59 protein-coding genes, 4 tRNA genes, 2 pseudogenes and 1 riboswitch are annotated in these 57,671 nt (G+C 36.1%); of the genes and pseudogenes, 44 read left to right on the top strand and 21 right to left on the bottom strand.

Annotated features, from left to right (window positions below; all coding sequences use genetic code 11):
* Window positions 1–19 precede the first annotated feature (19 nt).
* The 7 genes and pseudogenes from C564_RS0124175 to modA all read right to left on the bottom strand — a co-directional run bounded on the left by C564_RS0124175 (window position 20) and on the right by modA (window position 7,312).
* Window positions 20–487: a YusW family protein gene (locus C564_RS0124175; RefSeq protein ID WP_018767161.1), complete on the bottom strand. Its 468-nt coding sequence runs from the start codon at window positions 485–487 to the stop codon at window positions 20–22.
* Window positions 488–830: 343 nt separating this feature from the next.
* Complete coding sequence (locus tag C564_RS0124170) at window positions 831–2,471, bottom strand: peptide ABC transporter substrate-binding protein (protein ID WP_018767160.1); 1,641 nt, start codon at window positions 2,469–2,471, stop codon at window positions 831–833.
* Window positions 2,472–2,614: 143 nt separating this feature from the next.
* Window positions 2,615–2,719: riboswitch (SAM riboswitch) on the bottom strand.
* 195 nt (window positions 2,720–2,914) lie between these two features.
* A pseudogene (locus tag C564_RS36380) lies at window positions 2,915–3,056 on the bottom strand (aldo/keto reductase); the annotation flags it as partial.
* Window positions 3,057–3,094: 38 nt separating this feature from the next.
* A complete protein-coding gene (proC, locus tag C564_RS0124165) occupies window positions 3,095–3,898 on the bottom strand; it encodes a pyrroline-5-carboxylate reductase (RefSeq protein WP_018767159.1) in 804 nt (267 codons plus the stop codon).
* Window positions 3,899–4,332: 434 nt separating this feature from the next.
* Window positions 4,333–5,184, bottom strand: a complete 852-nt coding sequence (locus C564_RS0124160; RefSeq protein WP_003194497.1) for a GRP family sugar transporter — start codon at window positions 5,182–5,184, stop codon at window positions 4,333–4,335.
* A gap of 641 nt (window positions 5,185–5,825) precedes the next feature.
* Entirely contained in the window at window positions 5,826–6,500 is a 675-nt protein-coding gene (gene modB / locus C564_RS0124155; protein WP_003194495.1) for a molybdate ABC transporter permease subunit, read from the bottom strand.
* A gap of 5 nt (window positions 6,501–6,505) precedes the next feature.
* On the bottom strand, window positions 6,506–7,312 hold the full coding sequence (gene modA / locus C564_RS0124150; RefSeq protein ID WP_018767158.1) for a molybdate ABC transporter substrate-binding protein: 807 nt from the start codon (window positions 7,310–7,312) through the stop codon (window positions 6,506–6,508).
* A 132-nt stretch (window positions 7,313–7,444) separates the two neighbouring features.
* Between modA and C564_RS0124145 the strand changes: the two genes are divergently transcribed.
* A complete protein-coding gene (locus C564_RS0124145) occupies window positions 7,445–8,392 on the top strand; it encodes a substrate-binding domain-containing protein (protein ID WP_003194491.1) in 948 nt (315 codons plus the stop codon).
* 63 nt (window positions 8,393–8,455) lie between these two features.
* Here C564_RS0124145 and C564_RS35345 read toward each other — a convergent pair whose 3' ends face one another.
* The gene (locus tag C564_RS35345) at window positions 8,456–8,560 is read right to left on the bottom strand and encodes a DUF3948 family protein (RefSeq protein WP_016116987.1); all 105 of its coding nucleotides are present in this window, start codon (window positions 8,558–8,560) and stop codon (window positions 8,456–8,458) included.
* A 339-nt stretch (window positions 8,561–8,899) separates the two neighbouring features.
* Between C564_RS35345 and C564_RS0124130 the strand changes: the two genes are divergently transcribed.
* Window positions 8,900–9,505 carry a lysophospholipid acyltransferase family protein gene (locus C564_RS0124130; protein WP_026008688.1) on the top strand — a complete coding sequence of 202 codons (606 nt, stop codon included), beginning with the start codon at window positions 8,900–8,902 and terminating at the stop codon, window positions 9,503–9,505.
* A 71-nt stretch (window positions 9,506–9,576) separates the two neighbouring features.
* On the opposite strand, the gene C564_RS35340 is transcribed toward C564_RS0124130, so the two are convergent.
* Window positions 9,577–9,672, bottom strand: a complete 96-nt coding sequence (locus C564_RS35340) for a DUF3948 family protein (protein WP_018767156.1) — start codon at window positions 9,670–9,672, stop codon at window positions 9,577–9,579.
* Between the two features lie 495 nt (window positions 9,673–10,167).
* Between C564_RS35340 and C564_RS32570 the strand changes: the two genes are divergently transcribed.
* Window positions 10,168–10,608, top strand: a complete 441-nt coding sequence (locus C564_RS32570; RefSeq protein WP_003194487.1) for a YitT family protein — start codon at window positions 10,168–10,170, stop codon at window positions 10,606–10,608.
* A 32-nt stretch (window positions 10,609–10,640) separates the two neighbouring features.
* Here C564_RS32570 and C564_RS0124105 read toward each other — a convergent pair whose 3' ends face one another.
* The 5 genes from C564_RS0124105 to nirB are packed head-to-tail and all read right to left on the bottom strand — an operon-like array spanning window position 10,641 to window position 16,008.
* Window positions 10,641–11,090, bottom strand: a complete 450-nt coding sequence (locus C564_RS0124105) for a precorrin-2 dehydrogenase (RefSeq protein WP_018767154.1) — start codon at window positions 11,088–11,090, stop codon at window positions 10,641–10,643.
* Window positions 11,083–11,793, bottom strand: coding sequence for a sirohydrochlorin chelatase (locus tag C564_RS0124100; protein ID WP_018767153.1), 711 nt, complete (start codon window positions 11,791–11,793; stop codon window positions 11,083–11,085). Before C564_RS0124100 ends, C564_RS0124105 begins: the two co-directional genes overlap by 8 nt.
* Window positions 11,790–13,214, bottom strand: coding sequence for a uroporphyrin-III C-methyltransferase (locus C564_RS0124095; protein WP_003205558.1), 1,425 nt, complete (start codon window positions 13,212–13,214; stop codon window positions 11,790–11,792). Before C564_RS0124095 ends, C564_RS0124100 begins: the two co-directional genes overlap by 4 nt.
* Window positions 13,215–13,272: 58 nt before the next feature.
* Window positions 13,273–13,590, bottom strand: a complete 318-nt coding sequence (nirD, locus tag C564_RS0124090; protein WP_003194479.1) for a nitrite reductase small subunit NirD — start codon at window positions 13,588–13,590, stop codon at window positions 13,273–13,275.
* A gap of 12 nt (window positions 13,591–13,602) precedes the next feature.
* Window positions 13,603–16,008: a nitrite reductase large subunit NirB gene (gene nirB / locus C564_RS0124085; RefSeq protein ID WP_018767152.1), complete on the bottom strand. Its 2,406-nt coding sequence runs from the start codon at window positions 16,006–16,008 to the stop codon at window positions 13,603–13,605.
* Between the two features lie 270 nt (window positions 16,009–16,278).
* Here nirB and C564_RS0124080 point away from each other — a divergent pair, with 270 nt between their 5' ends.
* A complete protein-coding gene (locus C564_RS0124080) occupies window positions 16,279–16,635 on the top strand; it encodes a YxeA family protein (RefSeq protein WP_026008687.1) in 357 nt (118 codons plus the stop codon).
* Window positions 16,636–16,823: 188 nt separating this feature from the next.
* Here the strand turns inward: C564_RS0124080 and C564_RS37745 are convergent, their stop codons facing one another.
* A complete protein-coding gene (locus C564_RS37745; protein ID WP_231382355.1) occupies window positions 16,824–17,009 on the bottom strand; it encodes a hypothetical protein in 186 nt (61 codons plus the stop codon).
* 411 nt (window positions 17,010–17,420) lie between these two features.
* Between C564_RS37745 and C564_RS0124070 the strand changes: the two genes are divergently transcribed.
* Window positions 17,421–18,191, top strand: a complete 771-nt coding sequence (locus C564_RS0124070) for a TatD family hydrolase (RefSeq protein ID WP_018767150.1) — start codon at window positions 17,421–17,423, stop codon at window positions 18,189–18,191.
* A 304-nt stretch (window positions 18,192–18,495) separates the two neighbouring features.
* A complete protein-coding gene (locus C564_RS0124065) occupies window positions 18,496–19,029 on the top strand; it encodes a transglycosylase SLT domain-containing protein (RefSeq protein ID WP_003205568.1) in 534 nt (177 codons plus the stop codon).
* A 17-nt stretch (window positions 19,030–19,046) separates the two neighbouring features.
* Here C564_RS0124065 and C564_RS0124060 read toward each other — a convergent pair whose 3' ends face one another.
* Window positions 19,047–19,832, bottom strand: a complete 786-nt coding sequence (locus C564_RS0124060; RefSeq protein ID WP_018767149.1) for a DUF4931 domain-containing protein — start codon at window positions 19,830–19,832, stop codon at window positions 19,047–19,049.
* Window positions 19,833–20,229: 397 nt separating this feature from the next.
* Window positions 20,230–20,358: a hypothetical protein gene (locus tag C564_RS0124050; protein ID WP_026008686.1), complete on the bottom strand. Its 129-nt coding sequence runs from the start codon at window positions 20,356–20,358 to the stop codon at window positions 20,230–20,232.
* A gap of 416 nt (window positions 20,359–20,774) precedes the next feature.
* Here C564_RS0124050 and C564_RS36950 point away from each other — a divergent pair, with 416 nt between their 5' ends.
* From C564_RS36950 to C564_RS0124015, 7 genes are all read left to right on the top strand, one after another.
* A complete protein-coding gene (locus C564_RS36950; RefSeq protein ID WP_018767146.1) occupies window positions 20,775–20,909 on the top strand; it encodes an RAxF-45 family protein in 135 nt (44 codons plus the stop codon).
* 124 nt (window positions 20,910–21,033) lie between these two features.
* Window positions 21,034–22,908: a ribosomal protection-like ABC-F family protein gene (gene abc-f / locus C564_RS0124040; RefSeq protein WP_018767145.1), complete on the top strand. Its 1,875-nt coding sequence runs from the start codon at window positions 21,034–21,036 to the stop codon at window positions 22,906–22,908.
* 174 nt (window positions 22,909–23,082) lie between these two features.
* Window positions 23,083–24,276 (top strand): sensor histidine kinase, encoded by a 1,194-nt coding sequence (locus tag C564_RS0124035; protein ID WP_003194461.1) that lies wholly within the window; start codon window positions 23,083–23,085, stop codon window positions 24,274–24,276.
* Window positions 24,273–24,935 carry a response regulator gene (locus C564_RS0124030; RefSeq protein WP_018767144.1) on the top strand — a complete coding sequence of 221 codons (663 nt, stop codon included), beginning with the start codon at window positions 24,273–24,275 and terminating at the stop codon, window positions 24,933–24,935. Before C564_RS0124035 ends, C564_RS0124030 begins: the two co-directional genes overlap by 4 nt.
* A gap of 138 nt (window positions 24,936–25,073) precedes the next feature.
* On the top strand, window positions 25,074–26,006 hold the full coding sequence (locus C564_RS0124025) for an ABC transporter ATP-binding protein (RefSeq protein ID WP_003194457.1): 933 nt from the start codon (window positions 25,074–25,076) through the stop codon (window positions 26,004–26,006).
* A gap of 15 nt (window positions 26,007–26,021) precedes the next feature.
* Window positions 26,022–27,218 (top strand): ABC transporter permease, encoded by a 1,197-nt coding sequence (locus tag C564_RS0124020; protein ID WP_018767143.1) that lies wholly within the window; start codon window positions 26,022–26,024, stop codon window positions 27,216–27,218.
* Window positions 27,219–27,229: 11 nt separating this feature from the next.
* Window positions 27,230–28,375 carry an ABC transporter permease gene (locus C564_RS0124015; protein ID WP_003205582.1) on the top strand — a complete coding sequence of 382 codons (1,146 nt, stop codon included), beginning with the start codon at window positions 27,230–27,232 and terminating at the stop codon, window positions 28,373–28,375.
* A gap of 16 nt (window positions 28,376–28,391) precedes the next feature.
* Here the strand turns inward: C564_RS0124015 and C564_RS0124010 are convergent, their stop codons facing one another.
* Entirely contained in the window at window positions 28,392–28,589 is a 198-nt protein-coding gene (locus tag C564_RS0124010; RefSeq protein WP_018767142.1) for a hypothetical protein, read from the bottom strand.
* Window positions 28,590–28,681: 92 nt separating this feature from the next.
* Between C564_RS0124010 and C564_RS35335 the strand changes: the two are divergent.
* The 6 genes and pseudogenes from C564_RS35335 to C564_RS0123985 form a co-directional block, all read left to right on the top strand.
* Window positions 28,682–28,789: pseudogene (locus C564_RS35335) on the top strand (oligopeptide-binding protein oppA); the annotation flags it as partial.
* Between the two features lie 241 nt (window positions 28,790–29,030).
* Window positions 29,031–30,758 (top strand): ABC transporter substrate-binding protein, encoded by a 1,728-nt coding sequence (locus C564_RS0124005; protein ID WP_018767141.1) that lies wholly within the window; start codon window positions 29,031–29,033, stop codon window positions 30,756–30,758.
* 109 nt (window positions 30,759–30,867) lie between these two features.
* Window positions 30,868–31,824, top strand: a complete 957-nt coding sequence (locus tag C564_RS0124000; protein WP_018767140.1) for an ABC transporter permease — start codon at window positions 30,868–30,870, stop codon at window positions 31,822–31,824.
* A gap of 12 nt (window positions 31,825–31,836) precedes the next feature.
* Window positions 31,837–32,754, top strand: coding sequence for an oligopeptide ABC transporter permease (gene opp4C / locus C564_RS0123995; RefSeq protein WP_018767139.1), 918 nt, complete (start codon window positions 31,837–31,839; stop codon window positions 32,752–32,754).
* 10 nt (window positions 32,755–32,764) lie between these two features.
* On the top strand, window positions 32,765–33,745 hold the full coding sequence (locus C564_RS0123990; RefSeq protein WP_018767138.1) for an ABC transporter ATP-binding protein: 981 nt from the start codon (window positions 32,765–32,767) through the stop codon (window positions 33,743–33,745).
* On the top strand, window positions 33,742–34,707 hold the full coding sequence (locus tag C564_RS0123985; RefSeq protein ID WP_018767137.1) for an ABC transporter ATP-binding protein: 966 nt from the start codon (window positions 33,742–33,744) through the stop codon (window positions 34,705–34,707). The genes C564_RS0123990 and C564_RS0123985 overlap by 4 nt, the downstream gene beginning before the upstream one ends.
* Before the next feature lie 38 nt (window positions 34,708–34,745).
* Here C564_RS0123985 and C564_RS0123980 read toward each other — a convergent pair whose 3' ends face one another.
* On the bottom strand, window positions 34,746–35,618 hold the full coding sequence (locus C564_RS0123980; RefSeq protein WP_018767136.1) for a Cof-type HAD-IIB family hydrolase: 873 nt from the start codon (window positions 35,616–35,618) through the stop codon (window positions 34,746–34,748).
* Between the two features lie 433 nt (window positions 35,619–36,051).
* Between C564_RS0123980 and C564_RS0123975 the strand changes: the two genes are divergently transcribed.
* From C564_RS0123975 to uvsE, 14 genes are all read left to right on the top strand, one after another.
* Window positions 36,052–36,162 carry a DUF3948 family protein gene (locus tag C564_RS0123975; protein WP_016117020.1) on the top strand — a complete coding sequence of 37 codons (111 nt, stop codon included), beginning with the start codon at window positions 36,052–36,054 and terminating at the stop codon, window positions 36,160–36,162.
* Between the two features lie 75 nt (window positions 36,163–36,237).
* A complete protein-coding gene (locus C564_RS0123970) occupies window positions 36,238–36,348 on the top strand; it encodes a DUF3948 family protein (protein ID WP_018767135.1) in 111 nt (36 codons plus the stop codon).
* A gap of 77 nt (window positions 36,349–36,425) precedes the next feature.
* Window positions 36,426–36,536 (top strand): DUF3948 family protein, encoded by a 111-nt coding sequence (locus C564_RS0123965; RefSeq protein WP_016117022.1) that lies wholly within the window; start codon window positions 36,426–36,428, stop codon window positions 36,534–36,536.
* A gap of 69 nt (window positions 36,537–36,605) precedes the next feature.
* Window positions 36,606–36,716 (top strand): DUF3948 family protein, encoded by a 111-nt coding sequence (locus tag C564_RS0123960; RefSeq protein WP_016117022.1) that lies wholly within the window; start codon window positions 36,606–36,608, stop codon window positions 36,714–36,716.
* A gap of 69 nt (window positions 36,717–36,785) precedes the next feature.
* Window positions 36,786–36,896: a DUF3948 family protein gene (locus C564_RS0123955; protein WP_018767134.1), complete on the top strand. Its 111-nt coding sequence runs from the start codon at window positions 36,786–36,788 to the stop codon at window positions 36,894–36,896.
* Between the two features lie 337 nt (window positions 36,897–37,233).
* Window positions 37,234–38,352: a 4-hydroxyphenylpyruvate dioxygenase gene (hppD, locus tag C564_RS0123950; protein WP_003205593.1), complete on the top strand. Its 1,119-nt coding sequence runs from the start codon at window positions 37,234–37,236 to the stop codon at window positions 38,350–38,352.
* A gap of 77 nt (window positions 38,353–38,429) precedes the next feature.
* Entirely contained in the window at window positions 38,430–39,386 is a 957-nt protein-coding gene (locus tag C564_RS0123945) for a fumarylacetoacetate hydrolase family protein (protein WP_018767133.1), read from the top strand.
* Window positions 39,352–40,521 (top strand): homogentisate 1,2-dioxygenase, encoded by a 1,170-nt coding sequence (locus C564_RS0123940; RefSeq protein WP_018767132.1) that lies wholly within the window; start codon window positions 39,352–39,354, stop codon window positions 40,519–40,521. The genes C564_RS0123945 and C564_RS0123940 overlap by 35 nt, the downstream gene beginning before the upstream one ends.
* 379 nt (window positions 40,522–40,900) lie before the next feature.
* On the top strand, window positions 40,901–42,316 hold the full coding sequence (locus C564_RS0123935; RefSeq protein WP_018767131.1) for an amino acid permease: 1,416 nt from the start codon (window positions 40,901–40,903) through the stop codon (window positions 42,314–42,316).
* A gap of 108 nt (window positions 42,317–42,424) precedes the next feature.
* A complete protein-coding gene (locus C564_RS0123930) occupies window positions 42,425–43,699 on the top strand; it encodes an MDR family MFS transporter (protein WP_003205597.1) in 1,275 nt (424 codons plus the stop codon).
* A gap of 447 nt (window positions 43,700–44,146) precedes the next feature.
* Entirely contained in the window at window positions 44,147–45,232 is a 1,086-nt protein-coding gene (locus tag C564_RS0123925; protein ID WP_018767130.1) for a D-alanine--D-alanine ligase, read from the top strand.
* Window positions 45,233–45,293: 61 nt separating this feature from the next.
* Window positions 45,294–46,670 (top strand): UDP-N-acetylmuramoyl-tripeptide--D-alanyl-D-alanine ligase, encoded by a 1,377-nt coding sequence (locus tag C564_RS0123920; protein ID WP_018767129.1) that lies wholly within the window; start codon window positions 45,294–45,296, stop codon window positions 46,668–46,670.
* Between the two features lie 305 nt (window positions 46,671–46,975).
* Window positions 46,976–48,550 carry a DEAD/DEAH box helicase gene (locus C564_RS0123915; protein ID WP_018767128.1) on the top strand — a complete coding sequence of 525 codons (1,575 nt, stop codon included), beginning with the start codon at window positions 46,976–46,978 and terminating at the stop codon, window positions 48,548–48,550.
* Between the two features lie 89 nt (window positions 48,551–48,639).
* A complete protein-coding gene (gene uvsE / locus C564_RS0123910; RefSeq protein WP_018767127.1) occupies window positions 48,640–49,602 on the top strand; it encodes a UV DNA damage repair endonuclease UvsE in 963 nt (320 codons plus the stop codon).
* Here uvsE and C564_RS0123905 read toward each other — a convergent pair.
* Entirely contained in the window at window positions 49,595–50,167 is a 573-nt protein-coding gene (locus C564_RS0123905) for a rhomboid family intramembrane serine protease (protein ID WP_018767126.1), read from the bottom strand. The genes uvsE and C564_RS0123905 overlap by 8 nt on opposite strands.
* Window positions 50,168–50,259: 92 nt before the next feature.
* Here C564_RS0123905 and acpS point away from each other — a divergent pair, with 92 nt between their 5' ends.
* The 6 genes from acpS to C564_RS0123875 all read left to right on the top strand — a co-directional run bounded on the left by acpS (window position 50,260) and on the right by C564_RS0123875 (window position 56,284).
* Entirely contained in the window at window positions 50,260–50,619 is a 360-nt protein-coding gene (acpS, locus tag C564_RS0123900) for a holo-ACP synthase (protein WP_018767125.1), read from the top strand.
* Window positions 50,620–50,775: 156 nt separating this feature from the next.
* Window positions 50,776–51,723 (top strand): LolA family protein, encoded by a 948-nt coding sequence (locus C564_RS0123895; RefSeq protein ID WP_026008684.1) that lies wholly within the window; start codon window positions 50,776–50,778, stop codon window positions 51,721–51,723.
* A gap of 266 nt (window positions 51,724–51,989) precedes the next feature.
* A complete protein-coding gene (gene alr, locus C564_RS0123890; protein WP_018767123.1) occupies window positions 51,990–53,159 on the top strand; it encodes an alanine racemase in 1,170 nt (389 codons plus the stop codon).
* Between the two features lie 248 nt (window positions 53,160–53,407).
* Entirely contained in the window at window positions 53,408–53,695 is a 288-nt protein-coding gene (locus C564_RS0123885) for an antitoxin EndoAI (protein ID WP_000004571.1), read from the top strand.
* A gap of 4 nt (window positions 53,696–53,699) precedes the next feature.
* Complete coding sequence (gene ndoA, locus C564_RS0123880; protein ID WP_003194532.1) at window positions 53,700–54,050, top strand: type II toxin-antitoxin system endoribonuclease NdoA; 351 nt, start codon at window positions 53,700–53,702, stop codon at window positions 54,048–54,050.
* Window positions 54,051–54,115: 65 nt separating this feature from the next.
* On the top strand, window positions 54,116–56,284 hold the full coding sequence (locus C564_RS0123875; protein ID WP_003194530.1) for a Tex family protein: 2,169 nt from the start codon (window positions 54,116–54,118) through the stop codon (window positions 56,282–56,284).
* Between the two features lie 109 nt (window positions 56,285–56,393).
* Here C564_RS0123875 and cmpA read toward each other — a convergent pair whose 3' ends face one another.
* Window positions 56,394–56,510: a cortex morphogenetic protein CmpA gene (cmpA, locus tag C564_RS36370; RefSeq protein ID WP_017154227.1), complete on the bottom strand. Its 117-nt coding sequence runs from the start codon at window positions 56,508–56,510 to the stop codon at window positions 56,394–56,396.
* Between the two features lie 254 nt (window positions 56,511–56,764).
* Here cmpA and C564_RS0123865 point away from each other — a divergent pair, with 254 nt between their 5' ends.
* The 5 genes from C564_RS0123865 to C564_RS0123845 all read left to right on the top strand — a co-directional run bounded on the left by C564_RS0123865 (window position 56,765) and on the right by C564_RS0123845 (window position 57,666).
* Complete coding sequence (locus tag C564_RS0123865; protein ID WP_018767122.1) at window positions 56,765–57,250, top strand: SprT family protein; 486 nt, start codon at window positions 56,765–56,767, stop codon at window positions 57,248–57,250.
* A gap of 83 nt (window positions 57,251–57,333) precedes the next feature.
* A tRNA-Asn gene (locus C564_RS0123860) sits at window positions 57,334–57,408 on the top strand.
* A 3-nt stretch (window positions 57,409–57,411) separates the two neighbouring features.
* Window positions 57,412–57,502 (top strand) — tRNA-Ser (locus C564_RS0123855).
* A gap of 8 nt (window positions 57,503–57,510) precedes the next feature.
* Window positions 57,511–57,585 (top strand) — tRNA-Glu (locus C564_RS0123850).
* 5 nt (window positions 57,586–57,590) lie between these two features.
* Window positions 57,591–57,666: transfer RNA gene (locus C564_RS0123845), tRNA-Val, on the top strand.
* Window positions 57,667–57,671 lie beyond the last annotated feature (5 nt).

Genomic DNA, 57,671 nt, shown 5'->3' with positions numbered 1-57,671 from the left:
TAGGCATTTGCCTACTTCTTTATTTTACTTCCTTCTTATACTCTTTCTTCGTTCCATCTGAGAACACAACTTCTAAGTCGAATTTTTGGTAGTCTTTATCAAGTTGGAATACGTCTACCACTTGATCAATTACTTCTTGATCAGGTGTATTTTTATCAAATGTTAACTTTTGTAGAAGTGGACTTAGTTTGGCAATAGCTTTGTCACTCGTTAGCTTTACATCTGTCTTGTGATCCTCAATCTTTCCTTCCATCTTTTTGTCTGCACCTTTACTTTTGTACTCCGCTTCATAATCTTTCTTCGTATCTTGGTAGTCTGCATTTAAGTGAAATTCGTTAAAGTTAAGTTTTAAATCTTGAGGTGCTTCATTTTTAGCTTCGTCCATTGTTTTCTTATCAGAAGTTGGAGTTTCCTTTTTTGGTGCAGTACAACCTGTTAGCGCAGGTACTAGCATAAGTGCTAATAAAACTGAAAGTAAAATTCTCATAATATATTCCTCCTTAGTGTATCGTTCCTTCCATACAAGTTTTTCCCAATTTCATGTAATTATGTATGTGCTCGAAATAAATTATTTCCCGAAACGTACGCTGCAAATGGTTATTATACAATAATATTTGGTGGTGGAAATTTAAAAGAAAATATTATCTCTCTATTATTTATAATTGTTATTACACAAATTTTAGCTTTCATCGCTGTAGGACTATTATCTGTATTAAAGGGAAAGAGGCAGTTAGTAAAAGAAGCATAAAGAAAAAGGGCATCCTTTTGGGGGATACCCTTTTTCTCTTGTAATCGAAGCTTTCGTTAAAATTAACTTCTATAAGGTGAGATTAATTCTCAACCTTTGCCCATTTGAAGTTAAGTGGTCCTGCAAAATCAACTTCAACTATTCCTTTTACATAAGAACGTTCTAAGTATGTTGTTCCATTTTGATAGAGAGGAGAGATAACAGCATCTTTAAATAAGATTTTTTCTGCCTGTTTTAAAGCTTCCCAACGTGCTTTTTCATCACCAGCAAAATCAGTTTTTGCTTTTTGGATTAAATCATCAAATTCTTTATTAGAATAGTGATCTAAGTTGTATGAGTTATCAGTTGTAAATAATTCTAAGAATGTAATCGGGTCAGCAAAATCAGGGCTCCAGCCATCAACAGCAATATCATAATTTCCTTGTAGCAATAATGTGACTTGTTGTTTACGTGGTTGAGGCTTCAAGTTAATTGTTAAGCCTTCTAGATTTTTCTCTAGTTGTTCTTTTAAATATTCACCAGTTTTTTTCGAAAGGTCATTATCGCTTGTTAATAATTCAATTGAAATTATATCAGAACCTAATTCTTGTTTTGCTTGCTTCCAGAATTTTTGAGCATCTTTTGTATTTTCTTTCGTTAAATTGCCATTCTCCTCACGAAAATCTTTTCCAGTTGGTCCCTTTGCAAAGTTTTTTGGAACTAGAGAATAAGAAGGAAGAGAGCCATCATTTAAGAGAACATTTACAAATGCCTTTTTATCTATCGATTTATCGATAGCTTGGCGGATATTTACATTTTGTAACGTTTTATTTTTTTGATTCATTCGTACGAATTGTACACCAACATCTGGTCGTTCTTTAAAGTTACTATCTTTGCGATATTTATCAACAAGATCAGAGGTTAAAGTAAGTCGATCGATTTGTTTTGATTCATATAAATTAACGGCTGTTGAATGATCTTTGACGATATTAAAATTAATTTCTTCAATTTTCACATTATCCTTATCCCAATAGTTGGTATTTTTCTTAAACTTAAAGCTTTGTTCATGTTTCCAATCACTTAATGTAAAGGCCCCATTATAGATAAGCTTATTATCTTCTAATGCATATTTATCACCTTGTGATTTAAAGAATTCTTCATTAATCGGTAAAAATGTTGGGAATGCCGTTAAGCTAATGAAGTATGGAACGGGACGCTCTAATTCAACTTCAAAAGTGTGGTCGTCGATTGCTTTTACACCAAGTTGATCAGCCGAAAGCTCTTTACTATTAATCTTTTTTGCATTTTTTATATCAAAGAATAAAAAGGCATATTCAGAAGCTGTTGCTGAATCAACTGCACGTTGCCAAGCAAAGACGAAGTCCTTCGCTGTTACGGGTGTACCATTTGACCATTTGGAATCTCGTAAATGGAATGTATATTTTGTTTTATCCGGACTGACTTCATGAGACTTTGCAACACCAGGCACAGGTTTGTTTCCTTCACCAAGGTTATATAGACCTTCAAATACGTTTCTCATTACTTGACCAGAGTCAGTATCTGTAGCGCGTGCAGTATCCATTGTGCGGATTTCTGTACCAGCAGCTAAGTTCAATACTTGTTTATTAGGTGCTTTATCTTTTGCTTTTGCTCCGCTTGCATCGTCTTTATAGCTACCGCATCCTGTTAATAAAATACTTGCTCCTAAAACAGATGCGACAGCAGGTACAAATTTCTTTTTCATGTAAAATTCCTCCCTAAATTGTTTGGGTATTAAAAAAATAGTTAATGAACAACTTTGAGGGAAAGAAAAAATCCCTCTTTTCTTATCGAGAAAGAGGGATTTTTGTTTACAAGGCATGTACCTGTATATAAACGAAGTCCCTCATTCTATCTTTCAAGCATAATGCTTGCAGGAAGTGGCACAGTATTCAAAGTGAACCTGTTGCCGAGGTTTCAAAGGGCCAGTCCCTCCACCTCTCTTGATACAATGAGTAAACATAGTAATTTGTATTAATTTTTTTGTTTCTTTGATTATTCAAAATCTTACACCCGGATAAATGAACTGTCAATGAAATGAAATATAGTTTAAATTTTCAGTCTCTTAAATAGGGACATAAAAAGAAAGATCACTGTGCAATTGCATAGTGACTCTCGTTTTTAAAAATCAAAATTATCAGGGTCTGGACCAACGCCATCTTCATTTTTGTATATTGCCGCTGTATCGATGCTGCGGTATCCATTTTTAATAGCTGCTTTTACAGAATCAATTACTTCTGTGCCATCTTCAACTTAAAAAAACACCTAAGCCAAACCAAGGGGTTTTCACACCGTTATGTAGTGTTGTGTAAGCTTGTGAATTTCATATTAATTCCCTATAGCTTTTTTATTGGTTGCTTCAATTGCTTGATAAATAATCTTCGAAAAATTATTTTCATATAGAACTTTTAAACCTTCTGCAGTTGAACCACCTGGTGTTGTCACTTGTTCACGAAGCATAGCTGGATCTTGTTCTTGCTCAAGCATAGCAGCAGAACCAGCAATCATTTGGATAACAAGATGTTTTGCTGTTGCTTCATCGATTCCATAGCTTTTTGTTGTTTCAATTAAACCTTCAGCAAAATGGTAAAGGAAGGCAGGTGCACTTCCAGTAACAGCGGTCAGCTGATGAACTTCTTCTTCCGTGCATAGCTGTGCTGTACCAATCCCCTTTAAGAGTAATTGTAAAGTTTCTTGATGTTCAGCATTTACGAACTGTCCCATTGTATATAGAGAAATAGACTTTCCAATTGTCGCAGCTGTATTTGGCATAATCCAGGCAACAGGTGTACCTTGAGGAAGTTTTTCTTCTAAGTAAGATGGACCAATCCCGGCAGCAACCGTTACAACAAATTGATTGGTTAGAAGAGGAGATAACGCTGCTAATAATTGTTCATGTGCAGCTGGTGGCATCGCTAAAACAATGGTATCAACAGTTTTGATATGTTGAGTCCAATCACTCGTAATGGAGATATTATATTTTTTCTCTAATTGTTTAAGCTTTTCTATGTTACTTCGATTGGATACGATAATTTTTTCAATGTGTTCGTTACTTGTTTTGAGAAGTCCAGCAAAGATTGCTTCTGCCATACGGCCAGCACCAATAAATAAAATTCTATGTTTCTTTAGCATATCCTTTATTCCTTCCTGATTAGAATAGGGTATAAAAAACGATAACATCTTTGAGAGATCTTTGTAAAAAGAAAAGACTTATATGAATTTGCTATAAGGATTAGTATATGCCATATTAACTTTTATAGTAATTTAGCTATTGATAGGTTGGTAAGAGAGGAATGAAAGTTTTGAAAATATATAAATCCCAATTAAAACACCTACATAAACCTTTTCTTTTTAGGTGAGAGAGCATCTGGTCATGCTTAAAAGCGGATAGATTGCCAAGCTAAAACAGAGAGAAAACGAGTGAAAGTCCCCTTTTGTTTGTCATAGCGGTAATTTAAATGTCTAAAGATCAAATTACACAGATAGATTGGAAAGAAAAGTGATTAATGAATAGAAAACCCTCTGAAGCATGTATGCTTCAGAGGGTTTAGTAATAGATTGTGTAATTATGCTTTTGTCATACCAAGTAAAACAGCACCGCCGATAATTAGGACACTACCTAGTGCAATAAATCCCATTTGGCGTTTCGTTTTCTTTTCTCCTAAGAAGACAATCGCACCGAATGTAGAGATAACGATGCCAGTTTGAGATAATGGGAAGCTTGTTGCTACTCCAACTCGTGGTAAGGAAAGAAGTAAGAATAAGTTTCCTGTTCCCCATAGTAAACCAGATAATATGTTACGAACTGCATATTTGTTAAACGGTTTATATTTAGATGTCAGTACCACTGCACCAACAAACATACCGACCGCTTGCGGTAAAATAGCAGACCAACCATCGATATTGTACCAACGAATGATAATTACATATACAAGGTAACCAAAAGTAGAAACAATTAAAGTTAAAAGCCCTTTTTTCAGTTGTCCCGGTGGCTGTGCATTTTCTTTATCATCTAGTGAAGTAAAGACAACACCAATTACAATTAAAAGGATTGCAATCGTTCCCATAATAATCGTAGTAGTAGTAGTCCACTCATGGAAAGCGATAACGCCAAAGATAGAAGTCGCAACAAGTTGCATCCCAGTTGAAATGGTTACAGTTGTTGAAACACCTAGCTTTTCAACAGTTTTTAATTGGTTTGCTTGTCCTAAAGCCCAGAATAGACCTGAAATAAAACCGACGATTAAGATTGTCATAGTTAAAGCCGGTTGAGTAAATATATACATAATTGTTGCAAAGAATAAGGCACCAATTGTCATACCTAATGTTTGGCTATATGCACCGCCGCCCATTTTTACGCTTACTAATAAGACGTTTCCCCATGCAATTGCAGGAAGAAGCGCTAATAAAATGTCCATTACAAGACTCCCTTCACTTTTCTATATCAATATAATTTAATTTAATTTCGTTTTAACGATCGGTAATTTCCCACTTAGAAAGTGGAAGATTACCGATTGTTAAAACAGGATGAAGAATTTACGATATAAATGCGGTTTCATTTCTTCATTTTTTTCAAATACCTAAATATAATAACAGGAAAGTACCTATTTTAGAAAGTAAATTCAAATAGAATGTATATTTCTACAAAAATTAAAATTCTGTTATTTAATCTCGTTTTTTAAGCTTAGTAAGACCTTATCTCAAAAGTCAGCAAAAGCTAATCAAAGTTTTATTTTATCAAAATAAAAAAAGACCTCAAATTGAGGTCTTTTTTAAATGGGGATGGGGGGAATAAAGTTACTTAGCTCTTTTTAAGAAGTGGGGAGAGGGGGACAATCTATTTCCCATTGGCTTTACTTTATAACTTAATTATATGGAATGTGGGAAATAGTAACTATCGAATTAGCTAACAATAGGATTACAATTTTGTAAGGTTGGGATAAAGTGAAACTTTAATCAATGGGGTTTTACAGCACTCGAACAGCAGGATAAATTGTTTCATTCTACAAAACAATTTATTTTTCGGGAAATAAAAAAGCAGCTTTTGTCGAAAGCCGCTTTAAGAAGTAGTAATTCTTTTATTAATTAGCTGGATGCACAATAAGAATAGGAGTGACATACCGACTGTTATGATAACAAGCGTCCAGGCGAGCTGCATGTTACTTGCGTCAATCGCCATATAAATGGCTGTAGGAATTGTTTGTGTTTTTCCTGGAATGTTACCAGCAAACATAAGTGTTGCTCCAAATTCACCAAGTGCACGTACAAAGCTTAAGATCATTCCACTAAGTAGTGCGGGGAATGCAAGCGGCAATGTGACATGTAAGAAGACTTGGTATTCACTGGCCCCAAGATCACGGGCACCGTCTTCAATTTGCTCGTTTGCAATAGAAAAACCTGTCTTGGCCGATTGATACATAAGTGGGAATGAAACGACTGTTGAAGCGATGACAGCAGCCCATGATGTAAACATAATAGAGTGTTGAAATAATGATTCAATCCACTTACCAACTGGGCTGTTATTCCCAAAAATAATAATGAGAAAGAACCCAATAACAGTTGGCGGGAGCACCATCGGTAATAGAAAAATGGTTTCTAATAACACTTTATAGCGCCACGAGGAGCGAGCTAATACTCGTCCAATAATTGTGCCGAAAATCATAACAATAATGGTGGCGAGTGCAGCTACTCGTAAGGAAAGAAAAATAGGCGGCCAAAGTGCATCAAATGCCATGGTAGTTAAGATAGAATTGTAAATCCATATTTTTTAAAGATAGATTGTGCCTCTTTTGACTGTAAATATTCATAGAATGAAGTCGCCTCTTTCTTATGCTTGGATTCTTTTATAACCCCTGCTGGATAGTGGATCGGTTCATGAGAATTAGTTGGTGCTGCATTTGCAATTTTTACTTTGTCTGAAATGAGAGCATCTGTTTTGTATACAATTCCAGCATCTACATTTCCTGTTTCTACATATGTTAACACTTGGCGGACGTCTTTTGTAAATACAATTTTGTTTTGGAGGTCATTCCATAGATTTTCATGCGTAAGTGAAGCTTTTGCATATTTTCCGGCTGGTACAGATTCAGGTGTACCAATTGCTAGTTTCTTCACTTTTTCTTCTTTTAACTCTTGAAATGTTTTAATGGAACTTTCCTTTGGAACGACTAAAACAAGTTCATTTCCAAGAAGATTTTTCCCCTCTTTTTCATTAATAAATCCTTTTTTTACAAGCGTTTGAAATTTATCTTCTGCTGCAGAGAAGAAGATATCAGCAGGAGCCCCTTGTTCAATTTGCTGCTGAAGTGCACCAGAACCACCAAAGTTAAAGGAAAGCTTTATGTTTGGTTCTTTCTGTTTATATTGTTTTTCAATTTCTTTGAAAGCATCTTGTAAACTTGCAGCTGCAGATATCGTAAGTTCAACTGTCTTTTCTTCTTTAGCAGTCGTTTTTTCTTTTTTTTCTCCACTTGTGCAAGCCGAGCTAAATATAAGAAGGAAAGAAAGCATGAATACCCCAATGTACCGTAATGTAAATCTGTTCATAAATATAATCCCCTTTCTTTTCACCATATTAATTATAACTAATTATATTTAATTATAAATAGATATAATTAGATATAATGTGAAATAAATCACTTTTTGAAAAAATAGGAGAAATTTTCTTTCTTTGTTACAATGAAAAGAGAAAGTGAGGAATCGTCTATGGATCATCATTCCTACACAACGGAAGAAGTAGCAAATCGATTAAAAGTCTCAAAGTTAACAGTGTATGATTTAATTAAAAAGGGTGAACTACCTTCCTACAGAGTTGGTAGACAAATGCGCATCGATGCAGTGGACTTAGAACAATATATTAAGCAAATGAAAACAGGGAAAGTACAAACTGCTTCTATGAAACTAAAGGAGAAGAATAGAGAATCTTCCTGTGTAATTAGTGGACAAGAGTTAACATTAGATATGCTAGCGAAACATCTTGAAAGATTTTTAACAGGCTCTAGTATGCTCCGGGCTTATCAGGGGAGTTTAATGAGTTTAATTAAAATGTCTCAAGGAGAAGGAAGTATCGTTAGTTTACATTTGTTTGATGGAGATACAGGAGAATATAACATCCCATATGTAAAACGAATTTTAGTTGGACAGCCATGTATTGTGATGAACTTATTAGCGAGAAATGTTGGGTTTTATGTCCAAGAAGGAAATCCAAAAGGAATACAAAAGTGGGCTGACTTGAGTCGTTCATCGATTCAATTTGTGAATCGTGAAAAAGGATCGGGAATTCGTGTACTAGTAGATGAACAGGTGAGAATTCAAAATGTAGATAAAGCAAATATTCGAGGATATAATTGGGAGGAGTCTAATCATCTTGGTGTTGCCTCTCAAATTGCTAATAGGAAAGCTGATGTCGGCATAGGAACAGAAAAGGTAGCACAAATTGTGAATGTAGATTTTATTCCACTTATGGAAGAACAATATGACTTAGTAATCTTAAAAAATAAAGAAAATGAACAACTTATTGAAGCAGTAAAAGAAATACTGCAATCGACAGAATTTCAAAATGAACTACGAGCAATTGGTGGGTACGATATAAGTAAAACAGGTCAAATTATATATGAAACAAATTGAAAAAGCTGCTTGTCTATGGACGAGCAGCTTTTTCTCTATATAAAGGGGTTAGGGGAAACAAGTTTATAGGACAAGACCTTGAGCAAGTGCGTAAATAAATGCTGTAAGAAGAGCTGCGCCGCTTGCAAGTCCGATAAAGTCTAATTTGTTAAAAGTAATGTTGTTCATAGTTATCTCTCCTTATTTGTTTAATGTAGTAGCAACCGCTTTTGCATCGACAAGAGCGGATAACACCATACTCATTGTATTTACAAATCTATTTGTTTTCATTTTGTTCATCATGCGTATCCGCTCCTTTCCGAATTGTTGTTGCCCTTGTTTCTGTCTTAATTATATGAAATACGACCAGGAGTAACTATCGAATTAGCTTACAGCAAGATTACACCTTTGTAAGAATTAATTTTTGAAAATTGTCACTTAATTTTATTACCAACTACTAAAACTTAGTGTTATAATTGGTGTAAGGATAATAATTAAACTTTGGATATTGAGAAAGGAACGAAACGAATGTATAAGCTAATTACATTTTTGTTGAAATATATATTTAAAACGCTTGGAAAAGTGGAGGTTCAAGGAAAAGAAAAATTACCTGAAGGTGGGCCGTATGTTATTGCTTGTACGCATACGAGTTTTATGGATGTTTTAATGCTGGCAGCTGGGATGTACCCAACGGAAATTCATTATATGGCCAAAAAGGAACTGTTTGAAAGTAAATTTACAAATTGGTTCTTTAAGAATGTAAATGCTTTTCCGGTAGATCGCGCAAATCCAGGGCCAAGTACATTGAAAATTCCATCCCGTTTATTAAAAGATGGGAAAGTAGTAGGGATTTTTCCAAGTGGAACGAGATCGACAGAGGATGTTTCTTTAAAAGCAGGAGCTGTTACGATTGCAATGCGTTCTAATGTTCCTTTAGTACCAGCAGCTTATGTTGGGCCATCAAGTGTAAAAGAATTAATTAAGGGGAAAAGAGCACAATTAATTTTTGGTAATCCGATTCAAGTTGAAGCGGGAGAGACAGTGGATCGAAAAACGGCTATGAAAATGATGACGGATCAATTAAATACAATGTTTGAAGAATTAACAGAGACATTACAACAAAATAAAAAATAGGAAAAGACGACCGGGCATAGACGGTCGTCTTTTCTATTACTATCTATATAAAGGGGAAAGGGGACACAAAATTATAGAAGCGTAGCAGCATAAATGAAAGCTGTAAGAAGAGCTGAGCCGCTAGCTAATCCGATAAAATCTAATTTGTTAAAAGTAATATTGTTCATCATACTCTCTCCTTACTTATTTAATGAATGAGCAACTGATTTTGCATCGACAAGAGCAGATAACACCATGCTCATTGTATTTACGAGTTTATTTATTTTTATTTTGTTCATCATGCGTATCCGCTCCTTTTCGAATGGTTGTTGTTACTTTCTGACCTAATTGTACGAAATATAGAGGGAAGTCACTATCGAATTAGCTTACAGGAGGATTACACTTTTGTAAGGAAACTGAACATCTATGTAAGGATATAAATATTTGACAAGGGATTATGAACTTCGTACGTTAAAGAAAGAGGTGAGCACATGACAAATATTAGAGATATCGCAAAGCTAGCAGGTGTGTCCGTTATGTGCCATTACATAGCGGATTTTTTTGAGAATTTTTTTTGACTGGAAACGCGTTTTATACTTTATAACTGAATTATACCGGTTATGTAGTAATCCATGGATTCTTTTCAAGTGTTACGACAGTGAATAGAATTTGGAGGAATATTGATGGATGAACTATTATTGAATGTGAAAAAGTATGTAGAGCCTGATGAACAAATCTTGTCTTTTATTGATATTGTTGTAATTGTAGGATCGGTATTCATTATTGGGCAAGAAAAAGCAATGTATACGCTCGTTGCAGTATTTATCGGAGCAAAAGTAATCGACTTCATTGTAGAAGGAATTAATACGAAAACAGCAGTTACGATTATATCTAGTCAACCAGATTTAATTCGTGAAACGATTACGAAACATATGACACGGGGTGTTACTGTTTTAGAAGGTCGCGGTGGTTATACTGGAAAAAATAAAGAAGTACTATATGTCGTAATTAATAAGCAAGAGCTTGTAAAATTAAAACAAGTAACCAGTAATGTAGATGAAGATGCATTTGTTGTTATTCACGATATACGAGATGTACTTGGCGGTGGTTTTAAAGCAAGCTAAAAAGATGAACGAGGGGATTCGTTCATCTTTTTTTATTTTATAATTTGGGGAAGGATCTTCATTAGTTTTTCTTTTATTCGTTTTGCAAAGGATGGATTTTTACCAGAAGTTGATATGCTTATAACATATTCGTCATTTCGAATGATTGCAGGTGTATGAAAGGATGACTCTGTGCCATCACTTACGATATTAACCCATTGAAAATCATGTGCAGCTTGTTTAACCATCATATTTACATCATGATGATTTGTTGCAGCATAGATGAGATGAGCATCTTTAATATCTTCTTCTGTAAACATTTTTTCCTTCCATGTAATATAGGTGAGATTCTCCATTTCTTCACAAATATACGGGCTCACAATCGTGACACGAGCTCCTGTATTCTTTAAACCAGCTGCCTTTCGATATGCAATTTTTCCACCACCGACGATCACAACCGTTTTGCCTTGGAGATTACACATAATTGGATAAATGTTATACATGTACATATTCCTCCATTCGCTCTAATAAAGCAGATTTCATGTAGGAATCAAATTGAAGACAATTACAGGTTGTAACGTTAGCATATTTTTTTGCATGCCGATTTATTTTCTGAAGTAATAACCCAGTGAAGAGAAGATAAGGCATGACATATACATGCCTTGCGCGCGATGACTTTTCATTGAGTTCATCAGTAAAAGAAGGTGTTCCTTTTGTTAAAAAGGAGCAGGAAACCGGCAAGCAGAGTCTTTGCTGGGCAGCTGCCCCAATTTGTCTTAATTCATGTATAGGCTGAGAATCACTGCTACCACGGCCAACAAGTAAGATTTCACTATTTGGCATTGGCATAGCTTCACGTATTCGTTTTATGACAAGTTCGATCATAAGCGGATGTGTACTAAAAGGTGGTATAACTGAAAATGTAATGTGTGGATAGTGCTTTTTTATTTTCTCAATTTCAAAAGGAACATCACGTTTATAATGGGCCGCTGCAAATAATAAAACAGGGACAATTAAAATCTCAGTTGCACCTTCAGTGATTGCTTCTACAATCGCATCTTGAACAGTCGGTGTTGTTAGTTCGAGAAATCCAATTTTTTGGATATTTTCACTTCGCTCGTTTATAACAGACTGAACAAAGTGAATGAACTGTTTATTGCCTTCTTGTAATCTGCTACCGTGTCCAATATAAACGATGCCTTTCATCTTGCTATCACCTCTTTCTCATTGATGATAGCTTGTAATTGATAATCAATGTGATGAAGTCCAACTTTATTGGCATATTGTAAAGTTGGTTCATCGATATAGGAGAATGGTAAATTCAGAATATCTGTGAAGCCAAGGCGGTTTACTTCTGTGATAAACGTATCGATTGCAGCACGTCCTTCAAATACAATGCTATCCCATGTGAATTCAGTCAGTGTACGTGAATGAACTTCATCAAAACGATGATCAATTGTATATTCGTGTGTCATGATATAAGAGCCAGTACCTATTTTTTCCTGAATGGCGGCAATTCGATTAATATTTCGACCTAAATAAACAGTTGTTTCGTTGGAAAGTGTTGCAGGTAAGCTTAAAAGCCCATACTGCATAAGTGCCTTCTGTGTAGCGACATTCATATACTGCAATGTTGCTTTTAAGGAGCGAATATCTTTTTGATGCTGCGCACATGATTGGAATAAGATTGCTACACTTTCAGCTGAGCAGAAAACAAGGCGCTCAGCATTAAAAATTTCACTAATCTGCTCAGGTGTTAATACATATTTTTGTTTTTTGAAAGTTGGTATTTGATATATTTCTGCGCCCGCTGCTTGTAACTTTTGCACTAGTATACTTGTTTTGTTTGTTGCAGAGGCAAATAAAACTTTTTTTCCATGTAGTGGCTTGTGTTCTTTCCAGGCAATTTGTTTTCGTAAGGACACCACTTCACCAACAATTGTCATCGATGGATTTGAAATCTGTTCTTTTTTCACATCATCCACGATTGTGGAGAGTGTACCTGTAACAACTCGTTGTTTTCCAGTTGTACCCCATTCAATGACTGCTACTGGTGTATCTTTTTTTCTTCCTGTTTGTAATAAATTTTCGCAAATTACCGGCAAGTTTTTAACGCCCATGTAAAAAGCAATTGTATCGCTGTTTAAGAGGGAGCTGTAATTTACTTGGTCGCTAATTGCGCCTTTTGTATGACCGGTTAACAAAGTTACACTATTACTGTAATTACGATGGGTAAGAGGGATGCCGGCATACGCACTAGCGGCAATACTAGATGTAATCCCTGGAACAATCTCGTATAAAATGTTTTCTGCTGCTAAAGCGGCTGCTTCTTCACCAACGCGACCAAAAATAGATGGATCTCCGCCTTTTAAGCGGACGACCGTTTTACCTTCTTTTGCAGACTGAATTAAATGAGCGTTAATCATTTCTTGTCGCATAATATGATTTGTTGGCATTTTTCCGCAATAGACGAGTTCGCATGTTGGCTTTGTATAGCGAAGTAAAGTTTGATTTAATAAGCGGTCATATAAAACAACATCTGCTTGTTTTAGGCAATCTATTGCTTTTTTAGTAATAAGTCCTTCATCACCAGGTCCTGCACCAGCTAAATATACGTATCCGTTCATCTCTACACCTCATCTATTTTTACTTGAAAGGAAGCCAAAAAGGGCTTCCCTGTACAAGTTACATATATATATAAATATCACCATCAATAACTTCTACTTCATATGTTTGGATACAACCATCATCAGGCTTTTGAACTTCACCTGTTATTAATGAAATTTTCCAGTCATGCAATGGACAGAAGACGAATTCTCCAGAAACAATTCCTTCGGCTAAAGGTCCGTTTTTATGAGAGCATCGATTTTCTACAGCGCGAATATCACCATTTGAAAGGCGAAATAAGGCGATGGATATATCCTTAATGCGCACTTCCTTACCGATTTGCACAGGAAGGTCTTCTGCATGCATTATTTTTATTTTTTCTTTAGTTTGCAACATGTAGATCGCTCCTTACTTTACAGTTTCTACTTCATACATGGCTTTTAATGACCTAGTTTCCAGTGCTTGTCCCCAAGCTTCTTCATATGTGTTACGCGCTTTTTGGAAACGTTCATTTAGCATAGTAACCATGCTTTCATCTTGCAGCACTTCTTTTATATGAGCTAATCCCATTCGTTCTACCCAAGGGGCTGTTCGTTCGCCGTAAATACCAGTTTCACGGTAATGTTGTACGTAAGCTGTGGCAATGCGAAGTACATCTTCTTCTGTAGGGACAATCATTACAAAATCAGCTTCACGCACTTCTGTACCACCGTTGCCACCAATATAAAGTTGGAAGCCATTTTCAACACAAACGACGCCAAAGTCTTTTGTTAATGCTTCTGCACAGTTACGTGGACAACCAGTTACACCCATTTTCATTTTGTGAGGTGTATCTACCATTTCTAACGATTGTTCAAGTAACATACCAAGCCCTAATGAATCTTTTGTACCAAAGCGGCAGAAGCGAGAGCCGACGCATGATTTTACATTGCGAAGGGATTTCGAATAGGCATAACCAGAAGTCATATCGAGGTCAGCCCAAACTTTTGGTAAATCTTCTTTCTTAACACCATATAAGCCGATTCGACTTGCACCTGTTATTTTTACAAGCGGCACATCATATCTTTTAGCAACTTCAGCAATTTTCATTAAATCATCTGCCGTAGTAACACCGCCGTACATACGAGGAATAACAGAAAATGTACCATCATGCTGAATATTGCCATTCATTCTTTCATTAACGAAGCGGGATGATTTATCATCTGCATATTCTTCTGGGCGTGTCATACGTAAATAGTAATTTAATGCAGGGCGGCATTTTGAACAGCCATCTTCATGTGCGAAGCCAAGGACGTTTCGTACTTCTTTTGGCGATTTTAAACCTTTCTCATGAATCGCTGTGACAACTTCATCACGTGATAAAGTTGTACATCCACATATACCAACGGATTGTGCAGATGCATCGAAGCTATCCCCGAGAGTATAAGATAAAATTTGTTCAACAACTGGACGACATTTACCACATGAACCGGCAGCTTTTGTACATCCTTTTACTTCTTCAAAAGTTGTTAAATCTTGTTCTAAAATAGCATGAACGATTGTTCCCTTTGTCACGCCGTTACATCCACAAACGGTGTCATCAGCACTCATACTGGCAACGTCAAGTCCACTTTCTTCACCAGCTTTGTGAAGAAGGGAGACGGGTGTGTATTCTTGTATATCTTCTTCCTTTTTTAACATGCTAAAGAGGCGTGTACCTTCAGCAGTGTCTCCATATAAAACAACACCAACGACTTTATTGTCACGGATTAATACTTTTTTATAGGAACGCGTACACTCATTAAAGATTGAGATTGCTTTTGTTACGTCATCTTCATAAATTTGTCCAGCAGAGAATAAATCGCATCCTGCAACTTTAAGTTGTGTACCGACGATGCTACCTGCATATCCATCTGTTTGTGAATTCGCTATATGCTTTGCCAGTGCGGTCCCTTGTTCATATAATGGGGCAACAAGACCATAGGCAATACCGTCATGTTCTGCACATTCACCAACTGCATAGACTGATTCATCATCTGTTTGCATATAGTCATTTGTAACTATGCCACGATTTACAATTAAACCAGCATCTTTTGCTAAATGTGTATTTGGACGTATCCCAACAGCCATTACAATTAAATCGCATGTTACAACATCGCCATCTTCAAATTGGATACCTTCAACACGGTCAGTACCAAGAATTTTCACTGTTTTCTTTTCCATAAGAAACTTCATACCTTGTGATTCTAAGTCTTCACGCAGTAATGAAGCGGCTTTGGCATCGAGTTGTTGCTCCATTAAGTAAGGCATTAAATGAACAACGTGAACATCCATTCCTAAGTCAATAAGCCCTCGTGCGGCTTCTAAACCGAGTAATCCCCCGCCAATGACGACAGCCTTTTTATATCGCTTAGCAGCATCCAGCATAAATTGTGTATCTTCAATTGTACGAAAGCCTGTTACACCTGGAAGTTGTGAGCCTTCAACAGGTAAGATGAAAGCGCTGGACCCTGTTGCGATAATGAGCTTGTCATATATGACAATACGGTTCTTTTCTGTAACGATGACTTGTTCTTCCCGATCAATATTTATTACCTTTTCATTTGTATACAGCGTAATATCATTTTCCTCGTACCAACTGTATTCGTTCATAATGATATCTTGGATATTTGTTTTTCCTTGTAAGACGTGAGATAGCATAATGCGGTTATAGTTTGGATGAGGTTCATCACCAAAAATAGTAATATCATAAAGTCCTGAATCTAGTTTTAAAATTTCTTCAATGCAGCGTATACCAGCCATACCATTCCCGATCATAACTAAACGCTTTTTCATATTCATTTCCCCTCTTAAATGTGAAATGTTTAACAAACTTGTATACTCGTATTATAGAATCTTTGGAAAGTAGAGGGTGTGATGTTTATCACAGTTTTGGAGGGTTCACAAATTGTTAAAAATCATATAAAATTTCATTCGAATTCTTACAAAAATGTAAGGGAAATGTAATGGGATTCAATGGCGGGATTAAGTCCTTCTCTTTAAAATAAGTTTATAGAAAACTACACATATTGTGTGGAGGAGGAATTTACCTTGGAGTGGGGAAGAGTGAAAAAGCGAGTAATTATTACTGGAATTGCGCTGGTAGCTGTTATTATCTTACTACTACCAACAAAACTGGGACCAGTAATTGATAAATATAATCCATTTTGTAAAACAAAAGAATATTACACGATTGTGAATGATGTCGGTCAACATATTGGTGATGAATGGTATGAATATGAGTTTGTTGCATATGATGAAAAAGGTAGGGCACAGACGATAAAGAAAACAGTGAAGCACATGTTAAAACGAAGTGAGTCATTGAAAATTACCGCAAAAGGACGTTACGGTGAATCATTGGTAGAGATTGAGGTCCAAAATATTCCTGTGCAGGCGAGAAGTAAGCTATTGGCGACAAGATAAAATATTGTAAAACACTGTAACATACTGAGTATGTTACAGTGTTTTTTATTACATATAAATCATTTAAAGAAGAAATTTTTCGGTGTTAGTATTTAAATATACGTTTACTATATAAAATAAGTTTTAACAAGACAGAGAGTATGGAATTTAGGGGATTTTAGCTGTATAACAAGAAAGCGGACATAAGTTTATACTAGGATAACTGTAGCAGCAGAAATGAAATCCGTAAGAAGAGCCACACTGCTAGCAAGTCCGATTGCATCTAATTTGCTAAAAGTAATATTGTTCATGACAACATTGTAAGGTACATGTAAGTTAATTAGATAGTTGTCATTTGTGAATTCTATTACAATACAAGTAGGAAGTTTGAACATACAACTTGCTGTCTGAAATAGTGATGAATGTTTTAAAACCAACTATTGCATAGCCATTATCTCTTTATGAGATGAGGCTATTTTTTTAAACCTTACAATATTGTAAGGTTTTCGTAAGTTAATTCGATAGCTTATTTGTCATATTTTCTGCATAATAAAAAAAGATAAAAAATTAGGGAAGGTAATCAGAAGGGAGAAGAATGGGATGCAAAAAAAAGAAGTAGTTAAGTTTCCGATAAAAGATTTCTGTAGCTACTTTACTGTTGCTGTCGTATGTGTTGGACTTTTTGACATAATTACAAATTTAATTGTTAAATAATATAGATGAAAGAACAAGAAGGAGATTCCTTCTTGTTTTTTATTGCCCTTAATCTGAAGCGGCGTATTAAAATAGATGTAAGAGGTGATAGGATGAAGTGGATTGATAGTCATATACATTTGGACCAATATAAGAATAAAGAGCAAATGAAACTAATTGATGATGTAAAAAGAAGTACTGAGATTGATGGACTGATTGCGGTATCAATGAACTATCATTCTTGTCAACAAACATTATCTTTAGCAAGACAACATCCATTTGTACATCCGGCACTTGGTTTTCATCCAGAACAGCCGATTAACCAAAAAGAATGTGAACAAATTTATAAGTTAATTGAGGCAAATGAAGAATGGCTTGTTGCCATAGGTGAGATTGGTCTGCCATATTATTTAAGGCAAGAAAAGAAAGATATCGTATTAGACCCTTATATAAAAGTATTAGAGAGATTTATAATGCTTGCAAAAAGGTTCAATTTACCGATTGTTTTACATGCAGTCTATGAAGACGCTGATATTGTATGTGATTTACTGAAACAGTATGAGATATCACGTGCGCATTTTCATTGGTTTAAGGGGAGTAAAGAAACGATGGAGCGGATGATTCAAAATGGCTACTTTATTTCAATTACGCCAGATGTTATGAAGAAGGAGAAAATTAGAAAAATCGTTTCGTTTTATCCGCTAGAATATATGATGGTGGAAACAGATGGACCCTGGAAATTTCAAGAAAATATTATGACGCATCCGGGTATGATTGAGGGTGTGTTAAAAGAAATTAGCTTGATAAAAAATATTTCTATAGAGAAGGTTGCAGAGCAAATATATCAAAATACGTTTCGGTTTTATGGGGGGAAATGTCTTTAGTTTTTGACTTTTCATGTAGGTAGTCTCCTATTCTTTGTGTAGAACTCAATTTACAATTATATACAAAAAAGGTAGGAAGCATTTAAAATAGATATTGGTAAAAATTACACACATAAGAAGTGGGATAGGGATGTTACATTTTTTATAATATTTTACTATTGATTTTCAGAAAATCAGTCTAAAGCACGATGTTAAGATAGAGCTTCGTTTGATATCATTTAAGAGTAACAGGGTGATAGATTGCAGGTAATTGTAAGGAAGGGCTGAAAGGGGACAAATTTCAGCGGAGAAAGAGGTAGAGGTAGTGAAAAAATTCTTTGTAGGATTTTTAGTTGTTCTTGGAATGTATTTGTATTTCCAAGGAGAGTCTGAAGGAATGGAAAGATTGATGAATCAAACAAGTTATGTTGACTCAGAGGAAGCAAAACAGATGAAACAAATTATTACTGAAGAAGCAAAGAAAGTAAATCTTCCAGAATGGATACCTCTTACAATTGCCGAGCATGAAAGTCGTTTGAACCCACGAAGTGTTGGAGACAATGGCACTTCTTTTGGATTGTTTCAGTTACACCGAGGTGGGGGACTTGCTCCTGATCACTTAACGGACGAGCAATTGAAGGACCCGCGGACAAATGCCCAAATTGCGATGCCTCATTTAATGAAAGGGTATAAAAGAGGTGTGCAAAAAGGTTTAACAGATTTAGCGTTACTAAAATATATAGCAAATACATCTGGTTGGCCAGGTAATTTAGGGCCTGAGTGGACGGATCAAAATATGAAGTATAACGAAGGGCTAAAGAACGTATATTATCGAAATAAAGGAGTAGTAAAAGAGTAGGTGATCTGACACCTACTCTATTTGTCTATAAAAAGTTCCATTTCATTTGTAAAATATCGTTCAAGTTGCTGTTTTACATCTTCCAACTTTGTAGAAACTTGAGGGATTTTATACCCGACATATAATGGTGAAACAACAAAACGAGGAACAACCTTACAAATAATTTTTTCATCAAGGTGATAGAAGAATAAATTATAGCTGCTACAACCTTTATGAAAGCCCGTTAGTATGTAACGCACAGTTTGCTGAATATAATGTGCCATGGTGTCGATGGTTTTTATGTCTTCGATGACAATGTTAAATTCGGTAAAACCGATAATTGGCCGTGTAGAAATATTAAGTTCAATTTGTTCATCCTTTTTTACGGTAACGCCTTGAAAGTTTTCAGGTACTATGTTTTCTAGGTAGTTTACATATTTCATTCCGATAATTTGCATATGTGCATGATGCAAACTTCCGCCTGAAAATGGACCGTGATTTTTATATAAAATAACAGAAGTAAATTCGTTGCTCTTTTCTAAAGCTAACCAATGCTTTATAGAAAAATGCAGTAGCTTTTGCATATGTTCAGGTGTGTAGGTTGCAATATGATCATGACAATTACCGGTTTCTATTAGAACAGTTTGAAAGGTATCTTTTAATGTTGGAAATTTATTTTCCAACCAAATAATGGAGTCTTCAGTTTCTAAAATATCAGTGAGATTTTCTCTATCGCAAAAAGGACAAGCGGTGCTTTTATTGCGAATACTTTCTGGCTTTTGTTTTCCAATGTCATTTAAAAAATAAAGTTGTTGTGTATCCATTCGTATATACCCCTTTAAAAATATATGTGAAATTCCCGTCTACTATATTCGTGAAAGGGAAAGGAAAATCCTGTATAGTGGAAAAGGAGGAAATGGTAAAAGAAGGAGATAGAAGATGGAAGAGCAAAAGAGTGTATCATTTTTGGATATATGGCGGACTGCTAATCCACCAAAAAAATATTTCCAAGTAGAACGACATTTGTTATTGCACATCGTTTATCAACGGTAGTACAAGCAGATACCATTTTTGTAATAGAGAATGGCAGTATTACAGGAATTGGTATACACGATGAATTAATGAAGCATCATACATATTATAAAAAGATTGTAGAATAACAATTTTTAATAGAAAAAACAAAAGACAAGATATCCTAATTGTACTTGGGTATCTTGTCTTTTATTTTTTTTGTAATAATGTGTATGGATAATATAGAGTATTTTCATTTTGTTTCTTTTTTCTATTTTTCAGTGCATGTAAGGCAAAGAATGTACCTACAATTGCAAAGATGGCTTTCTTCATATTCATTTTCCCCTTTTTATTGTTCATTTAATTCTTGGCTAACTGCTTTTGCATCAATTAAAGCGTGGAGAATCATTTTTACCATGTTCATCATTTTTATTCCTCCTTTTATAGTCGGTTTAGTTCTATTACAACTGCTTGTCCGTTTACTAACACCTCGAAGACTGCTTTTACGATTTCTTTCATCAGGACTGTTTCCTCTTTTTGTTTACCTCTTGCTTACATCTTTATTGTATAAGGAGGCACGATTTCGTACTATTGCTTTCCATTACGTGAACATAACAGTTGTGTAAGATTGGATGTAATTTGTTGAAATGTTTAGTCTATATTCATTATTTTCAGAAAAATGACTATTCAAACATCAAATGGGGAAGTATAATAAAGGAGTAAGTATTAAATTCCGTATGAAAGGAGTGAATGAGATGAAACGTTCTTTAGCTGCACGCGCAAAATTTTTAGATTTTATCTATTTTTGTCGTGCGATTTTTCATGATGTGATTGCTAACGGGATACGTATGCCCTTTTTTAGCAATTGCATAGCAGTTATTGAACGATAGAAATCTCTTCACCCATTTTATAAAACGTGTGAAAAGGGAGCTATTTGGCTTCCTTTTTCTATGCCAAAAACCATGGGGAAAGTTTCTTTCCCTATGTTTTTTTACGTTGAAAGGAGTACGGAAAATGACAATTTGTAGTGTAAACAATGTAACGAAATCTTTTGGTGGAAACATCATATTTGAAAATATATCGCTTGAAATAAAAAATGGTGAACGCATTGGATTAGTTGGCAGAAACGGTAGCGGGAAAACCACAATTTTTCAGCTATTAACAGGAATAGAGAATGTAGATGCTGGAGCAATTCATATGAAAAAAGGGACACGTGTTGGTCATGTAGCACAAATTCCGAAGTTTGCTGGTGAAACAAATGTATATGATGTATTGAGCGCTGCCTTTGTAAAAGAGAAAGAATTAGAAAGAAACATGCGAAATTTAGAGAAAAGTATGGCGGAGGAACACGATCCAACTAGTTTAGAGAGGTTAATGGAGAAGTATGGCGCAGTGCAAGAACAATTTTCGTTTTTAGGTGGTTATGAAATAGAAGCGAACATCATGAAAGTAGCAAATGGTTTACAAATAACGGAGCTATTTTCTCGAATTTTTGCTGAACTGAGCGGCGGGGAGCAGACGAAAGTAAGTCTTGCTTATATGCTGCTCAAGAAACCAGATTTACTACTGTTAGATGAACCGACGAACCATTTAGATTTATTTGCAGTAGAATGGCTCGAACAATTTTTGAAAGAGTATACAGGAACAGTTGTTGTGATCTCACATGATCGTTATTTTCTTGATGAAGTCGTTACGAAAATTTTTGACTTGGAAGACGGAGAAATTCATGTATATCATACGAACTACTCACAGTTTGTGAAGGAGAAGGAAGAAAGATTACTCCAAGAGTTCCAATCTTATCAAGAACAGCAAAAGAAAATAAAGAAAATGAAAGAAGCAATTAAACGTTTAAGGGAATGGGCGAATCAAGCGAATCCTCCGAATGAAGGACTGCATAAACGTGCTAGAAATATGGAACGCGCGTTAGAACGGATGGAAAAGTTAAAGAAGCCAATTTTAGAAAGAAAACAAATGGGGCTTCAGTTTGAAGGACAAGAGAGAAGCGGAAAAGATGTTATTGTAATGAAGGAAGTTGGCAAAAATTTTGCTGGGCGTATTTTATTTGAGGGAGCAAATTTACATGTGCGTTTTCAAGAGCGTGCAGCTATTGTTGGACGTAACGGTACAGGAAAAACAACATTATTAAAATTGCTATTAGAAGAAATGAAACCAGATGTTGGGGAGATCAGAATCGGTAGTAGTGTGAAAATCGGTTATTTATCGCAGCATGCTTATGGAAACGTAAAAACCAATGTATTGGAAGCATTCCGGGAGCATGTAGCTGTAACTGAAGGAGAAGCTCGCCATATATTAGCTCGCTTTTTATTTTATGGTCCAGCCGTTTTTAAAAAGGTCAATCAGCTTAGCGGTGGTGAACGGATGAGATTACGTTTGGCACAGCTTATGTATCAAGATGTAAACCTCCTTGTGCTAGATGAGCCCACAAACCATCTTGATATCGAATCAAGGGAAGTGCTGGAAGAAGCTCTCGAACAATATAATGGAACCATTCTTGCTGTTTCACACGACCGTTACTTTTTAAATAAATTGTTTGAAAAAACATATTGGATCGATGAACATACATTGTTTGAATTTGCGGGGAACTATGCATGGGCACGTCAGAAATGGGCAGAGAGAATAGAGAAAGAAGAAGTGAAACAACAAGAGGTTCCAAAAATTAAAGTAATGAATGTAAAAAAGAAGGAATCTATTGGTATAGAAGAAATTGAAGATAAGCTTATGTATATAGAAGAAGATATATATGCGCTGGAGTGCACAATGGAAGAAACAAGCAATGTTGAAAAGTTAGAACGGTTATATAAAGAAAAAACAGAAAAAGAACGATTACGGGCGGAATTATATAATCGATTAGATAGTATGATGGAATAGATGAAAGAAAAACAAGTCATCCTCTTAGGAGATGTGGGGGTGACTTGTTTTTCTATTAATATCCGTTAACGCGAGATGGAAATGGTATAATTTTCTTTATGTTATATTGTGAAAATGATTTTTTACATGTTGGTATGATTTAAAACAATAGTTCAAAAACGCGAGGAGAATTTTATGTTAAGGTATGCGCGTCTCATTACGATTGTTATGATTTGCATGGTATATATAAATCATGTTTCACGTGAAACAGTAGGGTTACAAATATTTGTTGGTATTGCATGTTTAATGTACGTTATAAATCATGTTTTACTTATACAACCACATCAAGGGAGAAGGCTTGAATTTTATGTATTCCTCTCAAATGGAGTAGTTACAGCACTACTAGGTTTTTTATTTCCCGAGACATGTTTGTATTTAATTATATTTGGGATTGATGCGGTAGGAGTATTTATTCATACGTGGCGAAAAGCAGTTGTATATTTTTTTGTGAGTTTTTTCTTTGTATGTTGGTCTGCTATTTTACTATATACGTATCAATATACTGGAAAGATAGAAGTTGATAGTAATGCTATTAATTTTATGTTCGTTGTCTTCAGTGCTTTATCCGGGAACTTAATTAAAAAACTGACAGTAGCCCGCCAAACTGTCGACGATCAATACGAAAAATTGACGTTATCACATATAGCTCTAAAAGAAGCGCATGAACAATTACAGCTTTATGCGAAAGAAGTAGAAGAACTAACTACAGTTCGGGAGAGGAACGATATTGCCCGAGAAATTCATGACACAGTTGGTCATAATATGACGGCTTTACTTGTTCAATTGCAGCTTGCAGAGGCTTTATGGAAGCAAAAGTCAGATGCTACAGAAGAAGTTTTACATACATGCCATGAATTAGCTAGAAAATCCCTTCAAGAGGTAAGAGCTTCAGTTCGTGCGTTGAAGGAAGAAAGAGATCTAGGGAACATAATAGAAAATATGAAAGGAATGTTAAATGAATTTTCAAAGGTAACCAAAGTACAAGTAACCTTTCATTTACAGGGAGATCCAATTATAATCCCATTGTCATTACAACCTACTTTGTTGCGTATTATGCAAGAGTCATTAACAAATGCACAACGCCATGGAAAAGCTAGTTTATGTAAAGTTAGCTTATTGTGTTTAGATGAAAAAGTTATGCTATCGATTACGGATAATGGTGTTGGCGTAAATGAAGTGAGTCCTGGTTTTGGTTTAATAAATATGAAAGAACGTGTAGAAGAACATGGTGGGATCATTCGATTTGAAAGTGAAAAAGAGAAGGGTTTTCGATTACAGATTGAGTTTCCACTTAAGGAAAAGACGTGGGTAATAGGAGGAACGAAATGATTCGTATTATGATCGTTGATGATCAGTCACTTATTCGTGATGGTTTAGCAATGCTATTAAATTTACGTTCAGAACTTGAAGTGGTGGGAACAGCAAATGATGGGGATGAAGTAGTTCGAATAGCAGAACAATTACAACCTGAAATTATTTTGATGGATATTCGAATGCCTCGTATAAATGGCGTTGAAGGGACTCGCTTAATAAGGGAAAGGTTCCCTGATATGAAGGTTCTTATGCTGACGACATTTAATGATAGTGAACTCATTTTTGAAGCATTAGAGCAAGGAGCGAGCGGTTACTTATTAAAAGATATGGAGACAGATGCAATTGTTCAGGCAATATTAACGGTCCATGCAGGGGGAGCGGTATTGCCACAAGATATAACAGCGCAAATTGTGAAGGAACTAAAAAGAACAAAAGTAGTGGAAATATCAGAGCAAAATCAGCCAAAGCAAGTGGAACAATTAACAGAGCGTGAAATAGATGTATTAAGAGAAATAGGCCTTGGATTAAATAATAAAGAAATTGCTGAGAAATTGTTTATTACAGAGGGAACCGTAAAAAATCATGTTTCTAACTTAATCAGTAAGCTGGAGCTGAGGGATCGGACACAAGCAGCTATATATGCAGTAAGATACGGTATTACAACATACACATGACTTTTGGCATAGAGAAAAATAAAAAAGCAGCAAATTATGCTGCTTTTTTATTTTGCATTTCTATCTTAAGGGTGATGGAAGAAAGAGGATGTTTTTTTACAATGAAATTGTAGATTAATGCAAAGGGGCTGAATCGGCATGTTAGTCGTAGATCATATTACAAAGTCGTTTGGAAAGAAGGAAGTTGTAAAGAATGTATCTTTTGAAGTTAAGAAAGGAGAAACATTTGGTTTGCTTGGTCCAAACGGTGCAGGAAAGTCGACGACGATATCAATGATTTGTGGGCTTATTCCATATGATGGCGGTGATATAAAAGTTGGGGGGAAATCTGTAAAAGAATATCCATTAGATGCGAAAAGGAAGATCGGTATTGTCCCGCAAGATATTGCTTTATATCCTACGCTATCTGCGAAAGAAAATTTAATCTTTTGGGGGAAAATGTATGGTTTAAGTGGAGCTATTGCAAAGAAACGAGCAGATGAGGTATTAGCATATGTTGGTTTACAGGATCGCGCAAAGGACAAAATTGAAACATTTTCAGGTGGAATGAAACGCCGAATTAACATTGGTGCGGCACTTATGCATGAACCAGAGTTATTAATTATGGATGAGCCGACAGTCGGGATTGATCCACAATCACGGAATCATATTTTAGAGACGGTAAAAGGATTAAATGAGAAAGGTATGACGGTCATTTATACGAGCCATTACATGGAAGAAGTGGAGTATTTATGTGAACGAATTGCAATTGTTGATTATGGAAAGGTAATTGCACTAGGAACGAAAACGGAGTTATGTAATCGTCTTGCTGATGGCTTTATGGTGAAGTTACAACTGAATCGTTATAGCCAGGAGTTACTGCAGAAAGTAAAAGAAATTCCCACTGTAGAACGGATTATCATTGATGAGGATACGAATACACTCGATATTGGACTGAAGACTGGAGAAGCTGTTGGTACGGTTGTTTCGATCGTAGTAGAAAATCATGTGCAAATTTTAAAGCTTGAAGTACAAGAGCCAAATTTAGAAGCTCTCTTTTTACAGCTAACAGGGCGTTCACTTCGTGATTAAGGAGGTTAGGAACTCATGAAAAGTTTTATTATTGCATGGAAAGATTTAAAAATTCGTTTAATAGATCGGCGTGGATTTATGATGATGTTACTTATGCCACTTCTATTAACGACTATTTTAGGATCAGCACTAAGTAACATATTAGATAGTGGTGGATTACCTAAAACGGTGATTGGTTATTATCAAGAAGGAACAGATGAGTTTGCAAATATATTTCAAAAAGATGTATTGCATTCAAAAGAGATTAAGGATGATGTGAAGGTAGAGGTCGTAGCTTCACAAAAAGAGCTGGAGGATCTGCTAAGAAAACAGAAAATTGATGTTGGAATGATTATTCCAAACGAGTGGAGTGAACATATAAAGGATGGAAAATTAAAAGAACCCAAATTGATTACTGATCCATCAAAAGATATACAAGCAAAAATAGCTGAATCGCTTATTCGTTCCTTCTCAGAGCGTGTGCAAACAGTTGCCGTTTCTACTAAGACTGTCGCAACAGATTTAGCAAAGGCACAGCCAGGAAATATAGAACAGGTTGCAAAAGAGGTAAGTGCTAATTTACAAGCAGTGGCGGCTTCGAATACGGATGGAATTGAAAAAGGAACAATCGGCAAAAAAACAGTGACTGCGATGCAATATTATGCTGCAGCAATGTTAGTGATGTTTTTACTATATAACATAACAGTAGGAGCAAAATCTATTATAACAGAGCAACGAACTGAAACATTAGCAAGATTATCAAGCACACCGACAAGCTCTTTTGCCATATTATTAGGTAAATTTTTAGGTACATTACTATTTGCTTGTATTCAATTTGGAGTATTTGTAGTTGCTACTTATTACGCATTTCATGTGAATTGGGGTGAAGATGTTTCACAAATTGTAGTAGTAGGAATTGCTTATGCAATTTGTGTTTCTGGCTTATCTATGCTCATCGCGGCATTTATTCGTGAAGAAAAAACAGCGGATTTAATGGGTGGCATTGGAATTCAGTTGTTAGCTATATTAGGTGGATCTATGTTACCAATCTATGCATTTCCGGATACTCTTCAAACAATTGCTAACATCGCTCCGAATAAATGGGCACTTACAAGTTTTTTAAACATTATGTCGGGTACATCATGGTATGCGTTACTTCCAGTTATATTAAGTTTATCTAGTGCGGGTATTGCTTCCGTTATCATTGGAACCTTCCGTTTGCGTACGAGATAGGAGGAGAAATCATGAAGAAAGTTTGGGCGCTTTGCTGGTTAGAGTTAAAACAAATCTTAATTAAGCCACAAAGCTATACACTCATGTTCGGAATGCCGATTATTTTCACACTCATTTTTGGCGGACTTTTAGGTGGAAGTGGAAACGAGAAAGTAAATATTAGTTTAGTAGACCAAGATGGATCTACATTATCCAACTCCTATTATGAGGAAATAAAGAAAAGTGATTTAATTTCTATAGAAAAGGTAACGTATGAGGAAGCGAAACAAAAAATCAAAAATAAGAAGTCCTCAGGTATTGTGACAATTCCAAAAGAATTTCAAAAGAGTATGACGGACGGGAAGATAGAGAAGGTTAAATTCCAATCAAGTGCTGATTTCACGGGAGGAGCCTCTGTAGAACAAGTATTACAAAGTGCAATGAAAAAGATGGACATAGAAGTAGCGGCAGCAAGGGATTCAGAGAAAAAAGGAGGAATGTCCTGGGAAAAGATGTATGAAACGATTCATACAAAGGTAGAACCAGTTTCACTTCAAAAGGAATCCATTGTACCTGGGGAGAAAAAGCTGAATAACGTAACAGGGCGAGCAGCAGGGTTTTCTATTCTTTTTGTAATGATTGTGATGCTAAGTGCGACAGGAACAATTTTAAAATCAAGACAACTTGGCGTTTGGTATCGTTTATTAGGAACGCCTGTTTCAAAGGCTCAAATACTTGGGGGATATATACTTTCCTTCTTTTTAATTGGATGGATTCAATTTGGAACTTTAATGGTATTAACGAATGTTTTGTTCGATGTACAGTGGGGAAATCTACTAGGGATAATCATACTTGTCTCAGTGTTATTGTTAGCGGTCATTGGTTTAGCACTATTATTAGCAAGTATTGTGAAAACAACGGAGCAGCAGTCAGCTTTAGGTAATATCGTTGTTATTTCAACTTGCATGATTAGTGGGCTGTATTGGCCAATTGAAATAGAACCAGAATGGATGCAAACCGCAGCGAACTTTGTTCCTCAAACTTGGGCAATGCGTGGATTTACCGAATTGATTGCAAGAGGAGGGACATTGGCAGATATAGCAGGATATATTGGTATACTTATGTTATTTGCTGGTGTATTCTTTATAATCGGTTTAACAAGAATACGTTATGATTGAAAAAAGAAAGCAGAGTCTACAGCTTCGCCCGCTGAACTCTGCTTTCTTTTTGTGTATCGTCTTCCCCTATAGAAATAGCAATCGCAATTCCGAGCATAAAGAGAAATGCTAAAAAGAGGACGAACCTTGGGAAGAACGGAAATAGTAGTAATGCCCCGACGATCATGAGTGTTAATGCAACATAGTGCAGAACATATTGGAATAGTTTGTCCATATTTTCGCCCCCCTTTTTGGTAGTTTGTTAGCATTCTATGCTCGTCCACTGAATAATAGAATTATTTTTTTTAATCGTTTCTGCATAGTAAAAATAATAGTAAAGTTGTGTCTGCACATAATGCGAGAATACAAGGATTACAGGAAGGTAATTATAATGAAATATTGTTAAGTCTACCTAAATTAAAAATCCAGCAATAGCTTTTATAAAAATCTTGAAATATTTAAATAGAAAGAATTGACAAAATATAACGAACAATATAAGCTAATAACCACAAAGTCTAGCGGAAAGGTCGGAATAAGGTTATTACCCCTCTAAACATCTATTTTTTTGTATTTAAAACCGACTTTTCCGATGGATTATAAAATGTTGCTGTGGGAGGCATATATAAGGCAAGCAGTTCATAAGGTGTAATTATTAAAAAAAGTTAGGGTGGGGACAATGAAGAAAAAGACAAAAAAATGGGCTGGTGTGTTTTCTGTTTTACTGAGTAGTTCGCTTGTGTTATCGGCTTGTGGGGGACAAGAGGATAAGGCTTCGACAGAGCCGGCGAAACAGCAGGATGTGAAAGATTTAAAAATAGAGAAGGTTGCAGCGACAGATAAATCAAAAAATCCTGAGAAAGCGAAGCAGAGAAAAGATACACTTATTTTAGGGATTTCAAAACCTGGTGGTGTGTTCTTACCTTATTTCCAAGAGAATGGTTGGGACGGTAACGTAACATCAGTTATATTTGCGTCTCTTGTATCAACAGATAAGCAAGGGAAACCAGTTCCAGAGCTTGCAGAGAAATGGGATGTATCTTCTGATCAATTGAAGTATACGTTTCACTTACGAAAAGATTTAAAATTTAGTGATGGCTCACCGTTAACAGCAGATGATATAGCATTTACATTAACATTGCTACATGATAAGGCTTATGAGGGTGGTACAGATATTTTACAATATGCAATTAAAGGTGGAAAAGATTATAAAGAAGGAAAAGCTACATCGATTGAAGGGATTAAAGTTGTTAATCCGCAAACAATTGAAATTACGACGGAAAAAGTAAACTCACAAGCGTTAGTAAACTTGGGAGGACCTGTCTTATCTAAGGCTTATTATGGAAAAGATTATAAGCAAAATACTAGCTTAAACTATTTAAAAGATTTATATGGTAAACCAATGGCAGCAGGGCCTTATAAATTTGAAAAGTATGTCCCAGGTCAAGAGGTAAGATTTGTAGCAAATGAACATTATTATGCTGGTAAGCCAAAAGTTAAAAACTTTATTTATAAAATTACAACACCTGACACGAATTTCCAGTTATTCCAAACAGGAGAAACGGACTATGATGGGTTTGCTGCGAATAATGACAATATTGAACAATTAAAGAGCTTAGGCTTTGCTAATTTCAATATTGAAACAGTGAGCTCATACTCATTCGTTTACTTTAATAATAAGAAGCCATACTTAAAAGATAAAAAAGTACGGCAAGCGCTTATTTACGGATTAGATCGTAAAAAATATGTAGATACATACTTCCAAGGGAATGCTTCTGTTGCGAATATACCGATTTCACCAACATCATGGGCATATGATGATAAGGGTATAAATCAATACGAATACAATGTAGAGAAAGCAAAAAAATTGTTAGATGAAGCTGGTTGGAAAGTTGGATCTGATGGTATTCGTGAAAAAGATGGGCAGAAATTAAAGTTGAGTTATTATGCGGCAAGTGGAAGAAAGCAAGAAGAGGTGTTTATACCAATTGCGAAAGAGAATTATAAGGCGTTAGGTGTGGAATTTAATCCAGAAATCATGGACTTTAATACACTTGTTTCGAAAGTTGGAAAGTTTGATTATGATTTAGCAGCTGTTGCAACATCGATCATTTCTGATCCGAGTGAACCTGTAGGTGAGTTTGAATCTACGCATCCAGATAATTCAGCGGGTTATAGTAACCCCAAAGTGGATGAATTAATTAAAAAAGGTATTGAAACAGTTGATATTGAAAAAAGAAAACCTATTTATAAAGAATTATATAAAGAATTAAGCGATGATCCCCCTGTCATTTTATTAAATTACCGTAAAAGTATTTCAGCACACAATGCACGTGTAAAAGGAATTAATCCAGAAAAATACGATAGCATTAGTTCAAACTTACCTGTTTTATCTATTGAACAATAGAGATAAGTAATTAATGAATAGAAGACGTTTTTTCATACAGTTGTTAGTTCTTGCTGTTTTGAAAAAATGTTCTTCTATTTTTAAGTAACTATGATTGGGGAGACAAAAGGTGAAAACATATCTCATTCGTAGGTTTCTACAAATGATTCCTACTTTGTTTGGTACATCTATTATTATTTTTTTCTTATTTGCTCTTCTGCCGGGAGATTATGTTGATTCGAATCCAAAGTTAACGCCAGAACGTGCACAGGAATTAAGAGAATTGTATGGATTAAATAAACCTATTATAGAAAGATACTTTCATTGGCTAGGTAATGCGCTACATGGTGATTTTGGTTTCTCGCTGCAATACCAAGAGCCTGTTACATCATTACTTAATAAATTTATTTGGAATACCTTTATTGTTGCTGTTGCAGCTTTATTTTTTACTTGGATCATTGCACTTATTGTGGGTGTTATTTCAGCAACAAAGCAACATTCATGGTTTGACGCACTTGTAACAATCGGTGTTTTTGCAGCGATGTCATTCCCATCATTCTTTATCGGTCTATTTTTAATTAAAGTATTTGCTGTTGATCTTCATTTATTACCGATTGGTGGGATGATTGATATAGGAAGTAATTCGACGGGTTTTACGTACATATTGGAAGTACTAAGGCACATGATTTTACCGGTATTTATTTTAACACTCCTTGGTGTCGGCTCATTGACTCGTTATTTTAGAACGAGCATGCTTGAGGTCGTAAGACAGGATTATATCCGTACTGCACGTGCAAAAGGATTGAAAGAAAAAGCCGTTATTTATAAACATGCACTAAAAAATGCGATTTTACCAGCAATCACATTACTTGCATTTGAATTGCCGGGATTGTTCTCTGGTGCAATTATTATTGAACAAATTTTTAACTGGCCAGGAATTGGGACCATTCAATTAGAAGCGTTAAGTTTTCGGGATTATACGGTATTAATGGCATTTACAATGTTTCTCTCTTGCCTAACAATTATCGCAAACTTTTTAGCAGACATCGTTTATGCGATTGTCGATCCGCGTATTCGATTAAAGTAAGGAGGGAGAAAGATGGAGACTATTGTAACGGTAAAGAAGAAAGAAAAGAGAAAAGGAAATTTGACTTCGCCATGGCGACAAGCATTTACTAGAATTAAGAAAAATAAATTAGCACTATTTGGATTTTATACTTTGATTTTTATGTTTGTATTTTGTTTTATTGGACCATTTTTTTCACCATATGTTTCTGGAACAATTCAAGTAACACAAATTAATAAACCACCAAACTTTTCACATTGGCTTGGCACAGATCAATTGGGAAGAGATATTTTAACGAGATTAATGCAAGCTGGCCGAATTTCATTAACAATTGGTTTAGCTTCGATGCTACTATCCGTCATACTCGGTGCATTATTAGGAGCTATCTCTGGTTTTTATCGTGGTATTGTAGATCATATTATTATGCGTATTGCAGACGTGTTAATGTCTATTCCGGGATTACCATTACTTATCATTATGGGTGCTATCTTATCAGAATGGAAACTTCCATCTGAATATCGACTTTATGTTGTTATGATCATGTTAAGTTTGATTGGATGGCCGGGACTTGCACGTCTGGTACGAGGACAAATTTTAACACTTCGTGAACAATCATTTATGCAAGCTGCTGATGTATTAGGATTAAAGGATTACCGGAAGATTGTACATCATTTAATTCCGAATGTATTCCCTTTATTAATTGTTGTGGCAACGTTAGGTGTAGCGGGAGCTATTTTAAGTGAATCAGCATTAAGTTATTTAGGTCTTGGGGTTGTTCCACCTACGCCATCATGGGGAAATATGATTAGTGCAGCAAACTCATTAATTGATTTCAAAAAACGTCCATGGTTATGGATACCGCCTGGTTTTGCGATTTTTATAACAGTTGTATCAATTAACTTACTTGGTGATGCACTTCGTGATGCATTAGATCCAAAAATGAAGCGGTAGGTGAGGAATCATGAGTAAAGCAGTAATAGAACTAAAAGATTTACAAACACACTTTCATACGGAAGAAGGTACAGTAAAAGCTGTGAATCATGTTAGCTTTTCTGTACGAGAAGGTGAAACAGTTTGTGTAGTGGGAGAATCAGGTTGTGGGAAAAGTGTAACGGCTTTATCTATTATGGGACTTATTGCGGAATCTGGCGGCATTGTTGGTGGTGATATTCTTTATGAAGGCCAAAGTCTTTTGGGGATGAAAGAGAAAGAACTCCGAAGTTTAAGAGGAAATGATATCGCGATGATTTTTCAAGAACCAATGACATCTCTTAACCCAGTTTTTACTGTTGGAGAACAAATTGTTGAGACGTTAAGAGAGCATGAGCTCCTTAGTAAAAATGAAGCATATAAAAAAGCTATTGAATTAATTCGTAAGGTTGGTATTGCACGTTCTGATGAAATCGTTCATTCGTATCCCCATGAGCTAAGCGGTGGGATGTTGCAACGGATCATGATTGCGATTGCACTGAGTTGTAACCCTAAATTACTAATTGCTGATGAGCCCACAACAGCACTAGATGTTACAATTCAGGCACAAATACTAGATTTATTAAGACAGGTAAAAGAAGAATTTAAAACATCTATTTTATTAATTACACATGATTTAGGTGTTGTAGCAGAAATGGCAGATTATGTTGTTGTAATGTATGGTGGCAAAGTCATTGAAGAAGCACCTGTACTGGAGCTATTTCAAAATCCTAAACACCCATATACAAAAGGATTATTAAAATCAAAGCCGGTAATGGGGAAACGAACAGATAAACTTTATTCGATTCCGGGGCAAGTTCCAAACTTAGTTGGTTTAGATGAATTTTGCTACTTTAGTGGTCGCTGTGAACGTTGCATGGATATATGTAAGAATGAGGCGCCAGGCCTTGGAGTGCATGAAGATCATCATAAAGTAGCTTGCTGGTTATATGAGGAGCGTGCAGAGCAATGAGTGAACCTTTATTAGAAGTGAAGAATTTAAAAACGCATTTTCCGATTAAGGGCGGCGTATTTGGTAGAACGATTGGGCATGTAAAAGCAGTAGACGGAGTAAGCTTTACGATTAATAAAGGTGAAGTGTTTGGTCTAGTAGGTGAATCTGGAAGTGGAAAAACGACAATTGGTAAAACTATTCTTCGTCTCGTTCAAAAAACAGAAGGTGAAGTGAAATTTAAAGGGCAAGATGTTCATACGTTATCGAAAGAGGAATTACGAAAGTATCGTCCTAATATGCAACTTGTATTCCAAGACCCGTTTAGTTCATTGAATCCACGGATGAGAATTGGAGAAGCACTTGGTGAACCAATGCTAGCACATGGCTTAGCTACGAAAGAGAATTTTCGTGAAAAAGTGTTAGAAGTATTAGAACTATGTGGTTTAGCACCATATCATATTGATCGTTATCCGCATGAGTTTTCGGGAGGACAACGCCAGCGTATTGTTATTGCAAGGGCGATGGTATTAAATCCAGAATTTATTGTTGCTGATGAACCTGTTGCAGCATTAGATGTATCTATTCAAGCACAAATTATAAACTTGTTCAGTGAATTACAAGAGAAAAAAGGTTTATCCTATTTATTTATTTCACATGATTTAAGTGTTGTCGAACATTTATGTACAAAAATTGGAATTATGTATTTAGGGACAATCGTGGAAACAGCTCCCCGTGACAAGTTGTTTGCAAATCCGCTTCATCCATATACGAAAGCGCTGTTATCAGCTGTACCAATTCCTGATCCCACTGTTAAGCGAGAACGAATTATTTTGCAAGGTGATATTCCAAGTCCAGCGAATCCACCTTCAGGCTGCCGCTTTCATACACGTTGCCCGTTTGCAACGGATATTTGTAAGCAAGCTGTACCAGAATTTCGTGATGTTGGGGAAGGGCATCTCGTTGCTTGTCATCATGTGTAAAAGAAAAAGGGCTCTTTCAAATATGAAAGAGTCCTTTTTTATTTGCTTGAGGATGGTTGTTTTAGTACATACTGTTCAATTGCATGAGCAACACCATGCTCGTCATTTGTTAATGTAACAACATCACATAATTTCTTTACATCTTCTTCAGCATTCCCCATAGCAACAGATAGGCCAGCTACCTCTAACATTGGTACATCGTTAAAGTTGTCTCCAATGGCAATCGTATCTTGAATTGGAATATTGAAATAAGACGCCATTTCTTGTAATCCATTTCCTTTATGACCATACTTGTCCATAATTTCTAAATTTGTCGGAGCTGATGCTGTAACCATAATTTCTTTATCCTCTTGTAAAGACTGTAGTAGTTGTGAGCGATGCTCTGCGTCAAACGTCAAAATAAAGAATTTCGAGATTTCTAACTCTGGATTATTTACGACATCTTCGATTTTTTGGAAATCAGTAATTAAGTTCGATTTTTTTTGCTTCTCTGTAATTCGTTCCAGTTCTTCAATTGTGACATCAAGTGCATGCTTATTTTCTTCGAATGCATGCATTACTTTTTCATTCCAATTATAAGGAGAATAAACTCCTTTATTTGTGTACAACTTATATGGAAATCCTTCAGATTCTAGTAATTTAGCAAGCTTGTATACTTTAGCATTTTGTAAACAACGTGCGTTAATTACTCTTCCATCAACGTAAACAATTGCCCCATTGCTTGCTCCAACTGGAAGTGATAATTGATACTCTTCCAATAGTTTTAAAGCATCTTCTTTTGCACGACCAGAGCAAATCATTACAACATGACCGGCTGCTTTAGCATCACGAATAGCTTGTAAATTTTCCTTGGAGATTTCAAGATTAGATGATAGTAGTGTACCATCCATATCTAGTGCGATTAATTTCAAACTGACCACCTCTTTGTTTTTTATTATACATAGTTATCTTGAGGAAACATATAAACTTATCTTGGGCTTTATGGAAATGTTAATGAGACAAACTTTAAAATGATTCCGAAAGAGTATGATGAGGGAGCAAAATTGAAAAGGTGCTCATTCTACTACGTTTCATTTCGATTTGTAACCCAATATTACATTAATGTTACAAGTGTGTATGTGTTGAAAACCGCTGTATAAAGGGGTTTATAAAAATTTATTAATAATATCGTAAAAAAAATGTAATAAATTCTACGTATTCATATTGCAGTATGAAAAAACTTATGTTACATTAATGTTACAAACGTTACACGAGTTAACTTAATGTAACGTTAAGATAAAAACTATGAATTAATCATTTCTTAGAAATTACATATAAATATCTATTGATAAGGAGAGCGTAAATATGAAAAAAGAACAAGTATTACAACTAACAAAAATGGATTTATTAGGATCAGCAGGTGGAGCAGCAGTATTAACAGCATTAATCGTACTTCTTTCTAACGTTTTAGTATAATAGAAACTTTGTACAAGCAGTAGAACGGATCGTATCAAATAAAAAAAGTTATGAACTGAAGGGAGAATGGGAAACATGGAAAACAAAGAAGTATTACAACTAACAAAAATGGACTTATTAGGATCAGCGAGCGGAGCAGCAATATTAACAGCATTAATCGTACTTTTTTCTAACGTTTTAGTATAATAGAAACCTTGTACAAGCAGTAGAACGGACAGTACCAAATAAAAATAAAGTTATGAATTGAAGGGAGAATGGGAAACATGGAAAACAAAGAAGTATTACAATTAACAAAAATGGACTTATTAGGATCAGCAGGAGCAGCAACAGTATTAACAGCATTAATCGTATTTCTTTCAAGTGTATTAGTATAATAGAAGTTTTGTACAAGTAATAGAGCAGAATGAAGAGTGCAAAATAAAGCTGAAAGGGGAATGGGAAACATGGAAAACAAAGAAGTATTACAACTAACAAAAATGGATTTATTAGGATCAGCAGGAGCAGCAACAGTATTAACAGCATTAATCGTATTTCTTTCAAGTGTATTAGTATAATAGAAGTTTTGTACAAGTAATAGAGCAGAATGAAGAGTGCAAAATAAAGCTGAAAGGAGAATGGGGAATATGGAAAACAAAGAAGTATTACAAGTAACAAAAATGGATTTATTAGTATCGGCGAGTGGAGCAGCAGCATTAACAGCGCTCATTGTATTCCTTACAAATGTATTAGTATAATGAATATAGAGAAACAGAATTACCTATATCTTATTAAGACAATTATCCTAAAAAAATAAAGGCCCTAACGTATTATAGATGTTTAATATGTTAGGGTCTTTTTGTTTTTGAGGTAATAAAGAGACATACTACCAGCTTTGATTATGTTGTTTTAAATAGAAAAAAGTCGAATTTTATATAGGAGAAAAAAAGAGGAATTTGACAGAAAAGATAGAAAACTTTAAAAGGTCAGAAATTTGTTAGCTTGCTAACTAATTTTTTTATTGGTAGATGGAAGCGTTTTCGGATGGTTCTAAGTATGTAACATTCAATTTATTTACAGGGGGATGAGGAATTTATGAAACAAAAATCTATGGATACGTTAGCTGCACAAATGGAGGATTTCTTTCCGGTACGTGATGTCGATCATTTAGAATTTTATGTAGGAAATGCAAAGCAATCAAGTTATTACCTTGCAAGAGCGTTTGGATTTAAAATTGTTGCCTATTCGGGATTAGAAACAGGGAATCGTGAAAAAGTATCTTATGTTCTCGTGCAAAAAAACATGCGTTTTGTTGTGTCTGGGACTTTAAATAGTGATAGCCGTATTGCAGAATTTGTAAAGATCCATGGTGACGGAGTGAAAGACGTAGCTTTACTTGTTGATGATGTTGAGAAAGCATACTCAGAGGCTGTAAAACGAGGTGCGGTTGCGATTGCTCCACCTGAAGAGTTAACAGATGAACAAGGAACATTAAAAAAAGCAGTAATCGGTACGTATGGCGATACAATCCATACGCTAGTAGAGCGTAAAAATTATAAAGGAACATTTATGCCTGGTTATGAGAAGATTGATTTTGATATTCCGAGTGACGAATCAGGTTTAATTGCTGTAGACCATGTTGTTGGTAACGTTGAAAAAATGGAAGAGTGGGTTAGCTATTACGAAAACGTTATGGGGTTTAAACAAATGATTCATTTTGATGATGATGATATTAGCACGGAGTATTCCGCGCTAATGTCAAAAGTTATGACAAATGGAAGCCGTATTAAGTTTCCAATTAATGAACCGGCAGATGGAAAGCGAAAATCACAAATTCAAGAGTACTTAGAGTTTTATAACGGTGCAGGTGTACAGCATCTTGCATTGTTGACAAATGATATTGTGAAAACGGTTGAAGCGCTTCGTTCAAACGGAGTTGAATTTTTAGATACACCAGATACGTATTATGAAGAGTTAACAGCACGCGTTGGGAAAATCGATGAAGAAATTGATAAGCTAAAAGAGCTTAAGATTCTTGTGGATCGTGATGATGAAGGGTACTTGCTACAAATTTTCACAAAGCCAATTGTAGATCGCCCAACATTATTTATCGAAATTATTCAGCGTAAAGGTTCTCGGGGATTCGGAGAAGGAAACTTTAAAGCTCTATTCGAATCAATTGAAAGAGAGCAAGAACGACGCGGAAATCTATAAAAATTGACTTATCAGTGGGGGCTGTGTCTCCCACTGATTAAAGTTTCATTTTGTATAAATAGTGAGGAGGAAAATTGATGAAATTGATTACATTTCGTCTTCCTTCAGGAGAGATGCGAGCTGGTTGGCTGGAAGGTGACAAAGTAATTGATATGAATATAGCAAGTAATGGCACTCTTCCTTCATCTATGCTTGCTTTTTTAGAGAAAGCAGATGAGTATGTAGAAATAGCCCATGGTATTCGAAAACCAACAAGTGGCATGTACGCTTTGGAAGATGTGCAGCTTTGTGCAGCTATCCCAAACCCAGGTAGTATTCGTGACTTTTATGCATTTGAGCAACATGTCAAAACGGCTCGTGGACGTCGTGGATTAGATGTTGTTCCAGAGTGGTATGATATTCCGGTTTTTTATTTTACAAATCACCGTGCTGTCATCGGGCCAGAAGTTACAGTTTCTTGTCCGAAACAAACTCAAAAGCTTGACTATGAGTTAGAAATCGCTTGTGTTATTGGGAAAGAGGGAAGAAATATTTCGCGTGCACAAGCAGAAGAATATATTTTCGGTTATTGTATTATGAATGACTGGAGCGCAAGAGATTTGCAAGCTGAGGAAATGAAAGTAGGGCTTGGTCCGGCAAAAGGAAAGGACTTTGCTACTTCATTAGGAGCTTATCTTGTTACAAAAGAGGAGTTAGATGTTTATCGCACTGGTGAACGTTATAACTTAGAAATGACTGCCCATGTGAACGGGGAGCTTTTGTCTAAAGGGAATTTCCGAGATATTTACTATACGTTTGCAGAAATGATAGAACGTGCTTCGCAAGATGTTACGTTATATCCAGGAGATGTAATTGGTTCTGGCACGGTTGGCACTGGTTGTATTTTAGAACTTGGTACAGAAAAGTGGTTACAAGATGGTGACGTTGTAGAACTTACGATCACTGGACTAGGTACATTGCGTAACACAGTGAAAAAAGAAACGAAAGCGGGTGATGGGCATGTATTATCGTCATATGGGGGAGCTTCCTCATAAACGACATGTACAATTTCGTAAAGAAGATGGATCACTTTATCGTGAACAGGTGATGGGAACGAAAGGTTTCTCTGGTACACAATCTATTTTGTATCATCATTATATGCCAACTGAAGTAGGACATGCTGCGTTAGCGCATTCTTGTCAGTTACAGTATGAAGAAGATGTGGCGCTTGCTCATCGTCATTTTCGCACGAAAGAGAATAGAAAAACTGGAGATGCGGTAAGTGGGAGGACTTTTATATTAGGAAATGAAGATTTATTAATTGGTGTTGTTAATCCGACAGAAAAAATGGATTATTTTTATCGTAATGGTGATGGAGATGAAATGTTATTCGTTCATTATGGAACTGGGAAAATTGAGACAATGTTTGGAACGATTCATTACCGGAAAGGTGATTATGTAACGATTCCAATCGGAACAATTTACCGAGTTATTCCAGATGAAGGAGAGTCTAAGTTCCTTGTTGTAGAAGCGAATAGCCAAATTACAACACCGCGTCGTTATCGTAATGAGTATGGTCAATTATTAGAACATAGCCCTTTCTGTGAAAGAGACATTCGAGGGCCGGAAAAATTAGAGACATATGATGACAAAGGCGAGTTTGTTGTCATGACAAAGTCGAGAGGTTATATGCATAAACATGTTATGGGACATCATCCTTTAGATGTTGTCGGATGGGATGGATATTTATATCCTTGGGTCTTTAATGTAGAAGATTTTGAACCGATTACAGGCCGTATTCATCAGCCACCGCCAGTTCATCAAACTTTTGAAGGTCATAACTTTGTTATTTGTTCTTTTGTGCCGCGTTTATATGATTATCATCCGGAAGCAATTCCAGCACCGTATTATCATAGTAACGTAAATAGTGATGAAGTTCTTTATTATGTAGAAGGGAACTTTATGAGCAGAAAAGGTGTAGAAGAAGGTTCAATTACACTCCATCCGAGTGGTATTCCACATGGGCCGCATCCCGGGAAAACAGAAGCAAGCTTAGGGAAAAAAGAAACAATTGAATTAGCGGTTATGATCGATACGTTCCGTCCGCTCCGTATTGTGAAACAAGCGCATGAAACGGAAGATGAGAAGTATATGTATAGCTGGATTGAAGAAGGTTCATATACTAAATAAAGTGAAACTTCCATCAGGGGAGGCCCACTGCCCGTAAATAGCGAGATAAAAGAAAGAGGCATGCTCATAAAATGATTATGCCTCTTTCTTTGGTTGGAATCGACAATTTATAGAATATCAAAAATAATTATAAAAAGATATAGGGATATAGTTATATGTATTGTTTGTATATTATTTATCTTTTTATATCGAATTACGAATTTAATATGGTTAAAAACCAAAATAATGGAAATGGTTGTGTGTTGATTGCATTTTATTCTACTAGCTGATGAGATATTTTTCTGCTTATTTCGACAAAAGTATTGACTTAAAAATATGTTATGAGTAAAATAAGAAATAATTAAAATTTTCAGAAAATTAAAATTTAGAGGTGCATGCTATGAAGCAAATTTTTCAAAAAAAGCCGATTGCAAAACTAATGCAAGAAAGTAAACAGAAAACATTAGCTAGAACATTGGGAGCATTGGATTTAACAATGCTTGGAATTGGGGCCATTGTCGGGACTGGTATTTTTGTTCTTACGGGTGTTGTGGCAGCGAAACATTCTGGACCAGCTATCATTTTATCATTTGCTATAGCTGCGTTAGCTTGTGCCTTTGCTGCATTCTGTTATGCAGAATTTGCATCTTCTGTTCCGGTTTCGGGAAGTGTTTACACGTATACGTACGCAACGATGGGAGAGGTATTTGCATTTTTAATTGGATGGGATTTAATGTTGGAATATTTATTAGCAACATCTGCGGTAGCCAATGGATGGTCTGCTTATTTCCAATCTTTGTTAAAAGGTTTTGGGATTCATATTCCGACCATTTTATCTTCTGCTCCTGGAACAGGAAAGGGTGGCCTTATCGATTTACCAGCTGTTATTATCATTTTAATTATGACTGCCCTTTTATCTAGAGGTGTACGTGAAAGTGCTCGCGTAAACAATATTATGGTTTTTATTAAGCTAGCAGTTGTATTACTCTTTATCTTTGCTGGTTTTAATTATGTAAAGCCGGAAAATTGGACGCCGTTCATGCCATTTGGTCTTGATGGTGTAATGGCTGGGGCTGCAACGGTATTCTTTGCATTCATTGGATTTGATGCTGTATCAACGGCAGCGGAGGAGGTAAAACGTCCGCAACGCGATTTACCAATTGGTATTATAGCATCATTACTTATTTGTACGATTCTTTATATCGTTGTTTCACTTATTTTGACAGGAATTGTACCTTATGGTCAGCTGAATATTTCTGATCCAGTAGCTTTCGCACTTCAGTTTATTGGACAAGATGGTTTAGCAGGTGTTATCTCGGTAGGAGCAATTACAGGGATTACAACTGTAATGTTAGTTATGATGTATGGGCAGGTTCGTGTTTCATATGCAATGAGTCGCGATGGGTTATTACCAAAGCGTCTTGCGAAAGTTCATCCGAAATTTAAAACACCGTTTTTAAATACATGGACGACAGGAATTATCGCAGCACTTATTTCGGGGCTTATCGACTTAAATGTATTAGCACACCTTGTAAATATGGGAACATTATCGGCATTTGCTCTTGTAGCAGTTGCGGTTATCGTAATGAGAAAAACACACCCAGATTTACCACGTGTTTTTAAAGTGCCACTTGTACCAGTTTTACCTGCATTAACGGTTATCTTTTGTGTATATTTAATGCTTCAATTATCAGGAACCGCATGGATGAGTTTCGGCATTTGGATGGTGATTGGTGTAGCATTTTACTTCTTATATAGTCGAAAGCATAGTGTTTTAAGTAATAAAAAAGATGAGGAGAATGCAGCGAATTTATAGGAAAAAGATCCGTTCTAAATAGAATAGAACGGATCTTTTATTTTGAAAATTTACATTTTTCTAAAATTAATATAAGATAAGGAGTGGTTGATTAAAGGGGTGTTGTAAATGAAAAAGACATGGCGTGAATTACAAGCAATGGACCGTAATGTGTGGATTCGTTTTATAGGAGAAACACTGAATGGAATTGCAATGATGATGTTAATGCCATTTTTTGCATTGTATTTAAAAGATAAAGTAGATTCTTTATTACAAGTAGGGATTATTATGGCGCTTTCTCCTATTGCGGCAAGCTTTGGTTCGCTTATAGGTGGCCGAATTGCTGATATATATGGTAGAAAACCTATTATGATATTTTCGATGGCAAGTAATGCATTGTTGATGCTCGGTTTTTTATTTATAGAAGGATTTATTCCTTATGCTATTTTGTCTATTTTTTTAGGGTTAAGTAATTCATTATTTCATCCAGCAGCATCGGCGATGGTAGCGGATGTCACAGCGCCTGAAAAGAGGACGGAGGCATACGGTTTATTGCGAATGGGGCATAATATTGGCGCGGCAATCGGACCGATTATGGGTGCTTCTGTAGTTGTACTTTCGAAAAACCTTGTATTTATTATTGCTTCCTCTACAATGCTGGTTTATGCACTTCTTGTGTTAATGCTTATTCAAGAAACGATGCCGAAAACTGCATTGAAAGAGAACGGGAATACGAAAAAGGAAGCAGAATCTGTTTGGAAAGTTGTTTTGAGAGATAAGGTACTTATGATTTATTTATTGGCTGGTATTATTATTTCCATGGGTTTCTCGCAAACAGAAGGCATGCTCCCCCTTCATTTTGATAATGAAATGAAAGAAATCTTTGGGAAAAATAACCCATATCCATATTTAATGGCTTTAAACGGCTTGTTAGTTGTCTTATTCCAATTCCAAATTTCAAAATGGGCAACAGATAAACCAGTTGGAAAGACGATGTTATATGGGGCATGGTTATTTGGAATCGGGCTGTTATTCATCGGTTGGCTTCCAAGGTGGTTTGGTGAATTTGGAACAGAGGGTACGGTTATTTTAATAACATTACTTGTTGTCTATGCGGTATATACGCTAGGTGAAATGATTATGTCTCCTGTACAAATGACATTTGTTGCAAATTTGGCACCAGAGCATTTACGTGGAACATATATGGGGGCGGCAAGTTTGCAGTGGATTACAGGGAATGCGTTCGGCCCGCTTCTTGGCGGACTACTACTTGATCGATCGCTTGGGCATGTATTGTTTACGATTTTAGGAGTGGGGTGTGTAATAGCCGGTCTTGTATATATTTCTTTAGATCACCTTGTAGAACAAAGACAAAAGGGAAATGTGGCGAAACAATCTTCTTAATCAATAGGTGACATACACAAAAAACAGCATTTCTTCATATATATTAGATACATAACTAGATCAAGGGATGACACAGATTTGGTGCAAGAAAAGGATATGAATTTACAATAGCTGTTCGTAAAAATGCAATTGGTGAAACCGTTCTGCCATTTATCCCGCTATTTGCGGGCAGTAAGACCCCTGCCTCAAAATTCAGCAAAAGTAAAGAAGTTAGGTGGGGGGGAATTGCCCGTAAAAGCCGGATTCGTTCAACTAATAATCAGTGAGGGATGAAGAAAATCCCCACTGATTAAAGTTTCACCTTATGGAAGTTTCATTTTATCGCGCTATTCGAAGGTGGTAAGACTCCTATTGAGAAAAGTTTTACTTTATTTCAAATAGGAACTGCCTATTTTTATAAAAAGTGCTAAAATAGAAAAATGAAAACAATTGGTTAGGGTGATTTCATTGACGAAAATTAAATTAGGTTTATTATATGGTGGGAAATCAGCAGAGCATCAAGTTTCATTACAAACAGCTCTTGCTGCTATTAAAGCATTAAATCAAGAAAAATTCGAGATTCATCCAATTTATATTACAGAGCAAGGCCAATGGATGCGTGGTGAACGCATTGAAGGTGAAGTAACGAGCGTGCAAGCATTGCAAATGAATGGAGAGGAAAATGCAATTTCTCCAGTATCATTAAGTACAGAAATTATACCTTCTTCTTCTAAGCAAGAAGAGGCAATTGATGTTATTTTTCCGCTGTTACATGGACCGAATGGTGAAGATGGAACAGTACAAGGATTATTAGAGTTAATGAATATTCCATACGTTGGTAACGGTGTATTAGCATCAGCTGCTGGTATGGATAAAGTTGTTATGAAAAATATCTTTGCTGAAGCTGGATTGAAACAAGCGAAGTATGCATCTTTCATTCGCAGTGTATGGGAGAAAAATTGCCAAGCAGCTTATGAAAAGGTAGAAGAAGTATTAGGCTACCCATGCTTTGTCAAACCAGCGAACCTTGGATCAAGTGTTGGTATCAATAAATGTAAAGATCGTGAAGAATTAGAAAAAGCATTTGAAGAAGCGTTCCAATTTGACCGCAAAATTATCGTAGAAGAAAATATTGTAGGTCGTGAAGTGGAAGTTGGCGTTTTAGGTAATGATGAGCCAAAATGTTCTGTTATCGGTGAGATTGTACCGAAGAAAGAGTTTTATGATTATAAATCAAAATACATTGATGGCGATACGGCATTAATTATTCCAGCTGAAGTTACAGAAGAAGAGTCAAAGGCGATTCAAAGAGATGCAATTCGTGCATTCCAATCTTTAGATGGTGCTGGATTAACAAGAGCGGATTTCTTCTTAACGAAAGATGGGGAAGTATATATTAATGAAGTAAATACAATGCCAGGATTTACGCCATTTAGTATGTTCCCGCTGCTATGGCAACACACGGATTTGCCATATCCGAAGTTAATTGAAGAATTGATTCGTTTGGCAATTGAGCGTCACGAAGAAAAGCAAAAAATTAAATATACAATCTAACAAAAAAGGGGGAAGCACTATTCAAGAGAATAGTGTTTCTTCTATGTAAGGAGTGGTATGTATGATGAAACGAACGTTAAAACAAGTAGAGCAAATGGTAATGGGTGCAGGTTTAGCGGAAAAATACGTTAATGAAACTGTACAAGGTGTATCTATTGATACAAGAAAAATTACAACAGGAAACTTATACATTCCGATTCAGGGTGATCGCTTTGATGGTCATTCTTTTGTAGAAAAAGCAATTGAAAATGGCGCTGTAGCTACGCTTTGGAAAAAAAATGTGCAAAATCCTCCTGTGAATATACCAGTGATTTTTGTAGAAGATACATTAGAAGCGCTGCAAACATTAGCAAAAAGCTATCGTGATCAGTTAGATGTAAAAGTTATAGGTGTAACAGGAAGTAACGGTAAAACGTCTACGAAAGATATTGTGACAAGCCTCCTTGCAACCAAATTTAAGGTTCAAAAAACAGAGGGGAACTTTAATAACCATATCGGTTTGCCGCTTACTATTTTAAGCCTAGAAGAAAATACAGAAATGGCTGTATTGGAGATGGGAATGTCGAGCCGAGGTGAAATTGAATTTTTATCTAAGTTAGCTCGCCCGAACGCTGCAATCATTACAAATATTGGGGAAGCACATTTGATGGATTTAGGATCTCGCGATGCGATTGCTGAGGCGAAACTTGAAATTGTTACAGGATTACAGGATGGTGGAGTATTTGTATACAATGGTGATGAACCGCTTTTAACAAATCGTGTTCCGAGCATGAACCTAGCTGCGGAGACAATTACATTTGGTGATGCAAGGGCGAATAATTATTATCCAACATCTGTAACGTTGCAGGCGACAGGAACGTACTTTAAGATGAATCAGGATGAGAATATCGCGTTCTATCTTCCAGTTCTTGGGAAGCATAATGTGTATAATACACTTGCATCAATGGCGATTGCGAAATACTTCGGTGTAACGTGGGAAGAAATGAAGCAAGGTTTAGTAACACTTCAAATGACAGGTATGCGAATGGAAATTGTGAAAACAGAAAATGGGTTAACAATTATTAATGACGCATATAATGCAAGTCCAACAGCTATGGAAGCTGCCTTTCATTTAATGAATGGTTTAGACGGATTTTCTAAAAAAATTATTGTTCTTGGTGATATGCTAGAGCTTGGAGACCAAGAGGTGCAATTTCATTATGAAGTTGGTAAGTTAATTGACCCTGCACGAATCTCCTATGTATTTACGTACGGTAGACTTGGGGCGCAAATTGCTGAAGGAGCAAAAATTAACTTCCCTAATGAACGTGTAAAAGTATATGACAATAAAGAAGAGCTTGTGAAAAATTTACAAGAAGTCGTTGATGTGAAAGACGTTGTATTAGTGAAAGCATCTCGCGGAATGAAGTTGGAAGAAGTTATTACGATGTTGAAATAATTGGTGCGTGTAAATAGGGATGATAGATACAAAAATAGTGGAAACTGCTAATAAGCGCTTACAGTAAAAAATAAAAAAATAAAAGTGAAGAAAAAAGCTCTTTATATGAAATAAGGTAACAGTTGGGTTTGCTTTTTGCACATACAAAACTTATAATTGATAAAGTGTAATAACGTTTAGAAGTATTTTCGCGAAGAATATACGCCCGTTTATATACGTGAGCATTCAGGAAAAGGGCTTTTCCGCAAATTCGGAAAACGCCTTTTTTTAAATGATAAGTATAGGATAGAAAAGGAGAAGTAACATTGACAACATTTCGAGAATTAGGATTAAGTGATTCTTTACTGCAATCTGTTGAAAGTATGGGCTTTGAAGAGGCTACGCCAATTCAAGCTGAAACAATTCCACATGCATTGCAAGGTAAAGACATTATTGGGCAAGCACAAACAGGTACAGGGAAAACAGCAGCATTTGGATTACCACTATTAGATAAAGTGGATACACATAAAGAATCAGTTCAAGGTATTGTTATCGCGCCAACGCGTGAATTAGCAATCCAAGTTGGAGAAGAACTTTACAAAATTGGTAAACATAAACGTGTTCGTATTTTACCAATCTATGGTGGCCAAGATATTAACCGCCAAATTCGTGCTCTAAAAAAACACCCACACATTATTGTTGGTACGCCGGGTCGTATTTTAGATCATATTAACCGTAAAACACTTCGTCTACAAAACGTAGAAACTGTTGTTCTTGACGAAGCAGATGAAATGTTAAACATGGGCTTCATTGAAGATATTGAAGCAATTTTAACAGATGTGCCAGAAACACATCAAACATTATTATTCTCAGCAACAATGCCAGACCCAATCCGTCGTATTGCTGAGCGTTTCATGACTGAGCCTCAACACATTAAAGTAAAAGCAAAAGAAGTAACAATGCCAAACATTCAGCAGTTCTATTTAGAAGTGCAAGAAAAGAAAAAGTTTGACGTGTTAACACGCTTATTAGATATTCAATCTCCAGAGCTTGCGATTGTATTTGGTCGCACAAAGCGTCGTGTGGATGAGTTATCAGAAGCTTTAAACTTACGCGGTTATGCAGCAGAAGGTATTCATGGTGATTTAACACAAGCGAAACGTATGTCTGTATTGCGTAAATTTAAAGAAGGTTCTATTGAAGTTCTTGTTGCAACAGACGTTGCGGCGCGTGGTCTTGATATTTCAGGTGTAACACACGTATATAACTTCGATATTCCACAAGATCCAGAATCATATGTTCACCGTATTGGTCGTACTGGCCGTGCTGGTAAAAAAGGTATTGCAATGCTATTTGTAACGCCACGTGAATCAGGACAATTAAAAAATATCGAACAGACAACAAAACGCAAAATTGACCGTATGAATGCACCGACACTTGACGAAGCATTAGAAGGTCAACAACGTTTAATCGCAGAAAAACTTCAAAGCACAATTGAAAGTGATAACTTAGCATACTACAAACGTATTGCAGAAGAAATGTTAGAAGAAAATGATTCTGTAACTGTTGTAGCAGCTGCTTTAAAAATGATGACAAAAGAGCCAGATACAACACCGATTGCTTTAACATCAGAGCCACCAGTTGTTTCAAGAGGTTCTAAAAAGCGCGGTGGTAACGGAAATGGATACCGTGATGGTAACCGTAACCGTAGTCGCGATGGACGCGGTGGAGATGGTCGTAATCGTGATCGCAACCGTGATGGTCGTAATCGTGATGGTAACCGTGATGGTAATCGTGATGGTAATCGTAACCGTGGTCGTAAAGGTGAAGGTCAGGGGCGCCCAGGATCTTCAAATGGACGCGGCGAAAGAAAACATCATAGCCGTAAGCCACAAGCTTAATAAAAAAGAGGATGACCAAAAGGTCATCCTCTTTTTTATTTGTGTAATTGTGCATACTACAAGTAAGTTGTATAGAAAAGAGGGACTTTATGCTTGTAAGGCTTGGTTATGTAGCGATGAGTGTACATTTAAACAATGCATCTCCATCTCAAACGATGACATATGCACAATTTCAACGTATTAAAGATCGAGAGGCGGCGATTCATAAACTTGAAAGAATTGCTAATTCTAATTTAGAAAATTGTTTACGGTTATTAAAGCATAATAAGGGACATGATATAGCATTTTTTCGGCTTAGTTCAAAGTTAATTCCTCTAGCAAACCATGAAGAATTGTTGGATTGGAATTACATTCGTCCTTTAAAAGAGAAATTAAAAGAAGTGGGTGAGTATGCGCATCGGATGAAGATGAGGATCGATTTTCATCCTGATCACTTTGTTGTGCTAAATTCACCGCAAGAAAATATTTTAAAACAATCAATAAAGACGCTTCAAATGCATCGGAAATTATTGAAAGGAATGGGCATACAGCGGAGTCATCGCGCTGTGTTACATGTTGGTGGTGGATATGATGATAAAGAACTTGCGTTAGAACGTTTCATTGAAAATTGGTCAAATGTTCCTGCAAGTATTCAAGAAATGATTATGTTAGAAAATGATGATACGACCTTTTCATTAAAAGAAACACTATATTTAGGTGGAAAATTGGCAGTTCCAGTCGTGTTTGACCTGCATCATCATATGATGAATAACGATGAAGAAGATTGGTATGAAGATTGGGAGCGTGTAGTAAATACTTGGAAAACATCTTTATTACCAATCAAAATGCATATTTCCAGCCCGAGAGAAGGCAATGATCCTCGAGCGCACGCAGACTTTATTAATGCAGATACATTTCTATCCTTTTTACAGAAAATCAAAGGTAGCGTTTCGCAAATTGATTGTATGATTGAAGCGAAAAAGAAGGATGAATCTTTATTTCGATTAATACGAGATCTTGGTACAAAATCAGAGGTGGAAATGATTGATGGTGGTAGCTTTTATATTAAATAAGCTCTACACCATCGTTTTTTTTTGCTAAAAATGGAGTGCAAATACCACCAATTAGTAGTCCGGTTAAATGGCTAATAGGATTAGCGGACGGATTGAAGAATGTGAAAAGAAGTAATAGTAATATAATTGAAGAAAAGAAAATTAACTCTTTTGGTTGAGAAGACCGATAGCGACTATATAAAAGAAAAAGCTGTGCACCGAGTAATCCGAAAATTCCACCGGATGCGCCGGCATGAACATACCCGATGGGCATAATAATATAAGAGAAAATATTGCCGCTAATGCCAGCAGTAAAAAATAAAATAGGGAATCGAATACTCCCTAGTTGTTTTTCGATAGATTGACCGAGAAGAAATAGACAAATGCTATTGGAAAGAAAGTGCTGAAAGTCTACATGTATAAATAGAGAAGTTATAAATCGCCACCATTCTCCCTTAGAAATATATTCATTGTAAGCGGCTAAAGTAGGGAAGAAAAGATCTCCTATTATCATCATGATTAGTTGCAAGAAAAGTAAAGAGAGAATGACGGGTTGTAAGGTGGTTCGCATATAGGGTATTGGCATTTTATATTTTCACTCCTTTTGCATCAGAAAGATTCTCTGTTATTCTTACAATATGAATGAAGGAAGACAAATAGAAGAAGGGGAATTTTGAAATGATTATAGGGATCGGAATTGATATTATCGAACTAAATCGAATTGAAAAAATGCTAGACGGAAAGCTTAAATTTATGGAGCGTATTTTAACTGAGGAGGAACGTAGTGTTGCTTCTAAATTAAAAGGGAATCGTCTTGTAGAATTTGTAGCGGGAAGATTTGCAGCGAAAGAAGCGTATTCTAAAGCTCTTGGAACAGGTATTGGAAAAGAAATAAGTTTTTTGGATATTAAAATAAAAAATGATGATAGAGGTAAGCCAGTTCTTATTGCAAATACAGAGCACATCGTTCATCTATCAATCAGTCATAGTAGAGAATTTGCAGTGGCACAGGTTGTTTTAGAAAGCTCGTCACGCTAGTCTGCATATTTTACATCTTTGTCTCATATATTTGATTTAGCGATAAGGAAGAAATATCTTCCATTCATTTATAGGGGCAAAGGGGCTGAAATGATGAAAAGGCGGCTATTTTTAGTTATTGTCGGTTTATTGACCGTTTTCGTGTTAGCGGGTTGTATGGAAAAGAAACAGGAAGACATCGTGCGAGATTTAGAAGCGAAGGTTAAGAGTATGAAGAGTTATCAAGCTGAAGCAAAGTTATCTATTAAAACGGGGAATGAACCACAAGAGTATAACGTGGAAGTTTGGCACAAAGAACCTTCTTATTATCGTGTGAATTTAAAAAACACGAAAAAGGATCAAAGCCAAATTATTTTACGAAATAATGAGGGTGTTTTTGTATTAACACCAGCTCTTAATAAAAGTTTTCGATTTCAAAGCGACTGGCCGCAAAATAGCAGCCAAGCTTATTTGTATGAGTCACTTGTAAGAGATATTTTAAATGATAAGAATCTTTCATTTGAGAAAACGGATAAATATTATGTGTTTAAAACAAAAACGAATTACCACCATCAAAATATGCTGCCGAAGCAAGAGATTAAATTTAATAAAAGTGATTTAGCGCCTGTTTCGGTGAAATTGATGGATAATGATCAAAATGTTCTTGTGAAAGTAGATTTTTCAAAAGTGAAGTTTGATACAAAGTTTGATAAGGGGGCATTTGATACGAAACAAAATATGTCCAGGGCGCAAGTGGATGTGCAAACAACAGCGAAAGAAGATAAGCCATTTGCTATTTTATATCCACGTGATACTCCGCAAGGGATGGTTTTAAATGAAGAAAAAGAGTTAAAGACAGACAGTGGTAAGCGTGCGATACTCACATACACTGGAAATAAGAAATCCTTTACATTGATACAAGAAAAAGCGAAGGTTGCTGAAGCTTCAGCGTCAATAAGTGTAAGTGGAGAGTTAGTCGATCTTGGCTTTACAATTGGTGCTCTAGCGAAAGACTCATTAACATGGTCGCATAACGGAGTGGAATATATGCTCGTGTCTCAAGATTTAAAACCAGATGAGCTGTTAATGGTAGCTCGTTCTGTTGCAGAAAAGCAGGTGAAATAAAGTGGAAATTCCATCAGTGGGGGATTCCAAATTGATGGAAAGTCATCACAAATCAGGCTTTTACGGGCAGTTACTCCCCATCTATTTTCTTTGTTTTTCTCTAAATCTTGAGGGTGGGGTTTTAATGCCCGTGAATAGCGGGATAAACTTTTAAGGCGTGGTGATGTATATGCACCACGTTTTTTCTTGTCTTGAGGAATGGATTTCATAAAAAGACGAATATAAAAGAATGAGCTTCGCATATCGTATATAAGGAAGTGTTTTTTATGGAAAAATCATCGTTTTACCGTGATACGTGGGTAGAAGTAAATTTGGATGCAATTTACAATAATGTAACGCACATTAAAGAAATCATTCCGGAAAGTGTCGAGATTTTTGCTGTAGTGAAAGCGAACGCATATGGACATGACTATGTTCTAGTAGCAAGAACAGCATTAGAAGCAGGAGCAACAAGATTAGCAGTTGCTTTTTTAGATGAGGCACTAGTACTTAGGCGCGCTGGGATTACTGCACCAATTTTAGTAATAGGTCCTTCACCGCCACGTGATGTGAATGTAGCTGCTGAGAATGATGTAGCACTAACTGTTTTTCAAAAGGAATGGGTTGAAGAAGTAGTAGAAATTTGGGATAGCCCGTTCCCGATGAAGTTTCATATTAACTTCGATAGTGGTATGGGTAGAATTGGGATTCGTGAACGTAAAGAGCTAAAAGAGTTCTTACGAAGCTTAGAAGATGCCCCCTTTTTGGAGTTGGAAGGGGTATATACGCATTTTGCAACAGCAGATGAAGTAGAGACATCTTACTTTGATAAGCAGTATAACACTTTTTTAGAGCAACTTAGTTGGTTGAAAGCATTCGGGGTGAATCCCACATTTATTCATACGGCAAATAGTGCAGCTACTATGCGATTTGATGGAATTACATTTAATGCAGTTCGAATTGGAATTGCACTGTATGGGTTATCACCTTCTGTAGAAATACACCCTTATTTACCAATTAAATTAGAACCTGCTCTTTCACTTCATACAACAGTCGCACATATTAAACGAGTCATTAAAGGTGATAGGATTAGCTATAATGTCACATATCGGACGAAGACAGAAGAGTGGATTGCGACAGTACCGATTGGATATGCAGATGGTTGGCTTAGACGACTACAGGGATTTGAAGTGCTCGTTCAGGGGAAAAGAGTTCCTATTGTAGGTCGGATTACAATGGATCAATGTATGTTGCATCTTCCCTGTGAAGTACCACTTGGAACAAAGGTTACCCTGATTGGACAGCAAGGTGATGAGTACATTAGTGCAACTGAGGTTGCCGAGTATTCAAATACCATTAATTATGAGATTATCGCGACAATTAGTTTTCGTGTTCCACGTGTATTCATACGACATGGGGAAGTGGTAAAAGTAATAAACTATTTAAATGATATATAAGCAAACATCTTTGTGATAGTTCCTACTTGCTAGTTATCAATGATGATGGGGGCTCCCGTTCGTGGAAATTCCCCTTCACTTCTTGTTAAAAAGAGATAAAAAGTAAATGAGAGTGAATGTTTTATTTGTGAATTGGAAAACATAAACAAGGAATAAGGAAGTCTTTGCAACAGGCTCCATACAATGGTATTATTACAATAGGTGTCATATATATTTGGGTGTGTAGTTGACGGTGGAGGTGTATTTTTGTGTCCGAATCAAGTGTAACTACTGAAATCGTGGTTCGGTTGCCAAAGCAAGTGGTAACGGAATTGGACGGAATTGGAAAACAAGAGAATAAGAATCGCCATGAACTAATTTGCCAGGCAACACAACTGTTATTGCGTCAACATAAGACGAAGAAACGCTACCAACATGAATCAATGCGACGTGGGTACATTGAAATGGGAAAAATTAATCTTGGTATTGCATCTGAAGCTTTCTTAGCAGAGTATGAAGCAGCTCATACAGTAGAACGCTTAGTTAGCGGGGGGTAATATTTTGATTGTAAAACGCGGCGACGTGTATTTTGCAGACCTTTCCCCAGTTGTTGGTTCTGAGCAAGGAGGCGTTCGTCCGGTTCTTGTCATTCAAAATGACATCGGAAATCGTTTTAGTCCGACTGTGATTGTAGCGGCTATTACTGCACAGATTCAGAAAGCAAAATTGCCCACACATGTGGAAATCGATGCAAAAAAGTACGGATTTGAGAGAGATTCTGTTATCTTGCTCGAGCAGATTCGAACAATCGATAAGCAACGCTTAACGGACAAAATCACTCATTTAGATGAGATGATGATGAGTCGTGTAGACGAAGCTTTACAAATTAGTTTAGGACTAATAGATTTTTAAATCGGCAGTTTAAGTTGCTCTCTTTTAGGGGCAACTTTTTTTATTAGAGGAGGTTTCGGTTGTATATGGGAATGGTAGATAATCGACAAGCGTTAATGAAAATGTTAGTGAAAGAATTAGGCTTTACAGAAAAGCAAGTTCGTCATGTTATTCAATTAACAGAAGAAGGTAATACAGTTCCATTTATTGCTCGTTACCGAAAGGAATGGACAGGTTCTTTAGATGAAGTGCAAATCCGTGCAATCTTAGAAAGATGGCAATATATGATGCAACTTGAAGATCGAAAAGAAGAGGTTCTTCGTCTGATTAATGAAAAGGGAAAATTAACAGAAGATCTGCACCATCATATTGTATCTGCAACAAAGTTACAAGAAGTAGAAGATTTGTACCGTCCTTATAAAGAAAAAAGAAGAACAAAAGCAACAATCGCGAAGGATAAGGGGCTAGAGCCACTAGCTGAATGGTTACTTCTATTTACAAAAGAAGATCCGACAGGTAAGGCAAAGGAATTTGTTAATGCCGAGAAAGAAGTACAATCCGCTCAAGAAGCACTTCAAGGTGCACAAGATATTATTGCAGAACTTATATCGGATAATGCGGCGTACCGCAGCTGGATTCGAAATGTTACCTTTAAAAAAGGAATGATTGCGTCCTCTGTAAAAGATGAAGAAAAAGATGAAAAAAATATATATGAGATGTATTACGGTTATGAAGAGCCACTGCAAAAGATTGTACCTCATCGTGTATTAGCTATGAACCGTGGTGAAAAAGAAGAGGTCCTAAAAGCTTCTGTTGTCCCGCCAACAGAAGAGATTGTTCGTTTTTTACATAAAAAAGTAATTCATGATGTTTCTTCTGAAAGTGCAGATTATGTACAATTAGCGATTGAAGACGGATATAAGAGATTAATTCAGCCATCAATTGAAAGGGAAATTCGAAAAGAATTAACTGAAAAAGCAGAAGAACAAGCGATTCATATTTTCTCTGAGAACTTACGTAATTTGTTATTACAGCCACCTATGAAAGGGAAAGTGGTATTAGCGGTAGATCCTGCGTATCGAACAGGATGTAAGTTAGCAGTAGTAGATGATACAGGGAAAGTTCTGCATATTGATGTTATTTATCCGCATCCGCCTGTTCGAAAATATGAAGATGCAAAAGCAAAAGTTGTTTCTATTCTAGAAAAATATCAGGTTCAGATGATTGCGATTGGAAATGGTACAGCTTCTAGGGAAACGGAAGAGTTTATAGTAGATGTCTTACAGGTAGTACCGCAAGATGTATTTTATATTATTGTCAATGAAGCTGGTGCTAGTGTATATTCAGCTTCTGATTTGGCTCGTGAAGAATTTCCGGATTTGCAAGTTGAGGAAAGAAGTGCCATTTCGATTGGAAGACGTCTGCAAGATCCGCTTGCCGAACTTGTGAAAATTGATCCGAAATCAGTTGGGGTAGGGCAATATCAACATGATGTATCGCAAAAGAGATTAAATGAATCATTAACATTTGTCGTGGAAACAGCGGTTAACCAAGTAGGAGTGAATGTGAATACAGCTTCTGTAGCGCTATTGCAGTACGTCTCCGGATTATCAAAAACAGTTGCGAAAAATATTGTAAAAAAACGTGAAGAAGATGGGAAATTTACAAAGCGTACAGAGTTGAAGGGAATACCACGTTTAGGCGCCAAAACGTATGAGCAATGCATTGGTTTCTTACGTATACTAGAAGGTAAAAATCCACTTGATAGAACAAGTATTCATCCAGAGCAGTATAAAAATGTTGAGTTACTATTAAAGAGTTTAGGATTATCGATTGATGATGTAGGACAACCGCACTTACAAAAGTGTTTAGAAGGAGTAGAGCTCTCTAAATTATCTCAAGAGATAAATATCGGTGAGCCGACATTAATTGATATTATAGATGCTTTAATTAGTCCGGAACGAGATCTGCGTGATGAATTACCAAAACCACTTTTGAAAAAGGGAATTCTCAAATTAGAAGATTTAAAGCGTGGCATGGAGTTAGAAGGAACTGTTCGAAATGTTGTTGACTTTGGTGCGTTTGTCGATATTGGTGTGAAACAAGATGGTTTAGTACATATTTCTAAACTTAGCAAACAGTTTGTGAAGCATCCGTTAGATGTGGTGTCTGTCGGGCAAATTGTAAAGGTCTGGGTAGATGATGTTGATATGAAAAAAGGGCGCGTTGCCTTAGCAATGTTACCTATTGAATAATAATGGGAAGAGGGCAGGTATGACACTGCTCTTTTTTTATGAACGGATGTTAGTGAAATTTGAATTAGTGGGGGAGCCTTTATCCCCCACTGATATAACGTTCACTTTATCAGGAATTTTGATGTGTTTTGCTATAATAAAACCAGCATTCATTTAGTAACTTAATTTGATACCGGTTTTTTTCGAAATATGCACGTTGCATTTGTTTTCGGAGCCACGTAGGCATAAGAATCCCTCCTTGTTTAATCCGGCTCTAACAAGTAGCCCCCTATACATTGAGATAAGATTCGAAGTAAGTAAAAAGCTCAATTTCGGGAACTGCTTATAAGAGTTTGGTTAGCGAAGTTCTATGGATAGATGAGGAAGAGGGTAGTTCATAGAAATTGCACTTTTGAATGAGGATGGGTATATGTACTATTTAATATATGTATAAGAAAGAGGAAAAGTGTAAGTTTATTTTTAGTTTTTGGGGGAATGAAAATGAATGAAAAAGAAGTTCAAAGACTTGTAGAAGAAATATCGTTGCAATATTTCGGTAGGGCTTTTTTACATAAAGCAATGTTCAATAAACGATTACGTACAACTGGTGGGAGGTATTTGTTGCGAAGTCATAATATAGAATTAAACTATCGTTATTATGAAGTGTATGGAGAAGAAGAACTGATTGGCGTTATTAAGCATGAGTTGTGTCATTATCATTTGCATATTATGGGGAAAGGGTACCAACATCGAGATCGAGATTTTCGTCAGTTAATGAAGAAGGTTGGTGCGCCTAGATTCTGTAAGAGAATGAGCGAAGAAGAGAAGGTGATTAAAACTCATATGTATGAATGTATGAGATGTTTTCTTCAATATAGAAGAAGGCGTCAAATAAATACAAAAAGATATGTTTGCGGGAAGTGTAAAGGTAGATTGAAAGAGATAAAAAACACCTTGACAGTTAAAAATCAATCCAGTATATTATAAACATGTCACGTTTGTACAAGAATTTGTATAAACGACTTGACTTATAGTATGAACTTTTATAAGATATAACTTGTCTTTCTTATTCCGCAGTAGCTCAGTGGTAGAGCTATCGGCTGTTAACCGATCGGTCGTAGGTTCGAGTCCTACCTGCGGAGCCATACAGAGAAGTACCCAAGTGGCTCAAGGGGCTCCCCTGCTAAGGGAGTAGATCGCTAACGCGGTGCGAGGGTTCGAATCCCTTCTTCTCTGCCATTCATATTGGCCCGTTGGTCAAGTGGTTAAGACACCGCCCTTTCACGGCGGTAACACGGGTTCGAATCCCGTACGGGTCACCACTTTTGGAGGATTAGCTCAGCTGGGAGAGCACCTGCCTTACAAGCAGGGGGTCGGCGGTTCGATCCCGTCATCCTCCACCATATAT

The organism is Bacillus sp. 105MF, assembly GCF_000374885.1.
GTDB lineage: Bacteria > Bacillota > Bacilli > Bacillales > Bacillaceae_G > Bacillus_A > Bacillus_A pseudomycoides.
Note: the sequence above shows the minus strand (reverse complement) of the source record. Positions and strands in the feature narration are given on the sequence as shown.

What these genes read in the sequence shown, in the direction of transcription:
- C564_RS0123905 (WP_018767126.1), bottom strand. Translation starts at nt 50,167, where the DNA reads ATGCCAATACCCTATATGCGAACCACCTTACAACCCGTCATTCTCTCT.
- C564_RS0123990 (WP_018767138.1), top strand. Translation starts at nt 32,765, where the DNA reads ATGAGTAAAGCAGTAATAGAACTAAAAGATTTACAAACACACTTTCAT.
- nirD (WP_003194479.1), bottom strand. Translation starts at nt 13,590, where the DNA reads ATGTTGCAAACTAAAGAAAAAATAAAAATAATGCATGCAGAAGACCTT.
- C564_RS0123955 (WP_018767134.1), top strand. Translation starts at nt 36,786, where the DNA reads ATGGAAAACAAAGAAGTATTACAAGTAACAAAAATGGATTTATTAGTA.
- proC (WP_018767159.1), bottom strand. Translation starts at nt 3,898, where the DNA reads ATGCTAAAGAAACATAGAATTTTATTTATTGGTGCTGGCCGTATGGCA.
- C564_RS0124010 (WP_018767142.1), bottom strand. Translation starts at nt 28,589, where the DNA reads ATGGACAAACTATTCCAATATGTTCTGCACTATGTTGCATTAACACTC.
- C564_RS32570 (WP_003194487.1), top strand. Translation starts at nt 10,168, where the DNA reads ATGGATGAACTATTATTGAATGTGAAAAAGTATGTAGAGCCTGATGAA.
- C564_RS0124060 (WP_018767149.1), bottom strand. Translation starts at nt 19,832, where the DNA reads ATGGATACACAACAACTTTATTTTTTAAATGACATTGGAAAACAAAAG.
- C564_RS0124050 (WP_026008686.1), bottom strand. Translation starts at nt 20,358, where the DNA reads ATGAATATGAAGAAAGCCATCTTTGCAATTGTAGGTACATTCTTTGCC.
- C564_RS0123975 (WP_016117020.1), top strand. Translation starts at nt 36,052, where the DNA reads ATGAAAAAAGAACAAGTATTACAACTAACAAAAATGGATTTATTAGGA.
- C564_RS0124025 (WP_003194457.1), top strand. Translation starts at nt 25,074, where the DNA reads ATGTTAGTCGTAGATCATATTACAAAGTCGTTTGGAAAGAAGGAAGTT.
- C564_RS0124170 (WP_018767160.1), bottom strand. Translation starts at nt 2,471, where the DNA reads ATGAAAAAGAAATTTGTACCTGCTGTCGCATCTGTTTTAGGAGCAAGT.
- C564_RS0123895 (WP_026008684.1), top strand. Translation starts at nt 50,776, where the DNA reads ATGGAAAAGAAACAGGAAGACATCGTGCGAGATTTAGAAGCGAAGGTT.
- C564_RS35340 (WP_018767156.1), bottom strand. Translation starts at nt 9,672, where the DNA reads ATGAACAATATTACTTTTAACAAATTAGATTTTATCGGATTAGCTAGC.
- C564_RS0124030 (WP_018767144.1), top strand. Translation starts at nt 24,273, where the DNA reads ATGATTCGTATTATGATCGTTGATGATCAGTCACTTATTCGTGATGGT.
- C564_RS0123940 (WP_018767132.1), top strand. Translation starts at nt 39,352, where the DNA reads ATGTATTATCGTCATATGGGGGAGCTTCCTCATAAACGACATGTACAA.
- abc-f (WP_018767145.1), top strand. Translation starts at nt 21,034, where the DNA reads ATGACAATTTGTAGTGTAAACAATGTAACGAAATCTTTTGGTGGAAAC.
- cmpA (WP_017154227.1), bottom strand. Translation starts at nt 56,510, where the DNA reads ATGCCTACGTGGCTCCGAAAACAAATGCAACGTGCATATTTCGAAAAA.
- alr (WP_018767123.1), top strand. Translation starts at nt 51,990, where the DNA reads ATGGAAAAATCATCGTTTTACCGTGATACGTGGGTAGAAGTAAATTTG.
- C564_RS0124070 (WP_018767150.1), top strand. Translation starts at nt 17,421, where the DNA reads ATGAAGTGGATTGATAGTCATATACATTTGGACCAATATAAGAATAAA.
- C564_RS0124130 (WP_026008688.1), top strand. Translation starts at nt 8,900, where the DNA reads ATGTATAAGCTAATTACATTTTTGTTGAAATATATATTTAAAACGCTT.
- C564_RS0124005 (WP_018767141.1), top strand. Translation starts at nt 29,031, where the DNA reads ATGAAGAAAAAGACAAAAAAATGGGCTGGTGTGTTTTCTGTTTTACTG.
- C564_RS0124035 (WP_003194461.1), top strand. Translation starts at nt 23,083, where the DNA reads ATGTTAAGGTATGCGCGTCTCATTACGATTGTTATGATTTGCATGGTA.
- C564_RS0123965 (WP_016117022.1), top strand. Translation starts at nt 36,426, where the DNA reads ATGGAAAACAAAGAAGTATTACAATTAACAAAAATGGACTTATTAGGA.
- C564_RS0123875 (WP_003194530.1), top strand. Translation starts at nt 54,116, where the DNA reads ATGGGAATGGTAGATAATCGACAAGCGTTAATGAAAATGTTAGTGAAA.
- uvsE (WP_018767127.1), top strand. Translation starts at nt 48,640, where the DNA reads ATGCTTGTAAGGCTTGGTTATGTAGCGATGAGTGTACATTTAAACAAT.
- C564_RS0123960 (WP_016117022.1), top strand. Translation starts at nt 36,606, where the DNA reads ATGGAAAACAAAGAAGTATTACAACTAACAAAAATGGATTTATTAGGA.
- C564_RS0124145 (WP_003194491.1), top strand. Translation starts at nt 7,445, where the DNA reads ATGAAAAGAGAAAGTGAGGAATCGTCTATGGATCATCATTCCTACACA.
- opp4C (WP_018767139.1), top strand. Translation starts at nt 31,837, where the DNA reads ATGGAGACTATTGTAACGGTAAAGAAGAAAGAAAAGAGAAAAGGAAAT.
- C564_RS35345 (WP_016116987.1), bottom strand. Translation starts at nt 8,560, where the DNA reads ATGAACAACATTACTTTTAACAAATTAGACTTTATCGGACTTGCAAGC.
- nirB (WP_018767152.1), bottom strand. Translation starts at nt 16,008, where the DNA reads ATGAAAAAGCGTTTAGTTATGATCGGGAATGGTATGGCTGGTATACGC.
- hppD (WP_003205593.1), top strand. Translation starts at nt 37,234, where the DNA reads ATGAAACAAAAATCTATGGATACGTTAGCTGCACAAATGGAGGATTTC.
- C564_RS0124175 (WP_018767161.1), bottom strand. Translation starts at nt 487, where the DNA reads ATGAGAATTTTACTTTCAGTTTTATTAGCACTTATGCTAGTACCTGCG.
- C564_RS36950 (WP_018767146.1), top strand. Translation starts at nt 20,775, where the DNA reads ATGAAACGTTCTTTAGCTGCACGCGCAAAATTTTTAGATTTTATCTAT.
- C564_RS0123970 (WP_018767135.1), top strand. Translation starts at nt 36,238, where the DNA reads ATGGAAAACAAAGAAGTATTACAACTAACAAAAATGGACTTATTAGGA.
- C564_RS0124100 (WP_018767153.1), bottom strand. Translation starts at nt 11,793, where the DNA reads ATGAAAGGCATCGTTTATATTGGACACGGTAGCAGATTACAAGAAGGC.
- C564_RS0123945 (WP_018767133.1), top strand. Translation starts at nt 38,430, where the DNA reads ATGAAATTGATTACATTTCGTCTTCCTTCAGGAGAGATGCGAGCTGGT.
- C564_RS0123985 (WP_018767137.1), top strand. Translation starts at nt 33,742, where the DNA reads ATGAGTGAACCTTTATTAGAAGTGAAGAATTTAAAAACGCATTTTCCG.
- C564_RS37745 (WP_231382355.1), bottom strand. Translation starts at nt 17,009, where the DNA reads ATGTTCAAACTTCCTACTTGTATTGTAATAGAATTCACAAATGACAAC.
- C564_RS0124020 (WP_018767143.1), top strand. Translation starts at nt 26,022, where the DNA reads ATGAAAAGTTTTATTATTGCATGGAAAGATTTAAAAATTCGTTTAATA.
- C564_RS0123865 (WP_018767122.1), top strand. Translation starts at nt 56,765, where the DNA reads ATGAATGAAAAAGAAGTTCAAAGACTTGTAGAAGAAATATCGTTGCAA.
- C564_RS0124105 (WP_018767154.1), bottom strand. Translation starts at nt 11,090, where the DNA reads ATGTATAACATTTATCCAATTATGTGTAATCTCCAAGGCAAAACGGTT.
- C564_RS0123935 (WP_018767131.1), top strand. Translation starts at nt 40,901, where the DNA reads ATGAAGCAAATTTTTCAAAAAAAGCCGATTGCAAAACTAATGCAAGAA.
- C564_RS0123920 (WP_018767129.1), top strand. Translation starts at nt 45,294, where the DNA reads ATGATGAAACGAACGTTAAAACAAGTAGAGCAAATGGTAATGGGTGCA.
- C564_RS0124015 (WP_003205582.1), top strand. Translation starts at nt 27,230, where the DNA reads ATGAAGAAAGTTTGGGCGCTTTGCTGGTTAGAGTTAAAACAAATCTTA.
- C564_RS0123930 (WP_003205597.1), top strand. Translation starts at nt 42,425, where the DNA reads ATGAAAAAGACATGGCGTGAATTACAAGCAATGGACCGTAATGTGTGG.
- acpS (WP_018767125.1), top strand. Translation starts at nt 50,260, where the DNA reads ATGATTATAGGGATCGGAATTGATATTATCGAACTAAATCGAATTGAA.
- modA (WP_018767158.1), bottom strand. Translation starts at nt 7,312, where the DNA reads ATGAACAGATTTACATTACGGTACATTGGGGTATTCATGCTTTCTTTC.
- C564_RS0124095 (WP_003205558.1), bottom strand. Translation starts at nt 13,214, where the DNA reads ATGAACGGATACGTATATTTAGCTGGTGCAGGACCTGGTGATGAAGGA.
- modB (WP_003194495.1), bottom strand. Translation starts at nt 6,500, where the DNA reads ATGGCATTTGATGCACTTTGGCCGCCTATTTTTCTTTCCTTACGAGTA.
- C564_RS0124160 (WP_003194497.1), bottom strand. Translation starts at nt 5,184, where the DNA reads ATGGACATTTTATTAGCGCTTCTTCCTGCAATTGCATGGGGAAACGTC.